Below are 57,671 nucleotides of genomic sequence, written 5' to 3'. Positions count from 1 at the left end.
AGGACGCAACAACCTGGGCGCAACAGGTCTGTGCCCGCGGTCTTGCCGCGGCCCCGTTGCAGGCGAGCGATCTGGCTCCGAAGCTGCCGGGCGAAATCGCGGACGTGGTCATGCGCGAGGTGGCCGACCGGCGGGCGACGTGGACGCGCTGGCATGTGCACGCCGAAGCGATGCGGTACCTCATGCCCTTGTGTTTCACCAGCACCGCCGAGCGCACCAGGGTGCTCGACCAGATCGTCGAGCAGGCCGAGGCCGCCTCGGTGCGGCTGACCCCGGACTATGACCGGGCCGTACCGGAGGAATACGTGCAGGCGGATGAGTCGAACCGGTTCCAGGGCGTGGATCAGGTGATAATGACCAGTCAGGACATCCTCGACGCCGAGGCCCGCCTCCGTGCCCACGGGCGCACGACGGACGGCCCGCGCCTGCCGGACCGGCTGATCAAACGGCATGTCTCCCGGACAGTCCAGGGCGTCCGGCTCGCCCCCGATCAGGCGGAGGCGATCACCGCGATCGCGACGTCCGGGCGCAGACTCGATCTGCTCGTCGGACCCGCCGGGGCCGGGAAGACCACCGCCGTGCGCGGCCTGCACCGGGCCTGGACCGCCCGCTATGGGAGAGACTCGGTCATCGGCCTGGCACCGTCGGCGACCGCCGCGGAGATCCTTGGCAAGAGTCTCGGGGTGACGGCGGAGAACGTGCCGAAGTTCCTCTACGAGCACGACAAGGACCGGTGGGATCTCCGTGCCGGGCAGCTGGCGATCGTCGACGAGGCCTCCCTCGCCGGCACCCTGACACTAGACCGGCTCACCGCGCATGCTGCCGAGGTCGGAGCGAAGATCGTGCTGGTCGGCGACTGGGCACAGCTGTCGTCGGTGGAGACCGGCGAGGCCTTCGGGATGCTCGTCCGCGCCAGGCGGCGTGTGCCGGAGCTGTACACGGTGCGACGGTTCGTCCACGACTGGGAGAAGGCCGCCTCTCGAGACCTCCGGCACGGCAAGCACGCTGTGCTCGACACGTACGAAGAGGAGAGACGGTTGCATGACGGGGGCCTCGAGTCGATGCTCGACGCCGTCTACACCGCTTGGCAGCGCGACCGTGGCCAGGGCATGTCTACGCTCATGCTCGCCGGGAACGCGGAGATTGTCGCCGAGCTCAACACACGCGCCCGCGCCGACCTCGTCACCGCCGGCCTGGTGCAGGAGACGGGGGTGGCATTGCACGACGGCACCATGGCCGGAGTCGGCGACCTCGTGGTCACCCGCCGCAACGAGCGCCGGCTCACGACGGGCAAGTCGTGGGTGAAGAACGGCGACCGTTGGCAGGTCATCGGCCAACGTGCGAACGGGGCGCTGGTGGTGCGTCGGCTCGGCAAAGGCGACACCCCGCGCGGGCGACGACTCGTGCTGCCTGCCAAGTATGTCCGGGAGGATCTCGAACTCGGGTACGCGTCCACGGTCCATCGCGCCCAGGGCTCGACCGTCGACACGGCGCACACCCTCGTCGACCCCGATACCGCTTCACGGGAACTGCTCTACGTCGGACTGACTCGTGGCATGCGCGAGAACCACGCCTACGTCATCCAGCCAGACCCCCACGAGATCGAACCCCACCTCGACCCGCCCGAGGAACTCACCCGCGTCGAGCAGCTCGCCAGGGTGCTCGCCCGCAGCGACGCCACCTCTCGGCCACCGAGACCCGCCAGGTCGAGGCCGACAAGCACGCCTCCCTCTCGACACTGCTGGACGAGTACGACCTCCTCCCCCGCGAAGCCCAGGCCGAACGGTGGGAAGCACTCCTCGACGTCGCCCCCTCGCTACCGGCGAGATCGCCGACGAGGTCTTCACCAGCCCGTACTACGAGTACCTCGAAGCCGCCCTTGCCCGGCACGAGGCCACCGGACACGACGTCACCACGGCTCCTTTGTCCGCATGAAATATGACGTCATCTGGAACCATTTCTCTTAATGTATGAGCCATCCTCAACGCCCGTTCCACGAGGTCAGAATTCTGCCGATCGGCCATTGCCCAACCGATCACTCGGCGTGAGCACCCATCGCGGATCACACACAAATACACGAACCCTTCCCACGTGCGAAGATACGTAATATCGCTGATCCACACAGCATCCAACTCACCTTGGTCCCAGACCCGTTTCACGAGGTCCGGAATGTGATGAGTCGCCACACCCGGCAGAGTCGTCACCGGCTTGAACCTGCGCGGACTGATCCCTTCAAGGCCCTGCCTGCGCAGCGATGCCGCGACCGTCTTCTCATCCACGCACACGCCTTGTCGAGCCAATTGCGCTGCCACCCGCGGTGCCCCGTAGACACCATCAGACTCCGCATGGACCGCTGCGACCTGCCCGTCAAGATTACGTTGCGCTCTGACGCGCTTCGATGGCCCGGCCTGCCGGCGCTTCTTCCATGCGTAGTACCCGGATCTCGTCAGATCAAGGAGTCTGGCCATCCGGCAGATCGCGTAACGTGCTTTCTCCGAGTCCATCAGTTCGAACTTCTCTTGTTTCGAGGCTTCGACGCGAAGAAGGCGGCTGCTTTTCCCAGGAACTCATTGTCCAGTTTCAGATCGAAATTCTCCCGCCTCAACCGTGCCAATTCAGCCCGCTCATCCTCGTTCAACCCGCCCGTGGACTCCCCATCGACGCGACGCCGGTCCTTCTCTGCTTTCACCCAGGTGCCCAGGGTCTGCTCACCGACTCCGATTTCCCTGGCCACCGCAGCAATAGACCTGCCAGTGTCAATGACGAGACCCGCAGCCTCGACCCGATACTCCTGAGTATAAGAACGCCGCTGGCGCTTCTGATCTGACATACTGAACAGCCTTCCAGCAGGACAGCAAATCCCGCTAACTTGGGTGTCCACTAATCGAGGGTAACCTCACGAACACCTACGGGGCTCAGCACTGGGGTTCCGCAACCTCACGCACTACATCGCAAGAAGTCTGCTCAACTCCGGCGGCTTCAGACCAGTTCTACACTCTCAATTACGATGAGCCTGATAAGTGAGGTGTGCGATGACTGCCAAGGCGAAGACGCTGCTGCGCGGGGTGCGGGTGTTCGACGGGGAGAGCTTCCTTCCCCAGCTGCAGGACGTGCTCATCGCCGATGGCGCCGTCGAGAAGGTCACCACCGCCTCGGGAACGGCGGCACAGGAGCAGGAGCTGGCAGCCTCCGACATCGAGGTCATCGACGCTGCCGGCCACACCCTCACCCCGGGCATCATCGACTGCCACGTCCACGTCTGCTTCTCCGAGGCCGGCTCGCTCGCCTCGTTCACCGAACCGTTCTCGCTGCAGTTCTACAAGTCCGTCGACCACCTCCAGCGCACCCTCCGCGCCGGTGTCACCACGGCCCGCGATGCAGGCGGCGCCGATGCCGGCACCCGGCATGCGCTCGACGCCGGCCTCATCAACGGCCCTGACCTGCGTCTGGCGATCTCGATCATGTCCCAGACCGGCGGCCACGGTGACGGCCGGATGCTCTCGGGCTGCTCGACGCCGATGCATGTCGAGCATCCCGGCCGGCCCAATGGTGTGGCCGACGGGCCCGAGGCGGTGCGCAAGAAGGTGCGTGAGATTCTGCGGGCGGGCGCCGATCAGATCAAGATCTGCTCGACCGGCGGGGTGCTCTCACCGATGGACGACCCGCGGCATTCCCAGTTCACGGAAGAGGAGATCGCCGTCATCGTCGCCGAGGCCCGCGCCCAGGGCACCTACGTGATGTCGCATGCCCAGGGGACCGAGGGCATCAAGAACGCGCTGCGCGCCGGTGTGCGCTCGATCGAGCACGGCATCTACCTCGATGATGAGGCGATCGACATGATGCTGGAGGCCGGCGCCTTCCTCGTCCCGACCCTGCAGGCGCCGCTGTCCGTCATCGCCGCAGCCGATGCCGGGGCGCCGATGCCGCCGGCAGTCGTCGAGAAGGCCCGTCGGGTGGCCGAAACCCACGCCGCCTCGATCGCGGCCGCGCATGAGGCCGGTGTGCAGATCGCGATGGGCACCGACGCCGGTGTGGGCGAGCATGGCGAGAACCTCGAGGAGATCGAGCTGATGATCGCCAACGGCATGAGCGCCGCCGATGCGCTGGCCGCCGCCACCTCGGTCGCCGCCCGCCTGCTCGGCGATGAATCGATCGGGCGGATCGCTGCCGGGGCGAAGGCCGACCTCGTGCTCTTCGACACCGACCTGCGCGACGGCGGGGCCGAGACGATCCGCCGGCACGTCACCGGTGTCTGGCAGGCCGGCACCCGCGTGCGCTGACCCGCCGCATCTCGATCGCCTGGCTGCACTGCAGCCAGGGCCCATCCTCGCTCGTGAGGAGAACCCATGACCCAGACCCCTGCCCCGCTCAGCGTATGACGCACTGCGCGCCTTCATGCGCGAGCTGCGCCACGACCTGCACGAACACCCTGAGCTCGGTTACGAGCTGCCGCGCACCCAGGCTAAAGGGCTCGACGCGATCGCCGACCTCGACGGCCTGGAGGTCACGAAGGGCACCCGGCAGTCGTCGATCATCGTCATCCTGCGCGCACCGATCTCCTCCCAGGAGACCCCGCTGGTGCTGCTGCGCGGCGATATGGACGGGCTGCCGGTTCAGGAGAACGTCGACATCGAATGGAGCTCGAAGATCCCCGGCCGCATGCACCCCTGCGGCCACGACATCCACACCGCTGGACTCGTCGGCGCGCTGCACATGCTCCACGCCCGCCGCGACGAACTGACCTGCGATGTGCTGTTCATGTTCCAGCCGGCCGAAGAGGCCTATGTCGGTGCGAAGTGGATGATCGAAGACGGCCTGCTTAAGGCCGGCGGCAAGCCGATCGAGGCGGCATTCGGCGCCCACGTCTACTCCGGCATGTTCGCCCCGCGCACCTGGCACTTGCGCCCCGGCACGCTCATGGCCGGCCGCGATGAGCTGCGCATCGTCATCCGCGGCCGAGGCGGTCACGGCTCCGTGCCCCACCGCGCCCTCGACCCGGTGCCGGTGGCATGCGAGATCGGCATCGGCCTCAACACGCTCGTCGCCCGCCGCTTCGGCCCCTTCGAACCCGTCGTCGCCACCCTGGGTTCGCTGCAGGCGGGCACCGACTCGGTGGTGATCCCGGAGACGGCGGAGACGAAGATCTCGCTGCGCTCCTTCACCCCGGAGACGAAGAAGCGTCTGCTCGCCGACGTCCGGCAGCTGGCCACCTCGATCGCCGAAGCCCACCAGATGACCGCCGAGATCGAGGTCATGCCCGACTACCCGGTCACCGTCAACGACGAGACTGAGACCGCGTACGCCTGCCGCGTCATCGATGCGACGTTCGGGGAGGGTGCGTGGACCGAACTGCCCGAACCGCTGACCGGATCTGAGGACTTCTCCCATGTGCTCGCCGAGGTGCCGGGCGCCTACGCACTGGTCGGCACCGAACCGTACGGGGATGCGAACGAGACGAACCACTCACCGCGCGCTTCCTTCGGCGACTCCGCCCTCGATGACGTCGCGGAGTCCGGGGCCTTCTTCCTCATACCAGATTGCTGCCTCGCGCAGATCTGCGAGGGCTCCGGAATGTTCGCGCAGCCGTAAGGTCACTGACGCCGTGAAGCCAGTTCAGCCCGGAGAGCTGCGTGCGATTGTTCGGGGTCAAGCAGTTCCGCGCTGCCATCCTCGATGCTGGCAAGCCGTCGACGCACCTCGGACTGCCACGCCTTGTCCGTTTCGTCCGGATCCGCATCCATGTTGTTTTTGTCGAGACTGCGCAGGCCGCGGCGAATGACAGCCGCACGATCATGCTGGCTGAGAGCGAGGAGTGCCCGCTCGACTTCTGCGACATCCATTGACATGCCTCAATTATAGGTCCGCGGAATAACCTCGATCGGATATCCACAGCCAGAAGATCCGTGCGCTGTGAAGAACAAGCGGCAGTCGCAGTGACATACTGCGGCCGGCACAGATGAATCTGTGCCGGCCGCTCGTGGAGGTGTTACTAAAGACCGTCGGTTGTCCGGCAGATCTTGGGACTGCGCCTCAGATCATCTCCCACGCGTCGGTGAGCACCGAGCGGATGATCTGCTCCATCTCCTCGAAGTCTTCCGGGCCGCAGGTCAGCGGCGGGGAGAGCTGGATGACCGGTTCGCCGCGGTCATCGGCGCGGCAGTACAGGCCGCGCTCGTACAGTGCAGAGGAGACGAAGCCCTTGAGGACGCGCTCGCACTCCTCAGCGGTGAAGGTCTCCTTCGTCGCCTGATCCTTGACCAGCTCGATGCCGTAGAAGTAGCCCTCGCCGCGCACATCGCCGACGATCGGAAGGTCGAGCAGCTTCTCCAGGGTCTTGCGGAACGTCGGTGCGTTCGTGGCGACCCGGGTGTTGAGCTCTTCGCTTTCGAAGATGTCGAGATTGGCCATCGCGACGTGGCAGGCAACGGGGTGACCGCCGAAGGTGTAACCGTGGTAGAAGGTCTCCCCGCCCTTGCCGAAGGGCTCGAACAGACGATCCGATGCGATCATCGCACCCAGTGGCGCATAGCCGGAGGTGATGCCCTTGGCGCAGGTGATGATGTCGGGGACGAAGTCGAAGTCGTTGCAGGCGAACATCGAACCGATGCGGCCGAAGGCGCAGATCGTCTCATCGGAGACGAGCAGCACGTCATGCTCATCGCAGATCTCGCGCACCCGCTCGAAATAGCCCGGCGGCGGCGGGAAGCAGCCGCCGGAGTTCTGCACCGGCTCGAGGAACACGGCTGCCACCGAATCGGCGCCCTCGAACTCGATGGCCTCCGCGATGCGGTCGGCTGCCCACTGGCCGAAGGCCTTCTCATCACCGGCGAAGCGGTCATCGGCACGGTAGAAGTTCGTGTTCGGCACCTTGTGGGCACCCGGCACGAGCGGAGCGAACTGATTGCGCAGATCCGGCAGGGAGGTGACGCTCAGCGCACCGTGCGGAGTGCCGTGGTAGGCGGTGGCGCGGGAGATGACCTTGTGCTTGCCGGGCTTGCCGGTGAGCCGGAAGTAGTTCTTCGCCAGCTTGAGCGCCGACTCGACCGAGTCGCCGCCGCCGGAGGTGAGGAACACGCGGTTGAGGTCACCGGGGGCGTAGCCGGCCAGGCGCTCAGAGAGCTGGATGGCCGGTTCGTGGGTGTAGGACCACAGGGGGAAGAAGCCGAGCTTCTTCGTCTGGTCGTAGGCGGCCTGGGCGAGTTCCTCACGGCCATGGCCGACCTGAACGACGAACAGTCCGGCGAGACCGTCGATGAGCTTTCTGCCGGTGTCGTCGAAGATGTGGTGGCCCTCGCCGTGGGTGATGACCGGGGTGCGGCCGCCCTCGAAGAGGTGCTTGTGATTGGCCATGTGCATCCACACGTGATCGCGGATGCCGGTTTGAAGGTTGTGCTGTTCCACGTGGTTCTCCACTTCCTAGCGTGTGCCCCAGTTGTACTTCTGGTCCCAGAGCTTGAGGTACATCATCGTCTCGGTTGATTCGACATGCTCGATCGAGCGCAGCTGCCGCAGCAGGGCCAGCAGCTCATCGTCATCAGCGCAGACGACTTCGATGAGGATGTCGTAGACCCCAGCGGTGACGACGGTGTAGTCGACCTGCGGCAGCTGGCTGAGGATCTCGGCGGTCTCAGTGATGTCTCCGCTGACCTTCACCCCGATCATCGCCTGCCGGTGAAAGCCCAGCTGCAGGGGAGAGGTGACGGCCACGATCTGCATGACCCCGGCTGCGGTGAGCTTGGAAACCCGCTGGCGCACGGCCGCCTCGGACATGCCGATGTCGCGGCCGATCTCGGCGTAGCTGCGCCTGCCGTCCTGCTGAAGGGCCTCGATGATCGCCTTCGACTTGGCATCGAGCTCCGTATCCGGCGCAGGGGTCTCAGCGGTCATGACGCCTCCTTCAGAACTCACCATAACAATGTAATCAGTGGTTCGTACCATATCTGATTGCGAAAACAGTTTGCAAGAGTGACCAGGAGTACGAAATCAGTAGACATTGCGGGGAGGTGTCGTTACTCTGGTGAAACGCTGATGTGCCTCGCCTCACACCACGGCACCACCTGTGCCGGGGCAGGACCCCAGTTCAGCACCACCGACACGGAGGTTCGAAGACCCATGCACGTCATCAACGGGCAGCGCACCCCCGGCACAGGACCGGAGTTCGTCCGCTGCTCACCGGCCACCGGCGCAGAGGTCGCCCGCTACCGCCTGGCCAGCCCTGCCGACGTCGACGCAGCGGTCACCGCGGCAGCCGAGGCCTTCCCCGGCTGGAAGAACACCACACCCGGCGAGCGCTCCGATCTGCTCTTCGCCCTCGCCGCAGGACTCGAGGCCCGCGCCGCCGAACTCGCCGAGCTCGAATCGGCCCAGACGGGCAAGTCGATCCGCCTGGCCACCGAGTTCGATGTGCCCGGCAGCATCGACAACGCCCGGTTCTTCGCCGGCGCCGCCCGCCAGCTCACCGGACTGGCCGCAGGCTCCTACTGGCCGAACTCGACGTCGATGACCCGGCGGGAGCCGATCGGCGTCATCGGCTCGATCGCCCCGTGGAACTACCCGCTGCAGATGGCGGCCTGGAAGATCTTCCCCGCTGTGGCCGCCGGCAACACGATCGTGCTCAAGACCTCCGAGCTGACACCGGGCACCTCGCTCATCCTCGCCGAGGTCGCCGCCGAGGTCGGCTTCCCGCCCGGCGTCATCAATGTCATCGCAGGCGACGGGCAGAGCGCCGGAGAGGCGCTCGTGCGCGATGCGCGGGTCGTCATGACCTCCTTCACCGGCTCGACGGCTGTCGGCCGGAAGGTCATGGAGATGTGCGCAGCCAAGGGTGCGCGCGTCCACCTCGAGCTCGGCGGTAAGGCCCCGTTCGTCGTCTTCGACGACGCCGATGTCGAAGCCGCAGCCCGCGGCGCAGTCGCCGGCTCCCTCATCAACGGCGGCCAGGACTGCACCGCCGCCACCCGCGCGATCGTCCACCGCAGCATCTTCGAGGACTTCTGCACCCGCGTCACCGAGCTCATGAACGGCGTCATCATCGGCGATCCCGACGATGCGACCACCGGCCTCGGCTCCCTCATCAGCACCGAGCACCGTGACCGGGTCGCAGGAGCCGTCGACCGCGCCCGCGCGGCCGGTGCCCGGATCCGGTGCGGTGGTGCGATCCCAGCCACCGCCTCGGGCGCGGGGGAGAGCGCCTACTACGCACCGACCCTCATCACCGGCATCGGCACCGAGGCCGAGGTGTGGCGCGAGGAGATCTTCGGTCCCGTGCTCGTGGCCATGCCCTTCGACGCCGATGACGAGGCGATCGAACTGGCCAACGACACCGTCTATGGGCTGGCCGCCAGCGCCTGGACGACCACGACCCGCCGGGCGCTGCGCGCGGCAGCCGAGATCGAAGCCGGCTGCGTGTGGATCAACGAGCACATCCCGGTCATCTCCGAGATGCCGCACGGCGGATACAAGGCCTCCGGATTCGGCAAGGACATGTCGCAGTACTCCTTCGAGGAGTACACGCAGGTCAAACACGTCCTCATCGACGAAAGCCCCGACGCCCACCGCGACTGGCAGGACATCATCTTCACCACCGACAAGGAGCGGGCATGAGCGCGCACACCGAGACCACCGCCGCACAGCCTCCCGGCACCAGGGCCGGCACCGCGGGCACCCGCCACAGCGGCGAGGGCCCCGGGCAGCTGGAGATCCGCGGGGTGACCAAGCGCTTCGGCAGCCACACCGCCCTGAGCGAACTCGACCTCACCGTCGAGGCCGGGGAGTTCCTGTCCCTGCTCGGGCCCTCCGGCTGCGGCAAGACGACCCTGCTGCGGATGATCGCCGGCTTCGAGGAGCCGACCACCGGGCACATCCTGCTCTCCGGCCAGGACCTCGTCGGCGTGCCGGCTCACCGCCGGCCGGTCAACACCGTCTTCCAGTCCTACGCTCTGTTCCCGCACATGAGCGTGTCCGACAACGTCGCCTATGGGCTCAAGCAGAAGCGCGTGCCCAAGACCGAGATCCGCGAGCGCGTCATCGAAGCGCTGCGGCTGGTGCAGATGGGCGGGTTCGCCGACCGCAAGCCCGACCAGCTCTCCGGCGGCCAGCAGCAGCGTGTCGCCCTCGCCCGGGCGCTGGTCAATCGGCCGCAGGTGCTGCTGCTCGATGAGCCGATGTCGGCACTCGATCGCAAGCTGCGCGAGGAGATGCAGATCGAGCTCAAGCGCCTGCACGCCGAACTCGGTATGACCTTCGTCTTCGTCACCCACGACCAGGAGGAGGCACTGGCGATGAGCGACCGGATCGTCGTGCTCAACGCCGGGAAGATCCAGCAGGTCGGCACCGCCGAGGAGATCTACTCCAGGCCCGCCAACCGGTTCGTCGCAGGCTTCATCGGCAAGCAGAACTTCGTCTCCGCCACCCTCGACTCGATCGACGGCGACACCGCCGTGCTGCGCACCGCCCGCTCCCTCATCACCGTGCCGGCCGGACTGCTGGGACCAGAGGCGAAGCCCGGCGGATCCGTTGAGGCGGCCGTGCGCCCGGAGATCATCGACGTCACCCCGCTCGACACCGCCGGCAGCGACAGCACGGCCAGCGGTGACAGCAGGGGCGGCAGCGACAGCAGAGCCGGCAGCGGCAGTGCGGCCGGCGGTGACAGCAGGGAGCTCACCGATGCCGTCGACGGCGAGATCGTCGGGGTGTCCTTCCTCGGCGACGTCGTGCAGTACATCGTCCGGCTGCGCGACGGCCATGAAGTCCTCGCCCGCGTCCCGGCACTCACGAGCGACCACCTCGGGCCCGGTGCCCGGGTGCGGCTGTCATGGGGACGCAACCAGGCGCAGGTGTTCTGCGATGGCTGAGCGCAACCACCGCGTGCGCTTCCTCGCACCCCGCTCCGAGGCCCCGCGCATCCGCCGGCAGCTGCTGAGCGCTGCCGGTCCGAGCCGGCGGGCCTTCCTCACCGGCGTGGGACTGGCCGGGCTGGCCGGGCTCAGCGCCTGCGGGCAGACCGGCCGGATGGCCAGCTCCCCGCCGGCCGACGGCGAGATCGAGGCGAAGCTCAACCTGTACTCATGGGGCGACTACGACGACCCCGAGATCATCAGCGAATTCAGCGACACCGCCGGCGTGCGCGTGCAGGTCGACTCCTACGGCTCGAACGACGAGCTGATGGCCAAACTCGCCGGCACCCGCGGCACCTCCGGCTACGACATCGTCGTGCCGACCGGCTCGCGGGTGCAGCAGATGATCGAACACGACCTCATCCAGCCGCTCGACCTGACGCGGATCCCGAACTTTGCGAACATGGACCCGAACTTCATCCACCAGGAGTTCGACCCGGAGAACCGGTACTCGATCTGCAAGGCCTGGGGCACCACCGGCTACGTCTACGACCGCACCGTCATCGACCGGGAGCTGACCAGCTGGCAGGACTTCATCGACGCCGCCGGCACAGACGCCTCCGGCTCGACCGCGATCCTCGAAGACCCCTGGGAGCTCACCGCGATCGCCCTCGCCTCGATGGGCGAGGACGTCAACACCGTCGACGAGGCGATCCTGGAGAAAGCCAAGACGATCGTCGTCGACGACATCGCCCCGCATGTGCGCGCCTATATGGGCAACGCCGCCCAGGGCATGACCCAGGGCGGGCTGAGCCTGCTGCACGCCTTCAACGGCGACGCCCGGCAGGGACTGCTCGAATCCGATGACCCGGACCGGTGGCAGTTCGTCTTCCCGACCCCGGTTGCCAACCTGTGGATGGACAACTGGTGCCTGGCCACCGGCGCCCCGCACCCGGATGCCGCCTACGCCTTCATCAACCACATGATCAGCTCTGACGCCGCGTTGCGCAACGTCGACTACATCGGCTACCACGTCGGCACCCAGGGCCTGAAGGAGGAAGCCGCCGACTTCGACTTCCCCGACATCATCTTCCCCGACCAGGAGATCCTCGACCGGCTCGTGCCCTCCGAAGAAGGGGCCGGCATCCAGCCGCGCGTCGAGATCTACACCGCCGCACAGACGAGGAGTTCAGCATGAAGCGCTTCGCCGCCCGCATCCTCGGCCCCGGAGCGCTCGCGTTCCCCACCTGGGCCTACGTCGTGTTCTTCTTCGTCATCCCCGTCGCCCTCGTACTCTGGTACAGCTTCGGGCACAAGCCCGACGAATTCACCACCGTGTCGATGGAGCAGCTGAGCTTCGACCGCTACTCCGAAGCGCTGACCTCCTCATCGCTGACGACCTTCCTCGCCACCCTGCGGATCTCGATCCTCGGCACCATCATCTGCCTGCTCATCTCCATCCCGTTCGCCTACTGGCTGGCCGTCAAAGTCCGGCCCGAACGGCGCGGACTGCTGCTGGCGCTGGTGATGGTGCCGTTCTGGACGAACTTCCTCGTGCGCACCCTCGGCTGGCAGATCATGCTCTCCAACGAGGGCTTCGTCTCCAAGACCCTCCAGGCCATCGGCTTATCCGACGGAGGCCTCGACATCCTCTACACCCGCACCGCCGTGCAGATCGGCGTGGTCTACAACTACCTGCCGCTCATGATCCTGCCGCTGTTCGTCGCGATGGACGCAGCCGGACGGCACCTGCGCGAAGCCAGTTACGACCTCGGCGCCGGACCCTGGAAGACCTTCTTCACCGTCACCCTGCCGCTGGCCATGCCCGGCGTGGTCTCCGGGTGCCTGCTCGTGTTCATCCCGCTCAACGGCGACTACGTCACCGCCACCGTGCTCGGCGGGGCGAGCGGCTCGATGGCCGGCCAGCTCATCGCCAACCAGTTCAACACCGCCCAGAACTGGGCCCTCGGCGCGGCGATGGCCGTCATCCTCATGCTCGCCACCCTCATCGTCGTCGCGCTCGGCGGGCTGCTGCTGTGGGCGCTGCGCTCACTGATGGAGAGGCTGAACTCGGTGCGCATCACCCCACCCGAGCCGGCCGTGAGCGAAGGGAGCCGCGCATGAGACGCCAGACCCGCGACCTCGGGTTCACCCTGTGGGGTGTGCTCGTCTTCATCTACCTCTTCGCCCCGATCGCCGTCATCGTCGCCTACTCCTTCAACACCGGGCGCATCCTCGCCTCCTGGCAGGGATTCGGCTTCGACGCCTACATCTCCGGCATCAACAACGACGTCATCGTCTCCTCGGTCATCACCAGCCTGCAGGCCGCCGTCGGCTCCGCGCTGCTGGCCACCGTGCTCGGCACCCTCGGCGGCATCGCGCTCGCCCGCGCCAGGCTCGGCACCTGGTGGGCCCTCGGCCTGACCGGACTGCTGGCGACCACGCTCGTGACCCCGGAGATCGTCGACGGCATCTCGTTCCTGCCCTGGTTCGTCACCCTCGGCGTGGACGCCGACCTCACCTGGTTCAACAACGGGCTTGTGCGCCTCATCGTGTCCCATGCGATGTTCTCCGTGGCCGTCGTGACCTTCATCGTCCGCGCCCGCATGGCCGGCGTCGACACCTCCCTGCAGGAGGCCAGCGCCGACCTCGGCGCGACCCCGTGGACGACCTTCCGCCGGGTCACCCTGCCGATCGCCGCCCCCGGCGTGATGGCCGGTGCGCTCATGTCGTTCACCCTCAGCCTCGACAACACGATCCTCTCCAGCTTCGTCCAGCAGCCCGGCTACACGCCCTGGCCGGTCTACATCTTCTCCGCCGTGCGCGTGGCGCTGCGCCCGGAGGTCGCCGCAATCTCGACGGTGATGCTGCTGCTGACCCTCATCGCCCTCGCCCTCGTCGGCCTCGTGCTGCGCCGCTCGGGCGAATCGTCCACCGACATCGTCAAGACCATCGTGAGGTAGCCATGTCCATCACCCCTGAGATGATCTCCGCAAGCCTCGCCGGCGTCTCGCACGTCCCGTTCTGGCTCGATGACCCCGCCAGGCCCGAGGCGGGCCCCGCCCTGGCAGGAGACCGCAGCTGCGATCTCGCCGTCGTCGGCGGCGGATTCACCGGCCTGTGGACGGCCCTGCAGGCCAAGGAGCGCGACCCCAGCCGGCATGTCGTCCTCCTCGAAGGCGGCCGCATCGGCTGGGCCGCCTCCGGGCGCAACGGCGGATTCTGCGAAGCCAGCCTCACCCACGGCCACGAGAACGGCGTCAAGCACCTGCCGGAGGAGAACGACGAGCTCACCCGGCTCGGCTACGAGAACCTCGACGCGATCGAAGACGCTGTCGCCCACTACGGGCTCGACTGCGACTTCGAGCGCACCGGACTCATCCAGATCGCCACCGAGGACTACCAGATCCCCAGCCTGCAGCAGGCGCACAACCCGGAAGAAGGCGAGGTCTACCTCGACGGCGAGGAGCTGCGCGAGCGCATCGACTCCCCGACCTATCTGGGCGGGCTGCGGCTTGATCGGGAGTGCGCGATCATCAACCCGGCCAGACTGTGCTGGGAGCTGCTGCGGGTGTGCCGTGAGCTCGGCGTCGAAGTGTACGAGAACACCATCGTGCGCAGCCTCACCGACAGCGGCGACACCGTCACGCTGACCACCGACGCCGGCACGCTCACCGCCGGGCGCGCAGCACTCGGCACGAACGCGTTCCCCGCACTGCTCAAGCGGGTCAAGTGGCACACCGCACCGGTATACGACTACGCGCTCATGACCGAACCGCTCAGCGCTGAGCAGTGGGCGGCGATCGGCTGGGACGGCCGGGAGGGCCTGGCCGACTCGGCCAACCGGTTCCATTACTACCGGCGCACCGTCGACGGCCGGATCCTGTTCGGCGGCTGGGATGCCGTGTACTACTACGGTCGGCGCGTCTCCAGCAGATTCGACACCCGGCAGGAGACCTTCGAAACCCTCGCCCGGCACTTCTTCGAGACCTTCCCGCAGGCCACCGGCATCCGCTTCACCCACGCCTGGGGCGGGGCGATCGACACCTGCACCCGGTTCTTCTCCTTCTTCGAAACGGCCTGCGCCGGCAAGGTCGCCTACGCGGCTGGGTTCACCGGCCTCGGCGTCGGCGCCTCCCGGTTCGCCGGCACCGTCATGCTCGACCTGCTGGCAGGCGAGCCCACAGCGCTGACGGAGCTGCAGATGGTGAAGAGGAAGCCGCTGCCGTTCCCGCCGGAGCCGTTCATGTGGGCCGGGGCGAAGCTCACCACCCGGGCGCTCATCCGCTCCGATGAGAACGAAGGCCGGCGCGGGCCGCTGCTCAGGCTGCTCGACGCTGTGGGGGTCGGCTTTGACTCCTGACACCTGCCGCGCGGCAGCGACCGGGCGGCTGCGGGTGCCCGCCGCAGGATTCGTGAACAGAGATTCAGCTCCTGCAGTGTTCATCGTCAGCTTTTCCTGCAAGAGTTGAGTCATGGCAGTCTTCACGAGTTCGCTGGTCGTCCCGTATCCGCTGCACACCGTCTTCGACTGGCATCAACGGCCGGGCGCACTGACGCGGCTGAGCCCCGAATGGGCGATGCAGATCGAGGAGGAGGGCCAGCCGCTGGTGCCCGGCTCGCAGGCCTCGCTGAAGATCACCCTGCCCGGCACGCACGGGCTGGTGCGCACCCCCTTCATCGTCGAACACGCAGCCGGGCCCACCGAGCACTCCTTCGTCGACCGGCAGGTGCGGGGTCCGCTGAGCTCATGGGAGCACACGCACAGCTTCACCGAGGTGACCGGCGCCGAATCGGTCGGTTCGGCCTTCACCCGGATCGACGACCACATCGACTACAGCCTGGCCCCGGGCATCCTGCCCGGCTCCACCGACATCGACGCCACTGCCATAGAGCCGACCCTGCGGGCGATCGTCACCGTCCGCGGCGAGCGGCTGCTGTCCGATCTGCAGTACCACGACGAGCTGGCCGCGATCAGCGGAACAGAGCGGAAGAGGATCCTCATCGCCGGCGCCTCGGGCACCATCGGAACCCAGGTCGCCGCGCTGCTGTCGACCGGCGGCCACGAGGTGCGCGCACTCGTGCGCGACACCCCGCGGAAGGCCTCGGAGATCAAGTGGAACCCCGACCTCGGCATCCTCGACCCCAACGCACTAGCCTGGGCCGATGTCGTCATCCACTTGGGCGGGGCGACGATCGGCACCCGGTTCTCGCAGGCGGCCCGGGACCGCATCATGCGCTCGCGGCGGGACTCGACGAAGCTCATCGTGCTGACGATGGAGCAGCTGCCGCCGCACCGCCGGCCCGAGGCGTTCATCTGCGCCTCGGCGATCGGATACTACGGCTACGACCGCGGCGACGAAGAGCTCAGTGAAGACACCGGTTCCGGCGGCGGGTTCCTCGCCGAGGTGTGCCGCGCCTGGGAAGCGGAAGCCGCCCAAGCCGAAGCGCTCGGCGTGCGCTGGGTGTCCGTGCGCACCGCCCAGGTGCTCACCGCACTGTCAGGACCGCTGCGCCTGCAGCTGCCGCTGTACCTCTCCGGCCTCGGCGGGCGGATCGGCGACGGCCAGCAGTGGATGTCGTGGATCTCGCTCGACGACATCGCCCGCATCTACGCCCGCGCCGCCGTCGACCCGACGCTGAGCGGGCCGGTCAACGCCGCCGCCCCGCAGCCGGTGCGGCAGGCCGAGTTCGCTCAGGCGCTCGCCGGGCTGGCCTCGATGCCGGCATTCGTGCAGACCCCGCGGCTGGGACCGGAGATGCTGCTCGGCAGACAGGCCGCCCAGGAGCTCGTGCTCGCCGACCAGCGGGTTGTGCCCACCCGGCTCGAGGAACTCGGCTACAGCTTCCGCTACCCGGAGATCCGCCAGGCGATGGCCGACGCCCTCGGCTTCCCGGACACCGAGGGAAGCAGCTGAACCCCCAGATGACGCAACCAACAACAGATCCGGGCCCGACACCTCGGGAACGGCAGAAGAAAGGACACCCATGAGCAGCGCAGGATACCGCGTGCAGAACCCCGCCACCGGCGAGATCGTCGAGACCTACGACACCGCCAGCCACGCCGATGTCGATGCCGCCCTCGACCGCGCCCACACCGCCTACCAGTCGTGGCGGGAGATGACGATCGAAGAGCGCGGCGAGATCGTCTCGCGGGTGGCGAACCTGTTCACCGAACGCAAGGACGCACTCGCCCAGATCATCGCCGAGGAGATGGGCAAGCCGCTGCCCGAAGGCGAGGAGGAGGCCGAATACTGCACGGCGATCTTCGAGTACTTCGCCGAGCACGGCCCGCAGCTTGCCGCCGATGAGGAGATCACGACGTTCTCACAGGGCCGGGCATTCATCGAACGCCGCCCGATCGGCGTGCTGCTGGGCATCATGCCGTGGAACTTCCCCTACTACCAGGTCGCCCGCTTCGCCGCACCCAACCTCATGCTCGGCAACACCATCATCCTCAAGCACGCTGAGATCTGCCCGCGCTCAGCGCAGGCGATCCAGCAGATCATGGACGACGCCGGTGTGCCGGCCGGGGTGTACAACAACCTCTTCGCCAGCCACGACCAGATCGCCGAGATCATCGCCGACCCGCGCGTGCAGGGCGTCTCGCTCACCGGCTCCGAACGCGCCGGCTCCGTCGTCGGTGCGCTGGCCGGCAAGCACCTGAAGAAGGCCGTGCTCGAACTCGGCGGCTCCGACCCGTACGTCATCCTCGACACCGATGACGTCAAGGAAGCGGCGAAGACCGCCTGGGAGACCCGGATGTACAACACCGGCCAGGCCTGCAACTCGAACAAGCGGATGATCGTCATGGACGACATCTACGACGAGTTCGTCGCCGAACTCACCCAGCTCGCCGAAGGCATGACCCCCGGCGGGCCCGGCGATGACTACGCCACCACCTACACCCCGCTGTCCTCCGCCGAGGCCGCCGACCGCCTCGACGAACAGGTCCAGCAGGCCGTCAAGGACGGCGCGACGCTGCGCGCCGGCGGCACACGCGGCGACGGCGCCTACTACGCTCCGACCGTCATCACCGACGTCACCAGCGACATGGAGGCCTACCGCGAGGAGCTCTTCGGGCCGGTGGCCGTCGTGTACAGGGTGTCGTCCGATGAGGAGGCGCTCACGCTGGCCAACGACACCGACTTCGGCCTCGGCGGTGCGGTGTTCTCGAAGGACACGGCCCGGGCGGAGAAGATCGCCCAGCAGCTCGATGTCGGCATGTCGAATGTCAACACGCCTGCCGGTGAGGGCGCCGAGGTGCCCTTCGGCGGCGTCAAGCGCTCCGGCTTCGGCCGCGAGCTCGGCCCGCTGGGCATGGACGAGTTCGTCAACAAGCGCATGTACTTCGTCGCTGACTGACCTCAGCGGCACAGCACAGAGCTGAGCCTGCGGGGCTCTCCTCCACCGGGAGGGGAGCCCCGCGGTCGTGCGTTCGCAGCCGATGACGTGTGCCGTCAGTCGATGATGAGCCGTTGGGCGCCGGCCACTTCGATCCACTGCGCGTCGACGTCGAAGTGCGCGGCAATCACCTCAGGAGTCAGCACCTGTCGCGGCCGGCCGGTAGCCTGCACCTGCCCGCCAGCCAGCAGCACGACGCGATCGCCGAACTGCGCGGCCGCCGTGAGATCGTGCAGAGCGACGAGGACAGTGCGGCCGTGCTCACGGGCCAGCGCTGTGAGCAGCCGCAGGATCGAGCGCTGGTGGCCGATGTCGAGATGGTTGGTCGGCTCATCCATGATGATGAGCTCGGTGTCCTGGGCGAGCACCCGCGCCAGGTGCGTGCGCTGCCGCTCACCTCCCGAGAGAGTGGACAGGTCGCGCGCCGCCAGGTGGGTGACGGCCGCCTGGTCCATAGCCGCGGCGACATGCTCGCTGTCCTGAGGCCTCAGCCGGCCGAACGGTCCCTGCAGCGCCGTGCGCCCAAGCTCGACGGCTTCGGCCACCCGGGTGCCGAGCGCCGCGCCCTGCTCCTGGGTCAGAACGCCGATGCGCCTGACTCGCTCGAGTCTGGAGAGCTCCGCCAGCCGGTTGTCCCCGAGCCGGATCTCCCCGGAGAACGTCCGCGCCCCGAACACGCTGCCGAGCAGCGTCGATTTGCCCGAACCGTTCGGGCCGATGAGCACGGTCACCTCACCGGGTTCCGCGCGGAAGCTCGCCTCGCGCACGAGCAGCGTCCGGCCAGCCGACACGCTCACCTGACTGACGGTGAGCGCACAGGGGTGACCTGGCTGTCGGGCCGGTGCCGCCGCCTCGGGCTCCGGTCCCGAGGCGGTTCTCGCGCGGGGCCTCACAGCGTGCCCCGCATCCGGGTGATCATGAGCACGGCGAAGACACAGGAGCCGATGATCGCGGTGATGACGCCCAGCGGGATCTCCGAGGGCGGGATGATGACCCGCGAGGCGACATCGGCCCACACGAGGAATGCTCCGCCGGTCGCTGCGGCAGCCGGCAGCAGCCGGCGGTGCGCGGTGCCGACGATGAGCCTGACCGCATGCGGGATGACGAGTGAGACGAACCCGATGCCACCGGCGGCAGCGACACCGACGCCGACGATGAGCGCGCAGACGGTGATGAGCTCGGCGCGCAGCCAGCCCGGATGGGTGCCCAGCGCGTGGGCGGTGTGGTCGCCGAAGGCCAGTGTGTCGAGGCGGCGGGCGCGTACGAGCAGCCATACGATCCCGCAGGTGAGAACGAGTACCGGCAGCAGCATGTCCTGCCACTGCGCGCCGGCGACCGAACCGAGCTGCCAGAAGATCGCTGAGCGCAGCTTGCGGTCGTCACCTGCGGCGATGATGACGAAGTCGGTCAGCGCCGAGAGTAGGAACGACACCGCCATCCCGGCGAGCACGAGCTTGAGCGGGGAGGCCGGACCGCGCGCGGAGGCGAGTGCGATCGTGAGTGCGAAGCCGATCCCAGCCCCGGCGAAGGCACCCACGGGGATCACCGCTGCCAGGGCGGCACCCGGGGCTAAGGCGATGACGCCGACCGCCCCGAGCGCGGCCCCTGAGGTGCCGCCGAGGATCGAGGAGTCCGCCAGCGGATTGCGCACCACCGCCTGCAGCACACAGCCGACCAGCCCCAGTGACGCCCCGATGATGACCGCGAGGACCCCGCGGGGCAGACGCAGCTCAGCGACGAGCATGTCACCGGCAGCAACGAACTCCGGCCCCCACGCCCGCCGGTAGGCGATGTCGAGCACCTCCAGCAGGCCCCTGTCACCGGAGCCGGCCATGCCCGAGGCGCCGAGCCCGGCGACTGCCGCGAGCGCCATCGCCGTCACAAGACCGGCCGTCAGGAGGTCCGTGCGTCGGCCGGGCAGGCGCACGCCGGCGCTCGGCTGCCCGGCGCTGCGGCCGGCAGCGCTCTCAGATGGGCTGCGCAGCATCCTCAGCTGTCCTGGCCCTCACCTTCGGCGATCGTCTGTGCGACCTCGGCCATCTGCTTGATGCCGTCGATCGCCTGCGGGCCGGGGACGTTGCGCGCATAGTCGAGAGTGACGACCCGGCCGTCGGTGCGCGCGGCGGTCATCTGCGCCAGCGCGGGATTCGACTTCAGGTGATCACGCAGCGCATCGCGGGCCTCATCGCCTCCGCCGCCTGCGGAGAACAGCACGTCGGGGTTGCGTTCGGCGACATCCTCCCAGGACGGAGACGCGAAGGCGGCGGACTCATCGGCATAGGCGTTGGCGAGCCCGGCGCGGGTGAGTAGGTCGCTGGCGAAGCTGCCGGCTCCGGAGACGAACGGCTTGCTCGGATCCTGATTGCCGTTGACGACCGCAGTCGGCTTCTCGCCGGCGGCTGGCTGGGGCAGCGCGTCGAGGCTTGCCTGCCATTCATCGGCCAGCCGGTCACCGGCTGCCGGATCGCCGATCCCCTTCCCGATCGTGCGCACGTCATCGAGGTAGCCGTCGATGGTGCCGTCCGGGTCGTCCTGGCAGGCCTCCGAGAGGTTGAGGTACGGGATGTCGAGCGTGTCGAGGCGCTTGTGCAGCCCGCCGCCCTCATCGTTGAAGCCGTAGGCGACGATGAGATCGGGTTCCTGCTCGAGCACCGCCTCGGCAGCCGGGAACGGGAAGGTCCCGCCGAGGTGCTCGGTCTGCTCGGCCTCGCCGGCGAGATCCGCGGGCAGATCGGCCGGGGCAGCACCGAAGTAGCCTGTGACCTGGTCTCCGGCACCGAGGGCGAAGAGCGTCTCGGCAGCTCCGTCGAAGGCGACGATCTTCTCCGGGCGCTCGGCGATGGTCACGCTGCGCCCGCAGTTCTCGACGGTGGCCGGGAAGCCCTCGTCGCTGCCGGCGCTGGCCGCATCCGCTTCAGGTGTGCTCGGTGCGCATGCGGCGAGCAGCGCGATCGCCGCTGCAGTGGTGAGGGCCGTCGCCGAGGCGGTGGTGAGGCGGGGATGTATCAGGGTCCTTTCGATAGGGGAGGGGGAGTGCCGGCGGTGAGCTCGGCCTGCCAGCGGCGGAAGGCCGGGCGCAGCCGGCTGCTGCAGACGGCCAGTGCGGCCAGCCAGTAGGCGATGTGGGTGAGGAACACGCCGAGCAGCTCGAGTTCGAGATGACGGGTGAGGTACCAGCCCAGCGGCAGGAAGACGACGTACTCGGCGATGAGCCCGGCGAGCATCGGGCCGCGGGTGTCCTTGAGCGAGCGCAGCCCGGCGACGAGCGCGACCTGCAGCGCCATGAACAGGGTCTGGGCGAATGCCAGCCACACAACAGTCTGTGCGGCTGCGGCGATCTCCTCACCGGCGATGACGCGCAGCAGCGGCGGCAGGATGAGCGGTCCGGTGACGGTGATGAGCGCGGCGATCGTGAGCGTGAATGCCGCGGTGCGGCGCCACACCATCGCCCACTGGTCCGGCGCCTCGGCTCCGGCAGCCCGGCCGAGCAGGGTCAGCGAGGCCGTCGAGATGCTCACGAGGATCGTGAACACGACCATCGAGGCGGCGATCTCCAAGAACCGGGAGGCCGAGAGCGCGGTTGGGGAGAAGGGCGCGAGCAGGAAGGTGACGACAAGCCCCGATCCGGCGGAGGCGGCGAAGAAGATCGCCTCGGGCCAGCCGAGTCCGAGCAGGTGCCGCACCTGGGCAGGATGGGCGATGAGCAGGCTGCGCAGCCGCGGAGCCGGTACGAACAGGCCAGCGCCGGCCGGCCGGCGGCTGCGGGCGATGAGGACGGCGAAGACCGCAGCACCCGAGGCCGTGCCGAGCACGGTGCCAACAGCGACGCCGAAGGGCCCGATGAGCGCATTGAGGATGAGTGAGGCTGCGACGTCGACGGCGGCGGCCGTGATCGAGGCGACGAGCAGGCCGCGGGTCGCCCCCAGCCCGGAGACGCGGGCGCGCATCGCCCCGGTCAGGCCGGTGAACGGCAGCGCGAGCACGGTGATGAAGAGGTAGGCGCGGGCGAAGCCGGCATCGACGGCAGGACCGGAGAGTACAGCGAGGACGAGCGGGCCGATCGCGGTGACGAGCACCGCGGCGGCCGTCCCGGCCCACAGGCCCAGCCAGAGTGCGGCCTCTGAGGCGCGCGCGGCGTGGTCGCGGCGCCCGGCGCCGGTGGCACGGGAGATGAGGATCTGCGCGGCCGAGACGAGACCGCTGACCGACATCGCCGCGATCGCGTGGATCGAACTGGCCGCGATGACGGAGGCGAGCACCCGCGGGGAGGCGTGGGCGAGCAGCACCGAGTCGTTGCTGCTGATGACCAGGGTCACCAGGCCTGAGAGCATGATCGGCCAGGCGATGCCGGCCAGCTCGCGCCACGTCTGCAGCACGGACTGCTCGGTCACGGGAGCCGGGGGCGATGCGGTGGGCTCGGCAGCCGGTTTCCCGAAGGTCACCGGCTGCCGGGAGCCGCGGGCGGGGGATCGGCGCATGGGTCTCCGAATGAGGGGGTGTTCGGTCTGCACACCCTGACAGCGGCCGGGGAGTATTGTCTAAGCTCGATATCTGCATATGAGCGCGGTCGCACCGCTACTGTGGAGACATGTCACCGCGGATCCTCGTCATCGAACACGAAGCCGGCACTGATGCGCGGCGCTTCGGCGACTGGCTCGAACACGCCGGTGCCGAGCTCATCGTCGCCCGCCCCTACCTCGGGCCCGGCCATGCCGACCCCGGCCCGCCGCTGCCGGCCGATGCCGCAGCGCTGCGCGCAAACTACGACGCCCTCATCGTCCTCGGCGGAGCCGCCGGCCCGCTCGATGACGAGGGCAACCCGTGGTTCCCGCACGTGCGCAGCCTGCTCGCCGCCTCGGCCGAGGGCGCCTTCCCCAGCTTCAACATCTGCTTGGGCGGTGAGCTGCTCGCCGCCGCCACCGGCGGGCAGCTGCGCCGGCGCCGCGTCCCGCAGGTTGGGGCGTACATCGTCGCCGCCCGGCCCGAAGCCGCAGGCGACCCGGTGTTCTCGGCGATGCCCGCCTCGGCGCCGGCGGTCCTGTGGCACCAGGAGGAGATGGGGCTGCCGCCGGGCGCGGTCCACCTCGTCGACGGCACCGACGCGCCTGTGCAGGCGTTCCGGATCGGTCAGGCCTGGGGCACCCAGTTCCATCCCGAGACCACTGGATCGCAGGCGCGCAGCTGGGGGCAGAACGTGTCGATGCCGGTGTGGTGCGGCAAGGCACACGAGCAGGTGATCGCGGAGATCACGAACGCCGAACCCGAGGTGGAGGCCGCGATGGCCCCGATCGCGGCGGCTTTCGCAGAGTATCTTCGCAGATGAGGCACCAGATTCGTCGATCCTCCGCGCGGCTTGCGGGTGGCGGGCAGGCCGGTGCGGCGCGTCACGAAGCGGTGACGTTTTGACTCTGAGCATTGGATTGGCAATGACTGAGTTGTTACTCTGCACACTGGCGCCGCAGCCGAACCGACCCTTTGGCCGTACGTCTACTCTGCGCCTTGAGGCAACCCTATGAGTGCTTCCCTGTCCTTGTTCGCCGGAGCGGCAGAACAGTCCGGCACGTCCGTTGACCAGGTGATCGACGGCATCTTCGCGCCCTTCGCGAAGTGGCTGTCCTACATCGTCTTCTACGAGATCCCGATCTTCGGCGCCAAGCTGCCGATCATCGTCATCTGGCTCATGGTCGGAGCGATCTTCCTCACGGTCTTCCTGCGCTTCCAGCCGATCACCGGACTGGGGCACTCCCTCAAGGTCATCCGCGGCAAGTTCACCCGCAAGACCGACCCCGGCGAGGTGTCATCATTCCAGGCCTTGGCCACCGAGCTCTCCGGCACCGTCGGGCTGGGCAACATCGCCGGTGTGGCCGTGGCGATCACGATCGGCGGGCCGGGCGCGGCACTGTGGATCATCATCTTCGGCCTGCTGGCCATGTCGATGAAGATGGCCGAGGCGACCCTGGGGGTGAAGTATCGCCAGATCGCCGGCGACGGCAAGACCTCCGGTGGGCCGATGTACTACCTGCGTGAGGGCCTGGCCGAGGTCGGCTGGCCGCGGCTGGGCAAGTTCCTCGCTGTGTTCTACGCCCTCACCACCCTCATCGGCGTGTTCGGCGCTGGAAATCTGTTCCAGGCCAACCAGGTCGCAGCGATCATCGTCGACTCCACCGGCGGTGACTCCAGCTTCCTGGCCGACAAGCTGTGGCTCATCGGCCTCGTCATGGCGCTCGTGGCCGGCTTCGTCATCATCGGCGGCATCAAGAAGATCGCCGAATGGACCTCGGCGATCACCCCGGCAATGGCGATCCTCTACACCGCATGTGTGCTCATCATCCTCGCGATGAACATCACCAACATCCCGCACGCCTTCTGGCTCATGATCGAAGGCGCGTTCACCGGGGAGGGCGTGACCGGCGGCATCGTCGGCGTGGCGATCGTCGGCATCCAGCGTGCGCTGTTCTCCAACGTCGGCGGTGTCGGCACCGCCGGTATGGCCCACGCAGCAGTCAAGACCGATGAGCCGGCCACCGAGGGCTTCACCGCGATGTGGGAGCCGCTGGTCGACTCCGTCATCATCTGTACGCTCACCGCCCTGGCCATCATCACCACCGGCCTGTACCAGGCTGATGCCGGCGACGGCTCGACCGGCGCCGGTGTGGCCCTGACGAGCCAGGCGTTCGCCACCGTCTCTGCCTGGTTCCCGTACCTGCTGACCGTTGCCGTGGTGCTCTTCGGCTTCTCGACAGTGCTCTCCTATGCCTATTACGGCCAGAAGGCGCTCGGCTACCTGACGAAGAACTCAGTTGTGGGTGAGAAGATCTTCCAGTTCGTGTGGGTCGCCGCGGTGGTCGTCGGTTCGGCTGTCTCGCTCGACAGCGTCGTCGCCTTCTCCGATGCCACCCTGTTCCTCATGGCAGTGCCGAACCTGCTGGGTCTGTACTTCCTGTCGAAGATCGTGCGCCTGGAGATCCTTCGGCACAAGACGAAGGTCGCCGTCGGCACGATGAGCGAAGTGCCCGCCGACCTGCAGGTCGGTCTGCGCGACCACGAGCCCACCCCTGAGCAGGTCGAGCGCGAGAAGACCCGCCGCCTCAGGGCCCGCGAGCACCGCAAGCGCGTGCGCACGGGCTTCCGCAGCGCCCAGCGCAAGCGCGGTGTCGACGTCGACGCGCTCGACGACCCCGACCGGAAGATCTGAGCCGCACTCAGCTGAGACCGCACGCGAGGCGGGCAGACGAGGGATCGTCTGCCCGCCTCGCGGCTTTCACGCACCGGTGCCCACCGCCTCGGGCACGGTGGGTCAGCTGAGCATGACGAGCCCGCGTACCAGTGCGACCGCAGCCCCGGCGCCGGCGAGCGTGATCGCCACCCTGCGGGCTGCCTCGGCGGTTACGAGCTTCGCGAGCTTCCCGCCGGCGATGATGCCCAGGCCCACGGCGGCGAAGATGACCGGGAAGAGCCACCACGGCGGCAGCTGGTCGATCGTCATCGCCCCGACTGCGAGCTTCGAACCGACCGACAGGGCCCCGAAGGTCGCGAACGTCGGCTGCATCGTGGCGGCGAACGAGCGCTGCGACCAGCGAGCGAACTTCGCGTAGATGACCATTCCGGGTGCGGCGACCCCGGCCGAGGTGTTGAGGAACGCCCCGGCCGCCCCGCCGGCGGCGGTGAGCCACCGGGAGCGGATGTGCGGGACGCGTGGTGTGCCGAAGGTCAGGGCAAGGGCTGCGAGCACGACGAGGCCGATGACGATGTTGAGCCAGGCGGCTGAGAGCTCGCGCACGAGCAGGGCGGCCGGGATCGCGCCGAGGATCCCGGCGGGCAGGAAGATGAGGTAGCGCCGCCAGTCGACGTCGCGGAGGACCGCGAGCATGATGATGGTGCCGGAGAGCATCGTCGTGGCGTTGGCCATGAACACCCCGAGTGCTGGGCCCATGAGAAGTGCGAGCACCGGGGCGACGACAAGGCCCACGCCGGTGCCGGAGAGCCGCTGCAGGGTCGCGCCGAGGAAGACGGCTGCGAGGGTGGCTGCCACGATGCCCAGGGTCATGCGGCAATCCTAGCGCCGGCCCCGGGCCCGAGGCGGGGGTCGCCTGCCGGGCCCGAGGCGGTGGTCGGCGTGCGGGTCAGGCTGCGGCGGTGTGCGTGAGGCCGAGTTCGGCGAAGATCGCCTGGTTGAGCCGGTAGCCGGTGGCGGCTTCGTCGATGAGCGCGTCCTGCTGGGCTGGGCTCAGCTGCGCGTCATCGAGGAGCGTGCGGTAGCGGTCCTTGAAGACCTTCGGCTTGGTGATTCCCTCGAAGCGCCACATGGACAGTGCTTCGGGTTCGATGCCGTAGTGGCGGCTGACGAGCCGGCCGATCGCCAGCCCGCCGGAGAGGTCACCGAGGTAGCGCAGGTAGTGGTGGGCCAGCAGCCGTTCGGCCGGCAGCCCGGAGTTGATCCGCTCGGTCAGGGCACGGGTGGCCGGCAGCGCGACGGGCGGCAGGCGGTCCGGGCCGGCCAGGACGTTGAGGTCGGCGTTGATCGCCGCTGTGCGGGCCAGGCCGGGATGGTCGAAGGAGCTGAGCACCGAGGAGGCGGGCTGTTCGCGGACGACGACTTCGAGCGTTGGATAGATCACGGCGTACTGCTCGAGCAGCGCCTGGTAGGCGCCGCGGTCGAGCCGGCCGGCCATGAGGTCGGTGATGAAGGGTTCGGATTCGGCCTCGCGGTGCGGGCGCATCGTCTCCTCGCGCAGCCGCTGGGAGAAGGACAGGGATGGGGGTGCGTCGGTCTCGTGTGTCGTCATGGTCATGGTGTCTCCTTGCGTCAGTGGTCAGTCTGACAGCGCCGCCGGGAAGCAGGGCGCAAACAGGCTGAGGGGTCGCTGTGGATTCGGGTGCCCGGGCTCAGACCCAGGTGCCGGGATCGAGGCCGATCCGGCGGCGCAGCAGCCAGCCCAGCCCCCAGGTGGCGGCCACGGCCGTGCCGGCGACGCCGCCGCCGAGCGCCCAGCCGCGCCAGCCGATGCCTGCGATGCCGTTGGACTTCCGGGCATCGGCTGCTGCAGCGGCGAACGCGGTGTCATCCGCGGTCTGTGCTGCGGCAGCCGGTGCGGCGTTCGGCCCGGCCCCGTTCGGTCCGCCTGCACCGCTGGCGGGCCCGCCGGGTGCGTGCGGCGCGTGCTGCCTGCTGCCGCCAGGAGTGGTGCCGCCTCCGCCGTCAGTGTTGGCGCTGGTGCTGTAGTCCGATGCCGGCGGCTGGTAGTCCGCGCTCAGGGCGATGGTCAGCGGGGCTGCCGGTTTGCGGGCGTCGGCGATGCCGCCGGAGGTGTACCAGTAGGAGTGCTGGCCGGTCTTCTGGTTGAAGTCGACCCAGCTGGACGGGAACGACCCCCAGCCCTCGACCGAGCGGTCCTGCGGGGTGCCGGAGCTGGGAGCGGCGTACTTGACGCCGGCGAAGTCCGGTTGGACGGTGAATCCGCCCTCGGCGATCGCCTTCTTCACGTCGACGCCGGAGAAGGTCGCCAGCGTGATGGTCTCCGGGGTGATCTTCTCCCATTTGCTCAGGTCATCCATATCGGCGCCGAAGCCGGATGCGGTGCCGATGAGCTCACCGGTGCCGTCGGCGCTGACCTTCAGGTGCGGGTCCGAGATCGACCAGTAGGTCATGCCGGAGTAGAACACGATCGTGAAGCCGCCCTTCCAGCTGGCTGTGATGCCCTTTTCGTTCGCATCCACGGTGCCCTTGCCGATTGTGACGCGGGATTCGTGCTGGGATTTCGGGTCCTTGGTCGTCACCGGTTTGCCGGTGCGGTCAATGCACTTGTTCTCCCAGGTGGCGGTGTGGAAGGTGCCGGAGGCATCTGGCTTCTCGATGCGCACATCGCCGTCGGCCGGCTTGTACAGCTTGCCCGGCTTCGTCCACACGGTCGCCCCGCCGTTGTCCGGGGAGACTCCGGCAGAGAGGAAGTTGCAGGTGCCCGGGGCGAAGCCGGCCGCGCTCGTCTCGGCGTTGACCGGCCAGTACATTGTGGCCTTACCTGTTGCGGGGCCGTCTTCCGGCGGTGCCGTCGGCGGGCTGGGATCATCTGCTCCGTCCTCGTCGCCGGGCGGTGTGCCCTCGTCGGGCGGAATGATCGTGGTGCCGTCGAAGCTGACGCTGATGGGTGTGGTGGGTTTGCGGGGGTCGGCGGCTCCGCCGGAGGTGTACCAGTACTGCTGCTGGCCGGTCTTGACGTTGAAATCGACCCAGCTCTTGGGGAAGGATCCCCACCCGTCTTTCTTCTTATCCTGATCCGACTGCCCCGAATCCACCCCGGCATAGTCCGGGGTGACGGTGAAGCCCTTCTCCGTCAGATCCACCCGGCTGTTCGACAGGTCAGCGATGACGCCCTTCTGCGGGGCGAGCTTCTCCCACTTGCTCAGGTCATCCATATCAGCCCCGTACCCGGAGAATGTGCCGGTGATCTTTCCCTTGCCGTTGGTGACCTCAAGCTTCGGATCACTGACAGACCAGTAGGTGAACCCGGAGTAGTACACGATCGTAAACGAGCCCTTCCACTCGATCGTGCCGGTATCCGCTTCAGTGTCGACGGTGCCGGTGCCACCGGAGATCTGGACGAAGTTATCCGAAGACGTCCCCCGCGTATCGACCTTCGCACCGTCAGCTGTCTGGCATTTGTTCTCCCAGGTGATCGGCTGCGTCTTACCCTCACCGGCAGGCCGGAGGATCTTGACATTCCCATCGGCGGGCTTGAACAGCTTCTCATCGTTCGGCCACAGCGCAGCCTTGCCCGCATCGCCCGCCACACCAGCTGAGAGGAAGTTACACGACCCCGGATAGTACGCACCCGACCCCGACTCCTTATTCACCCCCCACGTGAACACGGCATCGGTGACTTTGAGCTTTGAGCTCGTCTCTGCCGGGGCGGGAGAGTTCGCGGCGTGGGCGGGCTGCCCGCTGCTGTGCAGCAGCGCGGGGGCCAGCGCCAGGGCCAGAGCCGCCGCCGAGGCGGTCAGCTGGGTGCGGAGGCGGGTGAGTCGTCGCATCACACCGTTCCTTTCGTTCGGCCGGGGTCCGGCTCGGCTGATGGTGAGAGATCGGGACTGCCCTCAGGGCGGTCGAGGACGAGAGTCGCTGCTTCACTGGCACCGGCGGTGCTGGTCTGCAGTGGGGACCCTCCGGTTTGGCGCTCTGCGGCCTGGGACGTGGAGGGGGCGATGGTGTCGAAGAACCGCATCGGCCCAGCCACGGGTGCCTCAGCAGCGGCCGCTGTGTTCCCGGCATCGACTGCGAGGACGTCCTCGGCTGAGCTGTCGATGACCGACCGGGCGGCTGTGGCTTCTGCGTGGAGTTCGCGCTTGCGAGTGCGCGCCTCCTGCCGTGCGCGGTAGGAGGCGATGCGGCGTTTGCGTTTGTGCTCCGCGGCGATGGCGCGCTTCGCTCGTCGGGCGCGCACCCGCTCGAGCGCTTCGGGGCTGACGCCGAGGAGCAGTGACTTCGCTGCCATATACGAGCCGACTCCCACGGCTAAGGCGATAAGACTCACAGCGACGACGAGGCCGGCGAGCAGGATGAGGACGATGCGGTTGCCGTTGGCGTTGAGCTGCTCAACCTGATCCGAGGTCAGCAGCGGCTGGACGACCGGAGCGGCTGGAGCGGTTACGGCCGGCTCAGCATTGCCGCCGCTGTTCTCCGGCGCGGCCGAGGGGCCGGCCCCTGCCGGTTCTCCGCCGGGATTCTGCTCAGCCTCCTTCCCAGCCGCCGGGGCTGCGGCCTGCCCGTGGGCGCCTCCTTCCCCACCGGCGGCAGGGAAGTTGACCGGTGTGAACGATTCGTTGTTGGCGTTGGTGACACCGTGGGCGCCGATCGTGATGATGCCGCACTGCTCCCGTGTGCAGTCGACGTCGATCGGGTTGCGCTGCCGGTCGTAGGACGTGAACTTCGCGCCTGGGATCTTGATGGTCCCGCTCCAGGTGCCGTCGCTGTTGAGGGTGCCGCCGTTGGCGGCATACGCGGTGCTCGAGCCGGGGAAGGTGACGAAGAGCTGGAAGCCCTCGGGTTTGGATTCGTTGTCGTAGGCGTAGCGCAGGTTCTTGCCGGTCTTGCCGCCCTTGCTCGGCTGCCACGTGCCTTCGACGACACCGAAAAGCACGTAGATGCCGCCGAAGCCGTTCTTCACGGACTGGAACCCGCTGCCGGAGAGCTTGAGCGTCGAAGTGCCGTCGGCACTCGGGGTGCCGGACACGCTCACGCGCGCAGCCGCCTCGGCGGGGGTTGCTGCGGGGAAGATGCCGGCAAGCGACAGGCCGGCTGCCAGCAGCACGGCGCACGCGGCGGCGAGCATCGAACGGAGGGGACGCCTCACTCGGAGGGCGGGCAGGGCGCTGCGGCTCATGGCAGGTCCTTTCGTGACGGGCGGACCGGCACCACAAGCGGTGAACCGGAGACCGGGTCGGTGAAGACGGTGACAGGGTGGTCGTAGGCCACTGAGATCCGCTCGGCAGTCAGCACCTCACAGGGCGTGCCGTCGGCGGTGATGCGGCCCTGGTGCAGCAGTGCGATGCGGTCGGCATACGCTCCGGCGAGATCGAGGCTGTGCAGCACGACGACGACAGCCGAACCGGTCGCCGCGTACTGGCGGGCTGTCGAGAGCACGAGCTCCTGGTGGCGGATGTCCATCGCCGCCGTCGGCTCGTCGAGCAGCAGAATCGGTGCCGCCTGGGCGAGCACGCGGGCCAAGGCGACTCGGGACCGCTCACCGCCGGACAGCGAGGTGAAGGTGCGGGCGGCGAACGGCGTGGTCTCCGTCCGGTCGAGCACGGCGGTGACGATGCGCTCGTCGTCACGGGCCGCGCTCGTGCGCTGCCATGGGGCTCGCCCCATCTCCACCACCTCGAGCACGGAGAACGGGAAGGCGACATCGACCTGTTGCAGCAGCACCGCCCGGCGCATGGCGAGTTCGCGGGCGTTCCAGGCGTGCGCCGGCTGACTGCAGATGGTGACATCGCCGGAGGCGGTCTCCACGTCACCGGTGATGACGCCGAGCAGGGTCGACTTCCCGGCCCCGTTCGGGCCGACGAGGGCGAGGACTTCACCGGCCCGGACCGTCAGATCGATGCCGTCGAGCACCGCCCGGCGATCATCGTAGGACACGCTGACGTCCGAGACCGTCAGCACGGTGCTGCCGGGCACCGGGTCGGCGGGCTGGTAGGTGCGCAGGGTGCGGATCATGCCCAGCCTCCTGCCTCGCGGCGGCTGCGTCTGAGCAGGTAGAAGAAGTACGGCCCGCCGATGAGCGCGGTGAGCATGCCGATCGGCAGATCGGCGAACTCGATGAGCGTGCGCGCGGCCAGATCGGCGAAGGTCATGAGCACCGCGCCGCCGAGCACACAGGCCGGCAGCAGGACGCGGTGACCGGGTCCCAGGATCAGGCGCATGAGGTGGGGGACGACGAGCCCGACGAACGCGATGATGCCGACGAACGCGACCGCCGCGCTCACCAGCAGCGCGGCCAGTGCCATCGCCGCCAGGCGCAGCCGTTCGACGTCGACGCCGAGGTGGCGGGCGGCCTTCTCTCCCAGAGAGAGGAGGTCGAGCCCGCGGGTGAGGAACAGCGTCAGCGCGATGCCGATGACGGTGATCGGGACGACGAAGGCGACCTGTTCCCATCGGCTACCGTTGAAGCTGCCCATCTGCCAGAACACGATCTGCTCGCGGGCCTGGGTGGGTGCTTTGAAGACGATGAAGGCGATGAGCGCGCCGGCCACGGCGTTGACGGCGACGCCGGTGAGGATGAGGGTGACGACTTCGGTGCGGCCCTGGGAGCGGGAGAGCACGTAGACCAGGATGGTCGTGAAGAGACCGCAGACGAAGGCCAGCAGCGGGACGGTGAATCCGCCGAGGAAGCTCAGCCCGTGCAGGAATGCGAAGGCCGCGCCGACCGCGGCGCCGGAGGACACTCCGATGGTGCCCGGTTCGGCCAGCGGGTTGCCGAAGATCCCCTGCATGACAGCCCCGGCGACTGCCAGGGCCGCGCCGACGAAGAGGGCCAGGACGATGCGCGGGAAACGGACCTCCCACAGTGCCTCAGTGCCGAAATCGTGACTCGGTGCCGGCAGCACGGTGATGCCGAGGGCATGGAGCACTGAGCCGAGCACTTCGCCGGGTGGGATGTAGAGCTGGCCGATCATCCCGGACAGCAGCGCTCCGGTGACGAGCAGGATGACGAGGACGCCGAACACGCCGGCGGCCCGTCCCAGGGACGTGCTGCGGCCGGGCCTGAGCTCCGTGGCATCAGCGCTCGCGTGCCGATCTGCATGCCGGCCACCGGCGCTGCGATCCCGGCGGGCCGCGCGTCGCGAGGCCGGCCCGTCGAGAGGAGAGCCGTCGAATGCCGACGGCGGTGCCTCAGGAGTGGCTCGTGAGGTGGTGGTCACTGAGAGGCTCCTTCTGCCGGCCTGCCCGGCTGGTGTGCTTGGCGGCTGTCGTCATCTGCGGGCTGGAAGGCGTGATCGGGTGCGTGGACAGCGACACCGAGAGCTGCGATGACTTCAGCGGTGCGGGGCCCGAAGCTCATGACTTCGTAGTCGCTCATGTCGACGATGCGACGGTTCTTCCCGGCCGGAGTCTGCGCGATGCCGGGCAGCTTGACCGCCTCATGCAGCCCGCCGACGCTGGCCAGGCCCTTCGTCATGACGATGATGACGTCGGGGGCGGCTTTGACGAGCGCCTCGGCATTCGTCGGCGACATGCCGGTGAAGCCGACCTCGCTGGCGACATCGCGGGCACCGATCGCCTCGATGAGCGAATCCGCCCCGGAGCCTTCGCCGAACCAGTAGTAGATGGTGCCGCGCAGGTAGAGGAACACCGCACGCGGGCGCTGAGCCGGATCTGCGGGAGCGAGCTCGGCGATCCTGTCTTCGGTGCCGCGGATCTCTTCGGAAACGCGCTGGGCAAGCTGCGCGCCGAGGTCGTCGAGACCGAGTGCATGGGCGACGGCGGCGATCTGCGGGGCGACGCCTTCGACGCCGTCCTCGGCAGTCGAGGGGATGAAGACGACGGGAATTCCTGCCGCGCGCAGCTGCATCTGCACGTCGTAGGGGCCGATGCTCGTATCGGTGAGGACGACGGTGGGTGCGAGGTTGAGGATCGCCTCAGCATTGAGCTCGTGGCCGTTCTGCGTCACGAGGGGCAGCTCTTCGCGTCCGGGCATGAGAGCGGAGACCTGTGTGGCGACATCGCGGCCGACGAGGTTGCAACCGAGCCCCAGGCCGATGACCGCAGAGGCGAGCCCTCCGTTCTGGTTGAGCGCCAGGATTCGCGAGGTGTCGGTCACGGTCTGCTGGGCGCCGTCATCCGATTCGAGGGTGACGGGCAGGCGCTGCTGCTTGGCAGCGAAGTCGGTGATCGGCCGGATCTCTGAGGCGCGAGTGTAGGCGGTGGTCGGGCCGATGATCCGGTCGACAGGCTGACGCTGGGAGGCCGGGACTGAGGGAAGTTCGGGAATCTGCGGCACAGTGGCCGCCGGCCGCGACTGGCAGCCGCCGGATGCCGCTGCGTTGAGCGTGCCGATGTTGTGGACCCCGTTGGCCCACAGAAGCAGCGCGGCGACGACGGTCACGGCACCGGCGATGGTGCGCCGGCGCATCCGGCGAGTGAGTCTCATCCTGACCTTCGCTCTCCATGGGGACTTCGTCGAACCGGTGCCGAGGTCACTCGGCATTCGCAGCCGTCTTCGTCACATCTGCGGCCGCGGCCGCAGATGTGACCGATTCGTAGAGATCCCTGTATTGACGTTTACGTTTACCTGAATAAGGATAGCCTTAGCTCAACACAGAACGTCAAGTGGGTGTGACCTGAATCAATGAGCTGCGGTCACGCCTGAAGAGGGAGCATTATGAAGTCATCACTGGGCGCCGTGTGGCGCCGGAGCTGGCGCGTCGGTCTGGCCGGCGTTGCGGCCGTCGCGCTGGGAGGCGCCGGGCTGCTGCCTGCGCAGCCGGCGCAGGCCGCCGAGGCCAAGGTCACCGACGCGGTCTTCGAATGGGGGGTGAATAAGGAGTCGGGGTCGGGTGCGTACTATCCGGGGTCGTGCAACTTCCTCTCAGCTGGTGTGGCGGGCGATGCGGGCAAGGCTGCGCTGTGGCCGAACGATGAGAAGCTGTTCAAGCCCGCCGATGGGAATGTCAAGATCCTCCGGCCTGCCGGTGAGGGTAAGACGCAGCCGATCACCTGGGAGAACAAATGCCAGACAGCTGACGGTGCGAAGGTCGATACGCGGGGGACGTCCTCAGATAACTTCGTCCAGATCTCCGGTGGCACCGGCACCGTCGACACTGAAGCGGATACCGGCACGATCGAGTGGAAGGGCTCGTTTACGATCGTGTACTACTCCGGGTTCACCTACTGGTCTGTCAGTGATCCGAAGCTTGAGGTCACCAACGGCAAGGGAAAGATCACCGGCACATTCTCCGGGTACGGGGCTGATATGGATGACCTGAGCAAGTGGGAGAAGCTCGCCCCGCAGAAGGGCGTCATCGCTGACCTGTCGAACAGCCGGGTGGATCTGACGGAGAAGGGCTTCACCGTCACCCCGGACTATGCCGGGGTGGATTCGGGGCAGTCGGATCAGGATAAGAAGAAAGACGGGTGGGGATCCTTCCCCAAGAGCTGGGTCGATTTCAACGTCAAGACCGGCCAGCAGCAGTACTGGTACACCTCCGGCGGAGCCGCCGACCCCCGCAAACCCACCACACCCATCAGCGTGAAGTACACGGCTGCCGATGCGCAGCCGGACCCGACGGAGACTCCGAAGCCTGAGCGCACCACCTCGCACGAGGTGACCGGCGCCTCGGCAGCGGCAGGACTGACCGTCGCCGTCACCGGCGAGGGATACACGAACCTGCCCAAGGCGAGCACCGGCAGTGATCCCGCAGGTGTGTACGCGGCAATCGTCGACCGCTCGATCGCCAGCGACGACGTCGACCGGACGACTCCGGTCGCGGCAACGCCGGTCTTCGAACTCCCGGACGGCAAGCTGTCCGCTTCGGTCACGGCTGAGACGGCGAAGCTGAAGAAGGAGTCCGACTACGACCTGCTCGTCTGGGTTGCGCATGGTCTGCCGAAGGGAGAGGCGCTGCTGTACCGCAAGCCGATCGAACTGACGGCTGCGCAGAAGGAAGCGCTCTTCCCCGGCACCACAGACCCGACCGAGGATCCGAAGCCGACGGGCGATCCGACGGATGGCCCGAAGCCCACGGATGACCCGACTACCGGGCCGAAGCCGACGGGCGATCCGACGGATGACCCGACTGAGGACCCGAAGCCCACTGACAATCCGACGACCGATCCGAAGCCAACTGACGATCCGAGCGAGAGTGGCACGCCGACCGAGGACCCCAGTGAGGATCCGCAGCCGGCCGAACCGTCGCTCACGGTCGAGCCGAAGACCGTATCCCTCTCCGATTTCCTCAAGGAGGACAAGGGTGCTGTCGTGACTGCCTCCGGTCTCACTCCCGGAAATGAGTACGAGGTCGCCATCTCCGGCGGCACGAACGTCAAGGGCGTCACGCTGAAGGCGAAGGCGGATAAGGACGGCGTCGCGGTCTACCGCGTCTACGGTCAGGCCCAGGACCGTGCGAAGAACTACATCGGCACCTACACCGTGAAGATGGCCGAGCCTGATCTCACCGCGTCCTTCACCGTGACCGCCGATGACGACGCCGGCGGAGGCGGTAACGACAACGGTGACAACTCCGCCGGCCGCGACTCCGGCGGCAAGGGCTCAGGCGGCAAGGGCTCAGGCGGCAGCCACGGAAAGTCGCACGGCTCGTCGCTGCCCCGGACAGGAGCTGAGGTCACCGCAGCTGGAATCGGTGCGGCCCTGCTGGTCGTCGGCGGTGCGGCGCTGATCGCCACACGGCGCTCGCGGCGCTGACCGAACCGATGCGTGCTGGCTGGCTGAGGGAAGCCTCGGCCAGCCAGTGCGTGTCTGCGCTCAGGCCTGCGGCAGCACCGGCGAGAACCCGACCGATGAGGCCGGGCCGACGGGCACGGCATCCCAGCCGCGGGTGATGGTCTGTGCGACGGCGGCCGAATCCATCTCGCTGAAGGGCAGGCGCTCATGGCGGGGGCACATGAGCCGCCCGAGGAGGAAGTACAGGCCGACACACGGAAGACTCAGGACGATGATGGCGATGGCGATCATGACGCACCTCCTGTCAGAACTCGATGCACACCTCTGTCCTTCCATTAAGCGCCTCTCACCAGCGCCGGGCAAGGATGCGTTCACCTACCGGACTGTGGATGAGGCAGCATCAGGCGGTGATGATCGTCAGCCAGTTCAAGCGCGTGAGCTCAGCAGCGGCCTCAGCATCCCCGCCGCGCAGGGCTGCGACGATGCGCGCATGCTGCTGGACCGAGGCGTCACTCATCGCATCGAAGTGCAGGAACTCCGCCCGCCGGAGCATGAGCGTCACACTCTCGAGGTGCTCGGCGAGGATCGGGTTGGCCGCCTGCTCGATCGCCACGGCGTGGAAAGCGTCATCGGCGGCGATCGCCGGCTCGGCATCGCCTGCCGCCAGGGCTGCGGTGAGCTCGCCGTTGGCGGTCTCCATGCGGCTGATCTCACCGGGCCCGAGGCGGGGCGCGGCCAGTGACATTGCCAGCGCCTGCAAGGCGGCGGCGACAGCTTGGACATCGGCGATCGCGGCCGGATCCTCAGCGGTCACCCGGGTGGCGCGACCGGGTTCAGCGGTGACGAGACCGGCGCGGGCCAGCCGCAGCAGCGCCTCGCGGATGGGGGTGCGGGAGACCCCGAGCCAGGCGGAGAGCTCGGTGTCGCGCAGCTGCTCACCGGGGGTGAGCTCCCCGCGCACGATCGCATCGCGGATCGCCTGGTAGACGTCATCGCGCAGCAGCGGCCGTCGAACGGAAGGACCCTGGCCATGGCACTCCGCGACTACGAGCGGTACCCGCTCACCTTCGGACCGAGCCCGGTGCACCCGCTGCAGCGACTCAGCGACCACCTCGGCGCCGGAAAGATCTGGGCCAAACGCGAAGACGTCAACTCCGGACTCGCCTTCGGAGGCAACAAGACCCGCAAGATGGAGTACATCGTCCGCGACATCCTCGCCTCCGGGGCCGACGCACTCGTCTCGATCGGCGGCTACCAGTCCAACCACACCCGCCAGGTCGCCGCGATCGCCGCGCATCTGGGTCTGCAGGCCCGGCTCGTGAGGAGCGCTGGGTTGACTGGGACGACCCGGTCAACGACAAGGTCGGCAACATCGAACTCTCCCGCATCCTCGGCGCCGATGTGCGCCTCGACCCGGCCGGATTCGACATCGGGATCCGGTCGAGCTGGGAGAACGCGATCGCCGAACTCGAAGGCGTCATCCTCGACCCCGTCTACGAGGGCAAGTCGATGGCCGGGCTCATCGACCTGGCCGAAGCAGGGGAGTTCGCCAAGGACTCGAACATCCTCTACGCCCACCTCGGCGGGCAGCTGGCGCTCAACGCCTACAGCTCGATCTTCGACTGAGCATCGGCAACCCCAGCGCTGAAGCGGCAGGAAAGGACATCCCTTTCCTGCCGTTTCCACCATGTGGCAGCAGTCGCCAACCCGGCAGGTAGTCTCTACTCTGGACGACACATCGCCGCCTGAGCGAAGGACAGATGCAATGCAGCACAGCCCCGAGAACCCGCAGGACGCCGGCCTTCACGCCGATGAGCAGGCCGAGGACCGCCAGCAGTTCGAGACCTCCACACAGTTCGACCCGCCGAGCGTGAACTCCCGGCCGCTCTCAGCCTCCGCCTCAGCCACCGGCGCCTCAGTCCTCGACGAGATCGCCCAGCGGGTGCTGTGGCTCTCGACCGCGATGATCGACGCGGCCAACCGAGGACGGGAGAACACCGACGGCGTCAAAGTCGGCGGACACCAGTCGTCCTCGGCGTCGATGGTCGGCATCATGACCGCGCTGTGGTTCCACGAGCTCACGGCAGCCGACCGGGTCTCGGTCAAGCCGCATGCCTCTCCGGTGCTGCACGCCATCAACTACCTGCTCGGCGACCTCGACGAACGCTACCTCACCTCGCTGCGCGCCAAGGGCGGCCTGCAGCCCTACCCGTCGCGGTCGAAGGACCCGGACACCGTCGACTTCTCCACCGGCTCGGTGGGCATCGGTGCGACCGCTCCCATCTGGGCGGCCCTGTCGCACCGCTACCTGCGCGACCGCTTCCCCGACACCCCGGACGCCGGCCGCTTCATCTCCCTGCTCGGTGATGCGGAGATGGACGAAGGCGCGGTCTGGGAGGCGATCATCGACCCGGAGGTGCGGGGACTCGGCAACGTCGTGTGGATCGTCGACCTCAACCGCCAGTCCCTCGACCGCGTCATCCCCGATGTGCAGATCCAGCGCCTGCAGGGCATGTTCGCCGCCGCCGACTGGCAGGTGCTCACGTGCAAATGGGGCACCCGCATCCAGAAGCTCTTCGCCGCCTCGGGCGGAGAGGCTTTCGCTCAGCGGATGGAGGACATGCCCAACGAGGAGTATCAGCGGCTGCTGCGCAGCCACCCCGACGAGCTGCACGAACGCATGCTCACCGGCCTCGATTCAGACGAGGCGGCGGTGCTGCGCGACGTCATCGCCTCATTGAGCCCGCGTGCGCTCGCCGAGGTCATCCGCGACCTCGCCGGACACGACATCCCTGCGCTCATCGACACGTTCCGGCAGATCGACGACACCCGCCCGACCGTCATCTTCGCCTATACGATCAAGGGCCGCGGCCTGGCCACCGAGGGACATCCGAACAACCACGCAGCCCAGCTGACCGAAGGCCAGATGCGCGAGCTCGCTGAGCTCTCGGGCACCTCGCTGGAGGATCCGTGGGCGCGCTTCGCCCCGGATTCGGCCGCCGCCGAGGTGTGCCGCTCGACGGCACAGCGGCTCACCCGCCCGCCGGCCCCGGTCCACGAGGTCGGCCAAGTGCCGGCCGAACTCGGGTATGCGCACAAGGCCGTCACCTCGACGCAGGCGACCCTCGGCCGGGTGCTTTCGGATCTCAAGCGGGCGCAGCCGGATCTCGCGGAGAGGGTCGTGACCCTCAGCCCCGATGTTGCGACGTCGACGAATCTCGGCGGCTGGATCAACAAGACCGGCGTGTGGTCGATCGCCGGCCGGCAGGACTGGTTCGCCGATGACCGCGAGCGGGTGCTGCGCTGGCAGGAGGCCTCCAGCGGCCAGCACATCGAACTCGGCATCGCCGAGGTCAACCTCGTCTCCCTGGCAGGCGAGCTCGGTTCGACGTTCTCGCGCTGGGGTCAGCCGCTCATCCCGGTCGCGACGATCTACGACCCGTTCATCAACCGGGCGCTCGAACCGTGGACCTTCGGCCTGTACGCCGGCGGCCAGTCGATCATGGTCGGCACGCCCTCCGGTGTGACGCTGGCGCCTGAGGGTGGGGCGCATCAGTCGTTCAACACTCCGTCGGTGACGCTGGAGATCCCGGGGCTGACGAGCTGGGAGCCGGCGTTCGCGCAGGACTTCGAATGGACGCTGCTCGAATCCATGCGCCACATCGGCAGGCCTGACGGACACTCGGCGTACTTCCGGCTCTCGACCCGCCCGGTCGACCAGGGACTCGCACGGGTGCCCGACGATGAGATCGAGCGTGAGCGCCGCCGCCAGCATGTCATCTCCGGCGGCTACCGGCTCAGCACCCACCCGGCTGCCGAGGACGACATCACCCTCGTGGGTGCCGGCGCGATCATGACCGAGGTGTGCCAGGCCGCAGACTACCTTGCTGAGCGCGGCATCCGGGCCGGCGTCGTATGCATCACGAGCCCGAGCCTCGTGTTCCGCTCGCTGCAGGCCCGCGGCCGGCTCGGTGGTGCACAGGCCGGGATGGGTGCGACGAGCATCGTCGACGTGCTCTTCCCTGCCGAACACCCCGCTCCGCTCGTCACTGTCATGGACGGGCACCCGCACACGTTGTCGTTCCTCGCCGGTGTGCGCGGGGATCGTGCCCGCAACCTCGGCGTCACCGAATTCGGCCAGGCATCCTCGGTGTCGGAGGCGTATGCGATCCACGGCATCGACACCGCCTCGATCGCCTCGGCGGCACTCGATCTGCTGGGCCGGTGACGTCCCCGCGGGGACGTTATCTGGGAGCAGCCGACGTCCCCGCGGGGACGTGTAGGGACGTCAGATTCCCAGAGTGCCGAGCGGGATGACGTGCACGCCGCTCGGCAGCGTGTAAGCGTATTCCGTGCCAGTCACCACCGCGAGGAATGCCGGCTCGCCGACGCGATCGAGATCCACGCGCTCATCGCGCAGCTTGATCAGATTGCGTTCAGCCGCCTCGACCTGTGACTGCCCGAGCTTGACTTCGCAGGCACCCCAATGACCGTCGTCGGGATATTCGATGATGGCGTCGATCTCGAGGCCAGTGCTGTCGCGATAGTGATAGACCTGACCGGATTCCGCGCTTGCGAGCGTTCGGAGATCTCTGATGACCATCGCCTCAAAAACCTGGCCGAAGTACTCTGGACTCTTGGCCAGCCGGTCAGCCCCAATGCCCAGTACTGCACATGCCAGGGCCGGGTCGGCCAGTTGGAGCTTGGGTGCCGTGCGCAATCGCGACTTCGAACGGAGATTGACGCTCCACGCGGGAAGGTTGTCCAGCGCGAACACCGTCTCCAGCGAGTCAAGGTAGGCGTTGACAGTTCCGTAGCTCAGTGGTGCGTCGGCGCCCGACACATCTCGTCGAAGACTCTGTGCGCTCGCTTCGGCAGCGATGTTTCGAGCGATCGACTGCAGTACCCTGCGCATCCGAGATGGGTCATGGCGAACGCCGACAGCGGCAGGGATATCTGAGTCACAGAGATCATCGCAGTACGACCGATTGAACAGCACGGCCTGTCGTGTTGGAACTCCGAGAAGACCGGGCCAGCCGCCGCGCACTGCCTGCTCTGCCAACGCCTGATAGCTCAGCGGCGATCGTGCTGACACAGTCTCCGCTCCCTTGAGCGCTGAGAGGGAGATCTCTGACGAGGAGGCTTCGCTTTCAGCCAATGCCATTGGTCGCATGCGCAGTCGCCCGAAGCGGCCAGTCCCTGAATGCCGGGTGATGTCGGAGGCCGGTTGCGCTGACCCGGACAGAATGAACTGACCCTGCTGCTGTCGGTCGTCGATCTCGTGACGCATCGCATTCCACAGGCTGGGTGCAAGCTGCCATTCGTCGACGAGGCGCGGATTGTCTCCTTCGAGCAGTGCCTGTGGGTTGAGCTCAGCCAACTGGACGAGCTCGGGTGAGCGGTCAAGACGAATAGAGCTGCGTGAATGATGGAGGCCCGTCGACGTCTTCCCGCAGCCGCGCGGGCCTTCGATGAGCACTGCTCCCATTCCTTTGATCAGCTCACCGAGGATCTGGTCAACAGCCCGTTGCTTATACACTTCGTTCACCTGCTTGAGGCGGCCGCCCTGCTGAGGCTGCTGCGCCCCTGCTGACGACGACCATATGGCTGGATCATCTATTCTGCAACGATTCTATCGTCTATTTTGCAACGATTCTATCGTCTATTCTGCAACGATCTCATCATCTATCCTGCAAGGGTAGCGACGGCAAAGCTGTGGGCCAGCGGTGCACCGGCGCGGGTCGGGTGAGGCGACTGTCAATCACGCCACGGCGCGGGCGGCGACGAGCATCTCGGCCGGCATCGCCCGCTCGAGCTTCCACTCGATCTGCATGGGCCGCGACCCGGAGTGCTGCACATAGTCAACGGTGCCCAGACAGGTGTAGGGCTGCGTGCCGAGGTCGCCTTCTTTGGCTGCGCGGACGAAGAGCACGACGTGTGAACCCTGCTGGCGGTGGTGGATGTAGCGCTGCCCGGTGGGGCTCTCGGGGCTCGTGGCGTTCTGCGATTCCCAGTGGAACAGCGTCTCAGAGATCGCATAGTCGCGATAGAGCGTTGTCGGCGAGTAGTCGCTTTCCGATTTCTTCAGCGTCACGAGCAGCACGTCGGTCTGCGCGGCCGGGATCCACTTGACTCCTTCGCGCATGTTGCCCGGCGCGATGCCCTGCTGCGTGGTGCCGAGGCCGAAGCCGGCGAGCAGCTCTTCACGTGTGTAGCGGGCGTAGCTGCGCAGGGGAGCGCTTTCCAGACCGGTGAGCCGCTGCGGCCTGGTGCGGGCGTTCTCCTCGCACACATCCAGCAGATCCAGCAGCTCGCCGGTGATCGCCGGCATCCGGCGCACGCCTCTGATCGTCTCGGCGATCTCGCTGGCCGGAGCGGTCGGGCGCAGCTGATAGAAGAGCATCGCCGCATACGGATCTGCAGCCAGCGCACGATCGGAGGGGAGGTCTCCGCGCAGCAGCTCGCGGTAGCGTTCGATCCGCCCGCTATCATCGACATGTGTGAACGCCCGCATTCGGCCGAGCAGCTCGATCTCGTCATCACTCAGCGACAACTCCGCATCTGGGAAAGCCCAGTCCTTGAGCGCTGACCATGAGCGCGCCCGCTTCCGCCCGTTGAACGTCCGGGTACTCGAACCGCCGTAGATGTCTGCCAGACTCCGGTCGGCTTCGTGCAGGTACGTCGCCAGACTGTACTCACCGGGCGTGACCCCGGCCGGCCGATGGGACTGGATGTCGCCGATCAGTCCGCGGGTGGAGGGATTCAGCGTGGACTTGAGATTTTCGAGAATCTCATCTTCGGCGGCACGGTCGAGCACGATCTGCGACCCGGCCGGCAGGAACGGAAAGCCCTGCTGCACATCGTGCTGGAGCCGCCGACGCGATGCGCCTGTCAGCGCGCGCAGCTTGAGGTCGAAGCGGAACTCCGCGCTCTGGTGCCCGACGAAGTCGAGCACTGTCAGCACTGCTTTGTCCGGTGCGCGCCTGAGACCGCGGCCCAGCTGTTGGAGGAAGATCGTCGCAGACTGGGTGGGGCGCAGCATGAGCACTGTGTCGACTTCCGGGATGTCGACGCCTTCGTTGAAGATGTCGACGGTGAACAGACAGCGGATCTCACCGGCTTTGAACCGGCGCAGAAGATCTGCGCGCTCCGCATTTCCGGTGTCACTGGTGATGGCATGCGAGGTGATGCCGACCTCGGTGAACTTCCGCGCCATGTACTCGGCATGGTCGATCGAGACGCAGAACCCGAGCGCCCGGATCGCTGCGACATCGACGACGGTGTCGGTCAGTGCTCTGAGGACGATGCGGGTGCGGGCGTCGTTGCTGGTGTAGAGCCGGGTCAGCTCCTCGGTGTCGTAGTGGCCGCGCCGGAAGGTGACGGATCGCAGATCGGTGTTGTCCGAAATGCCGAAGTAGTGGAAGGGCACCAGCAGATCCGCTTCGAGCGCATCCCACAACCGCAGCTCACTCGCAGCGCGCCCGTCGAAGAACTCATCGGCAACATCGACTCCGTCCGCACGCTCAGGGGTCGCGGTCAGCCCGAGCAGCTCGGCTGGTTCGAACCAGTCGAGGATCCGCCGGTACGTCTGGGCATCAGCGTGGTGGAACTCGTCGACGACGATGATGTCGAAGTGGTCGCGGGCCCACTTCTGCAGCTGGTCGATCCGGCTGAGCGACTGCACCGAGGCGAAGACGTGCGCACCGATGGTCGGCCGGTGACCGCCGACGAAGAGTTCGCCGAAGCTGCCGTCTTTGAGCACATCGCGGTAGGTGCGCTGCGCCTGCTTGAGAATCTCCGCCCGATGGGCGACGAACAGCAACCGCGGCTGGCCGCTCTCACCGCGTGCACGCCCCTGACGGGCAAGCCGCGCGTAGTCGAGAGCGGCGATGACCGTCTTGCCGGTGCCCGTGGCGGCGACGAGCAGATTGCGGTGCCGATCGTGTTCCTCCCGTTCCGCCGCGAGATCGTCGAGCATGATCTGCTGGTGCGGAAACGGACGCACGTCGAGCAGCGTCGTATCGATCACCGCGCCCGAGGCGGTGGTCCCTGCTGCAGTCGGTCCCTCGCGGGCCTCCCGCAGCGCGTCGTCGAGCCGCGCGGCGTCGCGCTGTGGATCGTAGGGCGCGAACTCGGGAGCATTCCAGTAGCTGTCGAAGGTGGCGGTGAACTTCTCGATGAGGCTCGGAGTGGCTGGCTGGGAGATCCGCACATTCCATTCGAGACCGTCAACGAGGGCATTGCGACTGAGGTTCGAACTGCCGACATAGCCGGTGTCGAAACCGGTGCGGCGATAGAACAGCCACGCCTTGGCGTGCAGGCGGGTCGAGCGCGCCTCGTAGTTCACGCGGACCTCCGCACCGTACTCATTGGCGAGCCGGTCGAGGGCTTTTCGATCCGTGGCCCCGATATAGGTCGTCGTGAGGATCCGCAACGGCACACCGCGGTCGCGCAGCGCGGCCAGCTCGCGTTCCAGCAGACGGATACCGCTCCACTTGACGAACGCGCACAGCAGATCGACCCGATCAGCGCTCGCCAGCTCGCGTCTGAGCTCGGTGCCCAGCTGCGGGTCCCGCGGAGAGTTCGTCAGAAGCGCGACATCCGACAGCGGAGTCGTCGGTCGTGTAGGCGGTTGTGCGTCAGCCGGGTAGAGGGATAGCAGCTGCCGCGGACCGTCGAGCACAACGTCGGGGATCTCCGGCAGCAGGCCCAAGATCCGGTTGACGAGATCGACCCGGTCACACTCCTCGACAGCGGCCAGCGCCTGAGCCAGGTGTCCGGCGACATGCCGACTGAGCACGTGCGGAGCGTCAGCAGCGTCGACGGCATCGACGACCGCGCTGGCATCAGTTCGGCGGTCGATGAGCTCCTGCAGTCGGCGCTCGAGTACCCGCTCGTGCAGACCGATGACGAGGTCCCCGCCCGGGTGCTCTGCATTTCCGGCCCCTGAGACGGTCATCCGGTCTCGCCTGCACTCACACCGCTGCGCAGCAGCGCAACCGCCGGCAGGTCCGGTGCCGCCCAATCGAGAACGGCGAGCTCATCCCGGCTGACCCACACGACAGCGTCGTGATCGGCGCTGGCGACCGGGTCCTCGGCTGCGGTGACCCAGTAGCAGGCTAGGTCGATCTCCGGCCCTGTGCCGCCCGCTGCGCGGGTCGTCTGACGGATGAGAAGTTCGCCGACGGTGACGTCGACGCTGAGTTCTTCGCGCAGTTCGCGGGCGAGTGCGGCTGCTGGCGTCTCATCGGCTTCGACTTTGCCGCCGGGGAACTCCCACTTGCCGGCCGCGGCCTTGTGCGGAGCCCGCCGGCAGGCCAGAATCTGCTCCCCGCGGGAGAATATCGCACCGACGACAGTGATCGGGTCACTCATGCTGCTCAGCCTAACCGTACGAAGTGTGCAAGCTGCTGCAACGTCGTGCCAGTTTCCTACAGTGTTCTGATGGTTCACGAAGGACGTTCGGGAAGTGCCACCGGATAGTAGAAGACGCCTTCCTCGTTGTCAACGACTTTGACATCGATTTCGTCTCCTGGTTCCAAGTAGTTGTCGACGTCGATCAGCCCCTTGACGCCAGCGAGGTCGCGGACCGCATGAGCCGGAATGAGGCCGCGCTTGTCATCCTCGTCCTCGGCAAGCGCATACCTGGGCCCAGATGTCTGCACAGTCACCGTTCGTGTATCGGACTCTTCGGATTCGGCTGCGTGAATGAATGTTCCCTCGACATCCGTCGCCAAGTCGTCAGCGAGACAGTCGACGAGATTGAGGAGGTCTGCCATTGTCTTGGCAACTGACTGATGCAGTCGGCTGGGCCGGAGCCCTCCCTCAGGTTTGTATAGGTCTTCATGTGTGAGTTCGCCCCACGCGTCCTGTGCCCGAGTTTTGATCTGGATCTCGACGGTCACTGCATCGGGGTGTCCAGGAACATCCACCTCGCACAGGACGTGAACTGCGCGGTACCCACTTGCCTTGGGTGCGCTGACGTAGTCCTTGGATTCGACGACGCGGATTCCATGGTGGTTTCCAGACTGCTTGAGATGATCGAAGATCAGCGCCTGGTCTCGTGTCGATTTGCACAGAACCTTGACGCCTACGATGTCGCGGACGATCTGCTCGACCTTCCGTGCCGAGTCGAGTGCCAGGTCCCCGTCCTGCTCGATTTTGAGTTTGAGCTTCAGGAGTGCGCGGTCCTGGTCTTTGATCCGGCCTGAACCTACGACCAAACGCATGCCATCGCTGTCCTCAAGCAGTTCTCGGGAGTTCCGCGTCAGCCAGGCAGTGACTGAGTCCTGCGCGACATCCCAGGCTTCTCGGCGGGTCTCGTAACACTCGTTCAGGTATAGCTCTGGGTTCATGATCGGGGAGTCCTCCGATTGTGACATTGAGATGTGAGGGGGCACTTTCATCGAGACGTTGACGGGTGGGGCCTGGGCGAATAGGACAACGCCGCCTTTCCCATGCAATGTACATCACATAAGGCGCGGCTGCAGTAGTCTGCGGAGACCACGCGTGTCCGTGACCTGGATCCACGGCCGATAGCTCGTCCCCGTTTCTGCTCTGTACGGGTGCTGAGCTGTCCCTTCCACTGCCTGTGGAACCAGAAAACTGACCAACCGATCGGTCAGCATGAGCAACGCTCTGAACTGGGAATTCGCTGCCGCTCCGGCGTTGGTTGGAACCGCCGCATGAATGCCGCCGATGGTAATCTTGAGCCATGGCGCGCATCAGCTTCCTCGACTGGCCGGTGTTCCGACAGTTCCGCTCCGGTGACACCACCGGGCGGGGACCGGCTGTGACGTCCCAGCAGACGAAGACCATGCGTCCGCGCACCGAAGACGCCGACACCGTCGCGCGCAGCGTGTGCCCCTACTGCGCGGTGGGCTGCGGCCAGCTCATCTACGCCAAGGACAACAAGGTCATCCAGATCGAAGGCGATCCGGACTCACCGATCTCCCGCGGTCGGCTGTGCCCCAAGGGCTCGGCCAGCGAGCAGCTCGTCAACGCCTCCGGGCGCATCACCGAAGTCCTCTACCGGGCCCCGAAGGCCACGGAGTGGACGACACTCGATCTCGACACCGCCATCGACATGATCGCCGAGCGGTTCCTCGCCGCCCGCCGCAACCACTGGCAGGACAAAGACTCCGAAGGCCGGCATCTGCGCCGCACCATGGGTGTGGCCTCGCTGGGCGGGGCGACCCTGGACAATGAGGAGAACTACCTCATCAAGAAGCTGTTCACGGCAGCCGGGGCGATCCAGATCGAGAACCAGGCCCGCATATGACACTCCGCCACAGTTCCCAGTCTGGGAGCTTCGTTCGGACGCGGCGGCGCGACCCAGTCCCTGCAGGACATGGCGAACGCCGACTGCATTGTCATTCAGGGCTCGAACATGGCCGAATGCCATCCCGTCGGGTTCCAGTGGGTCACTGAAGCCAAGGCCCGAGGCGCGAAGGTCATCCACGTCGACCCGCGTTTCACGCGCACCACGGCAGTCGCAGACAAGCATGTCCCGATCCGGGTCGGCTCTGACATCGTGCTGCTCGGCGGGCTCATTCGCCATGTGCTGGACAACGACCTGTTCTTCGACGAATACGTCCGGACGTTCACCAACGCCTCCACCATCCTCGGCGACGACTTCGCCGATACCGAGGATCTCGACGGTCTGTTCTCCGGCTACGACCCGGACACCGGCACGTATGACACCCAGACCTGGGCGTATGCCGATGCTGATGGGTCGCGCCGAGGCGTGCCGGCGACCCAACCGGCCGAGCAGGACCCGACCCTGCAGGACTCGCGGTGTGTCTTCCAGGTGCTCAAACGTCACTACTCCCGCTACACCCCGGAGATGGTCGAAGAGGTCTGCGGCATCTCCGCTGCCGACTTCGCCTACCTCGCCGATGCGATTACGCAGAACTCCGGGCGCGAGCGCACCACCTGCTTCGCCTACGCCGTCGGCTGGACCCAGCACTCGCAGGGCGCGCAGTACATCCGCACCGCCGCTGTGCTGCAGCTGCTGCTCGGCAATGTCGGCCGGCCAGGCTCCGGCATCATGGCGCTGCGCGGGCATGCCTCCATCCAGGGCTCGACCGATATCCCGACCCTGTTCAATCTGCTGCCCGGCTACCTGCCGATGCCCAAAGCCGGCACCCATGACACGCTTGAGGACTACCTGGCAGTCATCGGCTCGAAGGAGCAGAAGAGCTACTGGGCCAATGCTGATACCTACATGATCAGCCTGCTCAAGGCCTGGTGGGGTGAAGCCGCAACCGCGGACAACGACTTCGCCTACGACTACCTGCCCCGCCTCACCGGTGCACACGGCACCTACCAGACCGTCATGAGCATGCTGAAAGACGAGGTCGAGGGCTACTTCATCCTCGGCCAGAATCCGGCTGTCGGCTCAGCCAACGGCCGCATGCAGCGTTTGGGCATGGCGCACCTCAAATGGCTCGTCGTGCGCGACTTCCAGCTCATCGAATCGGCGACCTGGTGGAAGGACGGACCGGAGATCGCCTCCGGTGAGCTCAAGACCGAGGACATCGACACCGAGGTGTTCTTCCTCCCGGCCGCCAACCACACCGAGAAGTCCGGGACCTTCACCCAGACCCAGCGGCTCGTGCAGTGGCGCGAACAGGCCGTCCACCCGCCAGGGGATGCGCAGAGCGAACTGCAGTTCTTCTACGAACTCGGCTGCCGACTGCGGGAGAAGCTCGCCGACTCCACCGACCCGCGCGACCGGCCGCTGCTCGACCTGACCTGGGACTACCCGGTCGACGAACACGGCGATCCCTCCGCCGAGGCGGTCCTCGCCGAGATCAACGGCTTCCACACCTCGGGCCCGGAGGCAGGCACGCCGCTGAGCTCCTACCTGGAGATGAAGGCCGACGGATCGACCGCCGGTGGCTGCTGGATCTACACCGGCATCTACGCTGATGGCATCAACCACGCCAACAAGCGCGTGCCTGGCAGCGCACAGGGCGAGATCGCCGCCGACTGGGCGTGGGCGTGGCCGGCCAACCGCCGCATCCTGTACAACCGCGCCTCTGCCGATGCCGCAGGCAAGCCGTGGAGCCAGCGCAAGAAACTCGTGTGGTGGGACGAGGAGACCGGCCGCTGGACCGGCAAGGACATCCCCGACTTCCCACCCGACCGGGCACCCGACGCCGTACCGGACCGCGCCCAGGGCGGACCGGCGGCACTGACCGGCACCGATGCCTTCGTCATGCAGCCCGACGGCAAGGGCTGGCTGTACGCACCGACCGGAGTCGTCGACGGGCCCTTGCCGACCCATTACGAGGCGCAGGAATCCCCGGTGCCCAATCCGCTCTATCGCCAGCAGCACAGTCCGGCCCAGGTGATGTTCGACCGCAGGGACAACCTCATGGCTCCGCTGCCGGGCCAGGCGGGTGCAGGCGTCTACCCCTTCATCTTCACCACCTACCGGCTCACCGAACACCACACCGCCGGCGGTATGAGCCGGTGGCTGCCGTATCTCTCAGAGCTGCAGCCTGAGCTGTTCGCCGAGGTGTCTCCGGAACTGGCAGCCGAACGCGGACTCGAACCCTATGGCTGGGCGACGATCATCTCCCCGCGCGCCGCGATCGAAGTCCGGCTGCTCGTGACCGAGCGGATGACCCCGATGAGCTTCGGCAGCGCCGCAGCCGGCAGCCAGCAAACCGTCCATCAGATCGGCCTGCCGTATCACTGGGGCGTTGGGGCTGAGGCGCACATTGTCGGGGATGCCGTCAACGACCTGCTCGGCATCACACTCGACCCCAACGTCCTCATCCAGGACGCCAAGACCGGCGCCTGTGACATCATCCCCGGCCGCCGCCCACGCGGACCCGAACTCGAAGAGCTCGTCAACGACTACCGTCGCCGCGCCGGGCTCATCGACGCCGCAGGACAGATGACCGAGAAGGCCGAGCAGGACGACCGGCCCGGCGATCCGTGGGACACTCCGCCGGAAGCCCAGCAGGGCGTCTACACCCATGAGGACGACGCCGATGCCGGTGACGGTGACGACGCCGGCACTGCCGACAGCTTCCATGAACCCGAGAAGGAGGAGGGGTCGTCATGACTGCACCGATCACGGCACCGACGGCACCGCAGCGCGGTGCTGCGGCCAGCACTCCCGCCGCCACCGCCGATCCGGCCGCCGCCGTGCACTGGGAGCACACGCACGAGCGCAAGGGCTTCTTCACCGACACCTCGATCTGCATCGGCTGCAAGGCCTGCGAAGTCGCGTGCAAGGAGTGGAACCGCAACCCCGCCGACGGCAATCTCGAACTGCTCGGCTCCTCCTATGACAACACCGGCGGGCTCGGCGCGAATACGTGGCGCCACGTCGCCTTCATCGAACAGGACTCCGAGCGGATCTCGGCGGCCCGGGAATCCGGCCGCCGGCTCGTGAGCCTCGGGATGCCGACGATCCGCCCGCGCACCGACACAGCCGCGCCGGCCGAATCGGCATCCGCCCCCGCGCCGGCATCTGCTCCCCCGGCAGACGTCCCCGCGGGGACGTCTGCGGCATCCGCCGGCGGCGGAGTCGACGCCCTCACCGCCGCCGAGGCGCTGGGCGCCTCGGGTGCGGATCCCCCCTCGGCAGGTGGGCCGGCTGCGGCAGCTGCGACCGCCTCGGGCACGGATCTCACCCCACCCGACACCCCGGAGTTCCGGTGGCTCATGGCCTCGGATGTGTGCAAGCACTGCACGCACGCCGGCTGCCTCGACGTGTGCCCGACCGGTGCGCTGTTCCGCACCGAATTCGGCACCGTCGTCGTCCAGGACGATGTGTGCAACGGCTGCGGCACCTGCGTGGCCGGCTGCCCGTTCGGCGTCATCGAACGCCGCGACGACGGCACCATCAACCCGCCGACCGAGCGGGAGAACCCCGCCGCCGGCAAACCGATCGACCAGGACGTCCCGCATCGGGGTACCGCGAACAAGTGCACGCTGTGCTACGACCGGCTCGTCGCCGGTGACCAGCCGGCCTGCGCCAAGACGTGCCCGACGACCTCGATCAAGTTCGGCGACCGTGCCGATATGGTCGCCACCGCCGAACAGCGGGTGCGCGATCTGCACGCCCAGGGCATGACCGAGGCACGCCTCTACGGCGCCAATCCCAATGACGGGGTCGGCGGCACCGGCTCGGTGTTCCTGCTCCTCGACGAACCCGAGGTCTACGGCCTGCCGCCGGACCCGCGCGTGGCGACGAAGGACCTGCCGCAGATGTTCGCCACCGCCGGCATCGCCGCCGCCGGCATGATCGCTGCGACCGCGCTCGCGTTCCTCGGGGGCCGGAAGTGAGGGAGAGCGCGTGACGACCAGCGAATTCGACTCCTACCGCCCGCCCGAGCCGGCCCGCCGCCGCAGGCGCGGCCTGTTCCAGCGTGCGACGGACGACTCACCGGCCAGCGACCGTGCCCGAGGCGGAGGTCGCGGTCGCGGTGGTGGCCGCACCCGAGGCGGGGGCACCGGAGGCCGTCAGGGTTTGGCCGGCCGTGGGGGCCGGGGAGCTCGCGGTGCCGATGGCTCGCGTGAGATGCCGATGGTCGCCGAGGCGGAATTCACCTCGTACTACGGCCGGCCGATCGTCAAGGCCCCGCCGTGGGGTCATGAGATCTCGACGTATCTGTTCCTCGGCGGGCTCGCCGGCGGCTCCGGACTGCTGGGGATCGGCGCGCAGCTAAGCGGGCGGGAGCTGCTGCGCCGCAATGCGCGGCTGACGGCTCTGGGCGCCGTGAGCGCCGGAGCGGTTGCGCTCATCATGGACCTCGGCCGGCCCGAACGGTTCCTCAACATGATGCGCACCGTCAAGGTCACCTCGCCGATGAGCCTCGGCTCCTGGATCCTGGCGGGATTCTCCACCCCGATGGGCGTGGCAGCGGTGTCTGAGCTCGACCGGCTGACCGGAGAGAAGCTGCCGCTGGGCCCGCTGCGTCGGGTGCTGCGCGGTGTCGAAGCTCCAGCTGGAGCGGCAGCAGGCGTGTTCGCCGCACCGCTGGCCGCCTACACTGCCGTGCTGCTCTCCGACACCGCCGTGCCGACCTGGCACGGCGCCCGCCGGCACCTGCCCTATGTCTTCGTCTCCTCAGCCAGCCTCGCCGCCGGCGGTGCTGCGATGGTGACGACTCCGACGTCGCAGACCGGCCCGGCCCGGGTGCTCGCGGTGCTCGGCGTGGCAGGCGATGTCATTGCGATGCACGTCATGAAGGAGAACATGCATCCGGCCGAAGCCGAACCGCTGGAGACCGGTGCACCGGGCGCGAAGCTGAAATGGGCTGAGCGTCTGGCGATCGTCGGGGGGATCGGCACCCTGTTCGCGTCGAATCGGCTCGTCGCCGCCGCCTCGGGAACGGCGCTGCTGGCGGCCTCCGCGCTCACCCGGTTCGGGGTGCTCGAAGCCGGCCTGGAGTCGACGAAGGACCCCAAATACGTCATCGAACCGCAGAAGGACCGGCTCGCCGCCCGCCGCGCCGCCGGGATCACCGACGATTCGATCACGACAGCAGGCTGACGGGCGCGGTCACGACAGCTGGCTGACGGGCCCGATCAGGACAGCAGGCTGTCGGGTCTGATCACGACAGCAGGCTGATGAGCTTCGACAGCAGCCTGGCACCGTCAACGCGGATGCCGTCGTGCTGGTACTCGTTCGTCACGAGCAACCGGGTCCCGGCGATCTTCTCAGCTGTGGCAGGGGACAGCTCAGCCGGGACGAACATGTCATCGGTGAACACCGCAGCGGCCACCGGCACCGTCGTCGATGCCAGCGCCGCCTCATCGAAGGGATCGCCCAGCCCGCCGCACTGAGCGAGCACCTCGGCGGCGGGGCGAAGGGGATGAGCGCGCTGTCCTGCAGGAACTGCCACGGGAAGACCATCTCCCCGGTGAACCGGAACGGCCCGTCACCGGGACTGCGGGCAGTCGAGAACTCCGCGCGCTCGCCGCGGACCTGGTGCGCCGCCCAGCGGGTCGCCGCACCGCGGGAGTAGATGAGCTCGTGCAGCACCGCATACAGCGGCCGCGAGGCGAACGAGACGACGGCCTCGGCTTCGCGCAGGAACGTGTCCGAGAGCCTGCGGCCGCGTGCCGTCTGCACGAACGCCGACTCCAGCAGATTGCCGAGCCGTTCGATCCCCTCGGTGGTGCCGAGCTGGATGCCCAGCGTCTGAAACCGCTCGACTGTCAGCGGTTCTCCGCTCGGCAGCCGTTCGGGATGCTCGCCGAGGTGAGCGGCGATCTGCCAGGCCTGTGCGTGCGCCTCGGGGAAAGCGGCGAAGTGGATCGCCCCGGGTGTGGTAGAGGGTTTGATCTAACCGAGAGGATAGGAACATGCCTGCACCGAGAGAGTCCACGCCGACGTCTTCGAGGTCCGAGTTGAGATCGGCATTTTCCACGCCGAAGGCATCGTCGAGAATCGTCGAAGACGACCGAGCGCAGCTTCTCTTCCGTCACATTCACATGAGGCATGGTTGTCCGTCTTTCTTTGTTCCAATGAGGAGAAACCCGGCACGTGTCGCAGGACCCCAGCCGGGCCGAGAAGTAGCCTAACACCGATTTAGACGCGCATCTAAACTCTGTGACACAACGTTGTTGCCGTCGAGTGCATGGCGCCGGGTGGCAGCTGGTGGTGTTCGACGAAGCGGGAGCTGTGAAGGTGCTGGTCGCACCTGGTGCGAGACAATCCGCCGGAGGCCTTGCCTGGCAGCCGGGGGCGAGGCGGCAGTGACGTTGGTCACCCACCCACCTCCTGCGGGCGCGTGCAGCTCCGGCATGGCCGCGATCGGGTGGCCGTGCTCGCTCGCAGCTGAAATGCGTGGGGAACGAGAAGGGTAGACTGGACGACGGCCGGAAGCGATCGATGAAGCGGGAAGGATCGGACGCCGATGCGGACTCGACAGTCGCGTTCGTCTGCAACTCGTGATCTGATCGTCAGCGCCGCAGCGGGTGAGTTCGCGCGCAACGGCTACGGCGGCACCACCCACACGGGCATCCTCAAGGTGCTCGGCAAGAGCACCCCGAACTTCATCACCTACCATTTCCCGGCCAAGGCCGACATCGCTCACGCAGTCCTGTCTCGCCAAGACCAGTTGCTGAATGCGTGCGTTCAAGGACTCGAACGCCGCGGAGTTTCAGGTCTGGAAGCTCTGGTTGCGACGGTGTTCATCGTCATCACTGATGAGAAGAACATGTCGATCTTCCAGGCAGCAATGGCCCTGGAAGGCGACCGGACCGCACCCGATGGCGGAGACTTCCAGCCCTGCACGACGTGGATGACGCTTGTGAAGCGCCAGCTGATACGAGCACAGGAAGCTGGCCAGATCGCTCGGGACATCGACCTCGACGACGAGGCCTGGATGATGATCTCCGTCCTCTACGGGACCTACCAGCTCGCTGACCGCCTTGGCTCACTGAGCAAACTCGGGCATCGCGTGGAGCAAGCATGGCTGCAAATGCTTGACAACCTCGGCATCTCCGACAGTCGAAAGCTCCTCTACACCGGTCAGCAGCATGCACGTGATTACCTCGACGCGCGGAGCACGGGCCACGTGCCCGCAGCAGCCGAAGCCACCCGGTGAAGGCAGCTTCCCTGGCGTGGCTGACTGCTCGCTCCTGAGCGCAGACCACCATCATGGGTCAGGCGTGCCGCGACAATCCAGCGAGGACGATCCGCGCCGAGAGAACACGGCAGCTCGCCTTCCTGCTCTATCAGGGCAATGCGCGCCCGGACGGTAGAATGGAGCGTGTCGGAGCAGCGAGGAGGAGACGTCATGGCGACCGAACCGACGCCCTCAACGGCCTGGACCACCCAGCAGCTGATCGCGATAGCGACCGGGCAACGCATAGCCGGCGAGGAGCCGACGGCCGCGGACCTGGACGCCGCACGTCGGGTGCTCACCGGTGAGGCCACTGCGGGACGAGTCATCGCCGACGGGCTTGCCACTCTGGAAACCGAGCACGGCTTCACCCGACAGCTCCCAGGGAAGAGGCTCCGGTAACAATCCCCGGGAAAGCAGAGCTACAAGCAGGACGAGAGGTGTCGCTATGGTGTTCCTCGGTGAGATCCGCCCGGTCTCGGAACTGCTCTCCGCCGCCCTGGCCGAGCCCGCTCCCGTGCCTGCCACCGATATCGGGGTGCGCCACACCGCGGCCGGGAACGCGAAGGCCTGCCGCGACCTCCTGGCTGAGGGCGAGGGCCTGGACGCGTGCTGGCGGTTCGGCATCCTCCAGACCCTCGACGACTACACGTCCACACTGCGCCGCGGTGGCCCCGACCTCGCCGCCGGGGTGTTCGTCGACGAGCCGGAGCCGACCGGAGCCGGTGAGCTGGATGCCGCGTTCGCGGCGCTGGCCGACCATCTGGCCGAGCGCGACGGCTGGACGCCACCGGTGTGGGCTCTCGACCCGGCACGGCACACCACAGCCTGGTATCCCTCGGTGCCCGCGATCTTCCGCGCAGACGCGGACCGGGAAAGTCTGCGGGCGTTCCGGCAGCGCGGAGTCTTCCTCACCGACCGGTCACTGCTCAGAGCCTGACCGGGAAGACGACGCGGGCCTGTATCGCCGTCCGGTCTTCGGGGCGGGCTCACGGGTTCGGAGAGTTCACGGGAGCCACACCGGTGCGGAGATCGGCCGAGGCGGTAGAATGGAGGGTGTAGGAGGTTGATGCCCGATGAGTCAGACAGCGCCGGTGGCCCCGTCCACGGATTCTGTACGCGCGTGGTACGACCAGGCGCTGGTCGAGGACGCGATGGTCTATGACATCACGCGTGAGGCCGCGACCGTGCTCTCCTCCCTCCTGCTCGCCCGCATGAACGAGGCCACCGATTCGAGTGCTCGTGAGCACTGGGCCGCCCGACGTCGTCTTGTCAAGCAGCAGACCAAGGCCCTCGACCCGGGCGACCGTGCCGGGCTGATCGCCCAGCAGCAGGCATGGGTGCACGAGGCGCAGGCCCTGACCGACCTGCCCCTGACCTAACCAGCGAGGCAGAACGGGGTGGCCGCGCCGGAGTTCGACAGCCCTCAGTGGCTGGCGTGGCAGTTCGAGCACATCGCCCGTGAAGACATCTTCGGCGACTACGCCCCGACCCCAGAGAGTCCGCGGCTGGTGCTGCTGGGCGGGCAGCCGGCGGCGGGTAAGACCGTCGCTCAGGACGCGATCCTGGCAGAAGACCCGACCCTGGTGCCGATCACCGGGGATGACCTACGCGAGTACCACCCGGACTACGCCCGGTTGATGGTCGAGGAACCCTTGGCGATGCCGGAGAAGACAGCACCGGTCTCGGGCGGACTGGTGCGCCTCGCTCTGGAGCATGCGTTGGCACACCGGTTCTCGGTGCTGTTGGAGGGCACGTTCCGTGACCCGGAGATGGTCACCGGCACCGCCTCGCGGTTCGCCGAGGCCGGGTACCGGGTCGAAGTCGTCGCCGTGGCGACCCCGGCGGCGGTCTCGCGCCTCTCGGCGCAGCAGCGGGCGCTGGCGGCCGCGTATCCCGGGATCGGCCGGTGGACCCCACCCGAGGCGCATGAGACCGCCGTGGCGGGATCACCTCGGGTCGTGGCCGCGCTGGAGGCGTTGCCGTTCATCACCCGGGTGCGGGTATTCTCCCGGGAACGCCTCCTCCACGACACCACCGGCGAGTCGGCGGCAGGGTCGGTCTCGGCCGCCGACGTGCTCCAGGGCGAGCAGACCCGCCGTCCGGCCCCGGGCGAGGCGCTGGCGTGGCTGGCCCGGTATGAGCAGGTCTTCGCTCTGGCTCGGGCACGGCCGGGCTATCTCGGCCCGGCCTCGGCACCGGCGTTCCGGCTCCTGCAAGCCGATGCCCAGACCATGATCGACATCGCCACCACAATGCCGGGTGTGGACACTGCGGAGCTGGACCAGCAGCAGCGCTGGCGCAGGCTCTACGTGGAGCAGGTCGCCCCCGAATCGACCCGCACCAAGGCCAGGCGGGCGCTGCGCCGCCTGACCGGTGGCCGCAATCCCGGCCGGGAGGACCCGTGGCAGCCGCCGGGTAGGTCCGGACCGGACCGCCGTGACCCGCCCGGCCGCAGCCTCTGAACGTAACAGTCCGGAAGCGCCCCGTACCTATGGGGTACGGGAGAACAGTGACCACGGGAATCACGGCACCAGAGGGGTAGAGGAAGGAAACAGGCGCGATGGACAGCACCGGACCGGCCACGAGGGGCAACATCGACTGGATCGAGGCGCAGGTGACATGCGGGCAGCGGATGGCCGGGGCCGAGGAGACCGACGCCGACCGTGCCCTGGGCCGCCGCGTCTTGGCCGGGGAACTCACCGCGGATGAGGCTATCGCCATTCGGCTGGCCCAGATCGACTGTGCTCATGGGATCACGCGGTGACACCCCGCAACGGGTACGCCGAATCGGCGGCCCCGTCATCCGGCCATGGGGACGGGTCCGCAAAATGTGGCTCTACTGACTGATCCGTGGGTCTTCAGCGGCCGGGCAGGAGGGGGCGGTGGCCTCCGAGTGTGAGCATGGCGAGGCCGATCAGGGGCTCGGGTGAGCG

45 protein-coding genes and 2 pseudogenes (1 of these 47 running past the window's edge) are annotated in these 57,671 nt (G+C 67.6%); 25 read left to right on the top strand and 22 right to left on the bottom strand.

Translation table 11 applies throughout. The annotated features are described in order from the left end of the window. Window positions 1–1,967, top strand: the 3' portion of a protein-coding gene (gene mobF / locus ACFFN1_RS00380) for a MobF family relaxase (protein WP_376837558.1). Its footprint begins 1,051 nt before the window's first position; 1,967 of the gene's 3,018 nt are visible here — the last part of the coding sequence; its start codon lies off the left edge, out of view; its stop codon occupies window positions 1,965–1,967. Here the strand turns inward: mobF and ACFFN1_RS00375 are convergent. Continuing rightward, window positions 1,905–2,830: pseudogene (locus tag ACFFN1_RS00375) on the bottom strand (IS3 family transposase); the annotation flags it as partial. The gene mobF and the pseudogene ACFFN1_RS00375 overlap by 63 nt on opposite strands. 202 nt (window positions 2,831–3,032) lie before the next feature. On the opposite strand from ACFFN1_RS00375, the gene ACFFN1_RS00370 reads away from it, so the two are divergent. Both ACFFN1_RS00370 and ACFFN1_RS00365 read left to right on the top strand, forming a co-directional pair. Continuing rightward, window positions 3,033–4,280, top strand: coding sequence for a metal-dependent hydrolase family protein (locus ACFFN1_RS00370; RefSeq protein ID WP_376837556.1), 1,248 nt, complete (start codon window positions 3,033–3,035; stop codon window positions 4,278–4,280). 115 nt (window positions 4,281–4,395) lie between these two features. Then, window positions 4,396–5,589, top strand: a complete 1,194-nt coding sequence (locus tag ACFFN1_RS00365) for a M20 metallopeptidase family protein (protein ID WP_376837554.1) — start codon at window positions 4,396–4,398, stop codon at window positions 5,587–5,589. A 2-nt stretch (window positions 5,590–5,591) separates the two neighbouring features. Here the strand turns inward: ACFFN1_RS00365 and ACFFN1_RS00360 are convergent, their stop codons facing one another. From ACFFN1_RS00360 to ACFFN1_RS00350, 3 genes are all read right to left on the bottom strand, one after another. Then, window positions 5,592–5,846 carry an addiction module protein gene (locus tag ACFFN1_RS00360; RefSeq protein WP_376837553.1) on the bottom strand — a complete coding sequence of 85 codons (255 nt, stop codon included), beginning with the start codon at window positions 5,844–5,846 and terminating at the stop codon, window positions 5,592–5,594. A gap of 184 nt (window positions 5,847–6,030) precedes the next feature. After that, window positions 6,031–7,401: an aspartate aminotransferase family protein gene (locus ACFFN1_RS00355; RefSeq protein ID WP_376837551.1), complete on the bottom strand. Its 1,371-nt coding sequence runs from the start codon at window positions 7,399–7,401 to the stop codon at window positions 6,031–6,033. A gap of 15 nt (window positions 7,402–7,416) precedes the next feature. Next, entirely contained in the window at window positions 7,417–7,887 is a 471-nt protein-coding gene (locus ACFFN1_RS00350; RefSeq protein WP_204514230.1) for an Lrp/AsnC family transcriptional regulator, read from the bottom strand. Between the two features lie 225 nt (window positions 7,888–8,112). On the opposite strand from ACFFN1_RS00350, the gene ACFFN1_RS00345 reads away from it, so the two are divergent. The 8 genes from ACFFN1_RS00345 to ACFFN1_RS00310 all read left to right on the top strand — a co-directional run bounded on the left by ACFFN1_RS00345 (window position 8,113) and on the right by ACFFN1_RS00310 (window position 18,200). Continuing rightward, window positions 8,113–9,603: an aminobutyraldehyde dehydrogenase gene (locus tag ACFFN1_RS00345; RefSeq protein WP_376837549.1), complete on the top strand. Its 1,491-nt coding sequence runs from the start codon at window positions 8,113–8,115 to the stop codon at window positions 9,601–9,603. Then, window positions 9,600–10,853 carry an ABC transporter ATP-binding protein gene (locus ACFFN1_RS00340; RefSeq protein ID WP_170273853.1) on the top strand — a complete coding sequence of 418 codons (1,254 nt, stop codon included), beginning with the start codon at window positions 9,600–9,602 and terminating at the stop codon, window positions 10,851–10,853. Before ACFFN1_RS00345 ends, ACFFN1_RS00340 begins: the two co-directional genes overlap by 4 nt. Further along, the gene (locus ACFFN1_RS00335; protein WP_376837546.1) at window positions 10,846–12,033 is read left to right on the top strand and encodes a polyamine ABC transporter substrate-binding protein; all 1,188 of its coding nucleotides are present in this window, start codon (window positions 10,846–10,848) and stop codon (window positions 12,031–12,033) included. Before ACFFN1_RS00340 ends, ACFFN1_RS00335 begins: the two co-directional genes overlap by 8 nt. Next, entirely contained in the window at window positions 12,030–12,959 is a 930-nt protein-coding gene (locus ACFFN1_RS00330; RefSeq protein WP_376837544.1) for an ABC transporter permease, read from the top strand. Before ACFFN1_RS00335 ends, ACFFN1_RS00330 begins: the two co-directional genes overlap by 4 nt. Next, window positions 12,956–13,798, top strand: coding sequence for an ABC transporter permease (locus ACFFN1_RS00325; RefSeq protein ID WP_175293490.1), 843 nt, complete (start codon window positions 12,956–12,958; stop codon window positions 13,796–13,798). Before ACFFN1_RS00330 ends, ACFFN1_RS00325 begins: the two co-directional genes overlap by 4 nt. A 2-nt stretch (window positions 13,799–13,800) precedes the next feature. Continuing rightward, the gene (locus tag ACFFN1_RS00320) at window positions 13,801–15,198 is read left to right on the top strand and encodes an NAD(P)/FAD-dependent oxidoreductase (protein WP_376837542.1); all 1,398 of its coding nucleotides are present in this window, start codon (window positions 13,801–13,803) and stop codon (window positions 15,196–15,198) included. 112 nt (window positions 15,199–15,310) lie between these two features. After that, a complete protein-coding gene (locus tag ACFFN1_RS00315) occupies window positions 15,311–16,753 on the top strand; it encodes a TIGR01777 family oxidoreductase (protein ID WP_376837540.1) in 1,443 nt (480 codons plus the stop codon). A 70-nt stretch (window positions 16,754–16,823) separates the two neighbouring features. After that, complete coding sequence (locus tag ACFFN1_RS00310) at window positions 16,824–18,200, top strand: NAD-dependent succinate-semialdehyde dehydrogenase (RefSeq protein WP_376837538.1); 1,377 nt, start codon at window positions 16,824–16,826, stop codon at window positions 18,198–18,200. Window positions 18,201–18,295: 95 nt separating this feature from the next. Here the strand turns inward: ACFFN1_RS00310 and ACFFN1_RS00305 are convergent, their stop codons facing one another. The 4 genes from ACFFN1_RS00305 to ACFFN1_RS00290 form a co-directional block, all read right to left on the bottom strand. Then, window positions 18,296–19,036 carry an ABC transporter ATP-binding protein gene (locus tag ACFFN1_RS00305; RefSeq protein ID WP_376837536.1) on the bottom strand — a complete coding sequence of 247 codons (741 nt, stop codon included), beginning with the start codon at window positions 19,034–19,036 and terminating at the stop codon, window positions 18,296–18,298. Window positions 19,037–19,128: 92 nt separating this feature from the next. After that, complete coding sequence (locus ACFFN1_RS00300; RefSeq protein WP_376837534.1) at window positions 19,129–20,226, bottom strand: FecCD family ABC transporter permease; 1,098 nt, start codon at window positions 20,224–20,226, stop codon at window positions 19,129–19,131. Between the two features lie 2 nt (window positions 20,227–20,228). Continuing rightward, window positions 20,229–21,086 (bottom strand): ABC transporter substrate-binding protein, encoded by an 858-nt coding sequence (locus tag ACFFN1_RS00295; protein WP_376837532.1) that lies wholly within the window; start codon window positions 21,084–21,086, stop codon window positions 20,229–20,231. A gap of 158 nt (window positions 21,087–21,244) precedes the next feature. Further along, the gene (locus tag ACFFN1_RS00290; RefSeq protein WP_376837530.1) at window positions 21,245–22,717 is read right to left on the bottom strand and encodes an MATE family efflux transporter; all 1,473 of its coding nucleotides are present in this window, start codon (window positions 22,715–22,717) and stop codon (window positions 21,245–21,247) included. A 110-nt stretch (window positions 22,718–22,827) separates the two neighbouring features. Here ACFFN1_RS00290 and ACFFN1_RS00285 point away from each other — a divergent pair, with 110 nt between their 5' ends. Beyond that, the gene (locus ACFFN1_RS00285; protein WP_376837528.1) at window positions 22,828–23,562 is read left to right on the top strand and encodes a type 1 glutamine amidotransferase; all 735 of its coding nucleotides are present in this window, start codon (window positions 22,828–22,830) and stop codon (window positions 23,560–23,562) included. A gap of 189 nt (window positions 23,563–23,751) precedes the next feature. Further along, the gene (locus tag ACFFN1_RS00280) at window positions 23,752–25,434 is read left to right on the top strand and encodes an alanine/glycine:cation symporter family protein (protein WP_376837526.1); all 1,683 of its coding nucleotides are present in this window, start codon (window positions 23,752–23,754) and stop codon (window positions 25,432–25,434) included. A 102-nt stretch (window positions 25,435–25,536) separates the two neighbouring features. On the opposite strand, the gene ACFFN1_RS00275 is transcribed toward ACFFN1_RS00280, so the two are convergent. From ACFFN1_RS00275 to ACFFN1_RS00245, 7 genes are all read right to left on the bottom strand, one after another. Continuing rightward, window positions 25,537–26,286, bottom strand: a complete 750-nt coding sequence (locus tag ACFFN1_RS00275) for a TSUP family transporter (protein ID WP_376837524.1) — start codon at window positions 26,284–26,286, stop codon at window positions 25,537–25,539. Window positions 26,287–26,362: 76 nt separating this feature from the next. Next, window positions 26,363–27,031: a biliverdin-producing heme oxygenase gene (locus ACFFN1_RS00270; RefSeq protein WP_376837522.1), complete on the bottom strand. Its 669-nt coding sequence runs from the start codon at window positions 27,029–27,031 to the stop codon at window positions 26,363–26,365. A 94-nt stretch (window positions 27,032–27,125) separates the two neighbouring features. After that, complete coding sequence (locus ACFFN1_RS00265; protein WP_376837520.1) at window positions 27,126–29,267, bottom strand: hypothetical protein; 2,142 nt, start codon at window positions 29,265–29,267, stop codon at window positions 27,126–27,128. Then, window positions 29,267–30,616: a hypothetical protein gene (locus tag ACFFN1_RS00260; protein ID WP_376837518.1), complete on the bottom strand. Its 1,350-nt coding sequence runs from the start codon at window positions 30,614–30,616 to the stop codon at window positions 29,267–29,269. The genes ACFFN1_RS00265 and ACFFN1_RS00260 overlap by 1 nt, the downstream gene beginning before the upstream one ends. Further along, the gene (locus ACFFN1_RS00255; RefSeq protein WP_376837516.1) at window positions 30,613–31,452 is read right to left on the bottom strand and encodes a heme ABC transporter ATP-binding protein; all 840 of its coding nucleotides are present in this window, start codon (window positions 31,450–31,452) and stop codon (window positions 30,613–30,615) included. The genes ACFFN1_RS00260 and ACFFN1_RS00255 overlap by 4 nt, the downstream gene beginning before the upstream one ends. Then, window positions 31,449–32,480 carry a FecCD family ABC transporter permease gene (locus ACFFN1_RS00250; protein ID WP_376837606.1) on the bottom strand — a complete coding sequence of 344 codons (1,032 nt, stop codon included), beginning with the start codon at window positions 32,478–32,480 and terminating at the stop codon, window positions 31,449–31,451. Before ACFFN1_RS00250 ends, ACFFN1_RS00255 begins: the two co-directional genes overlap by 4 nt. A 173-nt stretch (window positions 32,481–32,653) precedes the next feature. Further along, window positions 32,654–33,886 (bottom strand): heme/hemin ABC transporter substrate-binding protein, encoded by a 1,233-nt coding sequence (locus tag ACFFN1_RS00245; protein WP_376837515.1) that lies wholly within the window; start codon window positions 33,884–33,886, stop codon window positions 32,654–32,656. A gap of 231 nt (window positions 33,887–34,117) precedes the next feature. On the opposite strand from ACFFN1_RS00245, the gene ACFFN1_RS00240 reads away from it, so the two are divergent. After that, window positions 34,118–36,157, top strand: coding sequence for an LPXTG cell wall anchor domain-containing protein (locus tag ACFFN1_RS00240; RefSeq protein ID WP_376837513.1), 2,040 nt, complete (start codon window positions 34,118–34,120; stop codon window positions 36,155–36,157). A gap of 60 nt (window positions 36,158–36,217) precedes the next feature. Here the strand turns inward: ACFFN1_RS00240 and ACFFN1_RS00235 are convergent, their stop codons facing one another. Together ACFFN1_RS00235 and ACFFN1_RS00230 are read right to left on the bottom strand one after the other, a co-directional pair. After that, on the bottom strand, window positions 36,218–36,427 hold the full coding sequence (locus ACFFN1_RS00235) for a hypothetical protein (RefSeq protein WP_376837511.1): 210 nt from the start codon (window positions 36,425–36,427) through the stop codon (window positions 36,218–36,220). Between the two features lie 109 nt (window positions 36,428–36,536). Next, window positions 36,537–37,247: a GntR family transcriptional regulator gene (locus ACFFN1_RS00230; protein ID WP_376837509.1), complete on the bottom strand. Its 711-nt coding sequence runs from the start codon at window positions 37,245–37,247 to the stop codon at window positions 36,537–36,539. Here ACFFN1_RS00230 and ACFFN1_RS00225 point away from each other — a divergent pair. Next, window positions 37,167–37,762 (top strand): annotated as a pseudogene (locus ACFFN1_RS00225) (pyridoxal-phosphate dependent enzyme). The gene ACFFN1_RS00230 and the pseudogene ACFFN1_RS00225 overlap by 81 nt on opposite strands. A gap of 139 nt (window positions 37,763–37,901) precedes the next feature. After that, window positions 37,902–40,364, top strand: a complete 2,463-nt coding sequence (locus ACFFN1_RS00220) for a thiamine pyrophosphate-binding protein (protein ID WP_376837507.1) — start codon at window positions 37,902–37,904, stop codon at window positions 40,362–40,364. Between the two features lie 60 nt (window positions 40,365–40,424). Here the strand turns inward: ACFFN1_RS00220 and ACFFN1_RS00215 are convergent, their stop codons facing one another. The 4 genes from ACFFN1_RS00215 to ACFFN1_RS00200 all read right to left on the bottom strand — a co-directional run bounded on the left by ACFFN1_RS00215 (window position 40,425) and on the right by ACFFN1_RS00200 (window position 46,491). After that, window positions 40,425–41,684: an ATP-binding protein gene (locus tag ACFFN1_RS00215; protein WP_376837505.1), complete on the bottom strand. Its 1,260-nt coding sequence runs from the start codon at window positions 41,682–41,684 to the stop codon at window positions 40,425–40,427. A 213-nt stretch (window positions 41,685–41,897) separates the two neighbouring features. Next, window positions 41,898–45,095, bottom strand: coding sequence for a DEAD/DEAH box helicase (locus ACFFN1_RS00210; protein WP_376837503.1), 3,198 nt, complete (start codon window positions 45,093–45,095; stop codon window positions 41,898–41,900). Next, the gene (locus ACFFN1_RS00205; RefSeq protein ID WP_376837501.1) at window positions 45,092–45,511 is read right to left on the bottom strand and encodes a (deoxy)nucleoside triphosphate pyrophosphohydrolase; all 420 of its coding nucleotides are present in this window, start codon (window positions 45,509–45,511) and stop codon (window positions 45,092–45,094) included. The genes ACFFN1_RS00210 and ACFFN1_RS00205 overlap by 4 nt, the downstream gene beginning before the upstream one ends. 74 nt (window positions 45,512–45,585) lie before the next feature. Beyond that, on the bottom strand, window positions 45,586–46,491 hold the full coding sequence (locus ACFFN1_RS00200) for a GTP pyrophosphokinase (RefSeq protein WP_376837499.1): 906 nt from the start codon (window positions 46,489–46,491) through the stop codon (window positions 45,586–45,588). A gap of 359 nt (window positions 46,492–46,850) precedes the next feature. Here ACFFN1_RS00200 and fdh point away from each other — a divergent pair, with 359 nt between their 5' ends. From fdh to nrfD, 3 genes are read left to right on the top strand one after another with little or no spacing between them, the layout of a single operon-like run. After that, window positions 46,851–50,216 carry a formate dehydrogenase gene (gene fdh / locus ACFFN1_RS00195; protein WP_376837497.1) on the top strand — a complete coding sequence of 1,122 codons (3,366 nt, stop codon included), beginning with the start codon at window positions 46,851–46,853 and terminating at the stop codon, window positions 50,214–50,216. Next, window positions 50,213–51,445 carry a 4Fe-4S dicluster domain-containing protein gene (locus tag ACFFN1_RS00190; RefSeq protein WP_376837495.1) on the top strand — a complete coding sequence of 411 codons (1,233 nt, stop codon included), beginning with the start codon at window positions 50,213–50,215 and terminating at the stop codon, window positions 51,443–51,445. The genes fdh and ACFFN1_RS00190 overlap by 4 nt, the downstream gene beginning before the upstream one ends. A 10-nt stretch (window positions 51,446–51,455) precedes the next feature. Then, entirely contained in the window at window positions 51,456–52,655 is a 1,200-nt protein-coding gene (gene nrfD, locus ACFFN1_RS00185) for an NrfD/PsrC family molybdoenzyme membrane anchor subunit (RefSeq protein ID WP_376837493.1), read from the top strand. A gap of 61 nt (window positions 52,656–52,716) precedes the next feature. Here nrfD and ACFFN1_RS00180 read toward each other — a convergent pair whose 3' ends face one another. Continuing rightward, window positions 52,717–53,007 carry a hypothetical protein gene (locus tag ACFFN1_RS00180; protein ID WP_376837491.1) on the bottom strand — a complete coding sequence of 97 codons (291 nt, stop codon included), beginning with the start codon at window positions 53,005–53,007 and terminating at the stop codon, window positions 52,717–52,719. A 1,017-nt stretch (window positions 53,008–54,024) separates the two neighbouring features. Here ACFFN1_RS00180 and ACFFN1_RS00175 point away from each other — a divergent pair. The 6 genes from ACFFN1_RS00175 to ACFFN1_RS00150 all read left to right on the top strand — a co-directional run bounded on the left by ACFFN1_RS00175 (window position 54,025) and on the right by ACFFN1_RS00150 (window position 57,502). Next, on the top strand, window positions 54,025–54,717 hold the full coding sequence (locus ACFFN1_RS00175; RefSeq protein WP_376837489.1) for a TetR/AcrR family transcriptional regulator: 693 nt from the start codon (window positions 54,025–54,027) through the stop codon (window positions 54,715–54,717). A gap of 192 nt (window positions 54,718–54,909) precedes the next feature. After that, on the top strand, window positions 54,910–55,137 hold the full coding sequence (locus ACFFN1_RS00170) for a hypothetical protein (RefSeq protein ID WP_376837487.1): 228 nt from the start codon (window positions 54,910–54,912) through the stop codon (window positions 55,135–55,137). Window positions 55,138–55,183: 46 nt separating this feature from the next. Then, entirely contained in the window at window positions 55,184–55,675 is a 492-nt protein-coding gene (locus tag ACFFN1_RS00165) for a hypothetical protein (RefSeq protein ID WP_376837486.1), read from the top strand. 136 nt (window positions 55,676–55,811) lie between these two features. Beyond that, window positions 55,812–56,117 carry a hypothetical protein gene (locus ACFFN1_RS00160; protein WP_376837484.1) on the top strand — a complete coding sequence of 102 codons (306 nt, stop codon included), beginning with the start codon at window positions 55,812–55,814 and terminating at the stop codon, window positions 56,115–56,117. A gap of 18 nt (window positions 56,118–56,135) precedes the next feature. Next, entirely contained in the window at window positions 56,136–57,200 is a 1,065-nt protein-coding gene (locus ACFFN1_RS00155; RefSeq protein ID WP_376837482.1) for a zeta toxin family protein, read from the top strand. 98 nt (window positions 57,201–57,298) lie between these two features. After that, on the top strand, window positions 57,299–57,502 hold the full coding sequence (locus ACFFN1_RS00150; protein WP_376837481.1) for an antitoxin VbhA family protein: 204 nt from the start codon (window positions 57,299–57,301) through the stop codon (window positions 57,500–57,502). Window positions 57,503–57,671 lie beyond the last annotated feature (169 nt).

The sequence above is a fragment of the Brevibacterium otitidis genome (assembly GCF_042429315.1).
Classification (GTDB): Bacteria; Actinomycetota; Actinomycetes; order Actinomycetales; family Brevibacteriaceae; genus Brevibacterium; species Brevibacterium otitidis.
The sequence above is the reverse complement of the archived record's forward strand: the minus strand, read 5'-3'. Positions and strand labels throughout refer to the sequence as shown.

Excerpts from the sequence above, each read along its gene's own strand:
- ACFFN1_RS00200 (WP_376837499.1), bottom strand. The coding sequence starts at position 46,491 with ATGAACCCAGAGCTATACCTGAACGAGTGTTACGAGACCCGCCGAGAA.
- ACFFN1_RS00205 (WP_376837501.1), bottom strand. The coding sequence starts at position 45,511 with ATGAGTGACCCGATCACTGTCGTCGGTGCGATATTCTCCCGCGGGGAG.
- ACFFN1_RS00315 (WP_376837540.1), top strand. The coding sequence starts at position 15,311 with ATGGCAGTCTTCACGAGTTCGCTGGTCGTCCCGTATCCGCTGCACACC.
- ACFFN1_RS00255 (WP_376837516.1), bottom strand. The coding sequence starts at position 31,452 with ATGATCCGCACCCTGCGCACCTACCAGCCCGCCGACCCGGTGCCCGGC.
- ACFFN1_RS00150 (WP_376837481.1), top strand. The coding sequence starts at position 57,299 with ATGGACAGCACCGGACCGGCCACGAGGGGCAACATCGACTGGATCGAG.
- ACFFN1_RS00310 (WP_376837538.1), top strand. The coding sequence starts at position 16,824 with ATGAGCAGCGCAGGATACCGCGTGCAGAACCCCGCCACCGGCGAGATC.
- ACFFN1_RS00240 (WP_376837513.1), top strand. The coding sequence starts at position 34,118 with ATGAAGTCATCACTGGGCGCCGTGTGGCGCCGGAGCTGGCGCGTCGGT.
- ACFFN1_RS00300 (WP_376837534.1), bottom strand. The coding sequence starts at position 20,226 with ATGCTGCGCAGCCCATCTGAGAGCGCTGCCGGCCGCAGCGCCGGGCAG.
- ACFFN1_RS00190 (WP_376837495.1), top strand. The coding sequence starts at position 50,213 with ATGACTGCACCGATCACGGCACCGACGGCACCGCAGCGCGGTGCTGCG.
- ACFFN1_RS00260 (WP_376837518.1), bottom strand. The coding sequence starts at position 30,616 with ATGAGCCGCAGCGCCCTGCCCGCCCTCCGAGTGAGGCGTCCCCTCCGT.
- ACFFN1_RS00220 (WP_376837507.1), top strand. The coding sequence starts at position 37,902 with ATGCAGCACAGCCCCGAGAACCCGCAGGACGCCGGCCTTCACGCCGAT.
- ACFFN1_RS00320 (WP_376837542.1), top strand. The coding sequence starts at position 13,801 with ATGTCCATCACCCCTGAGATGATCTCCGCAAGCCTCGCCGGCGTCTCG.
- ACFFN1_RS00170 (WP_376837487.1), top strand. The coding sequence starts at position 54,910 with ATGGCGACCGAACCGACGCCCTCAACGGCCTGGACCACCCAGCAGCTG.
- ACFFN1_RS00370 (WP_376837556.1), top strand. The coding sequence starts at position 3,033 with ATGACTGCCAAGGCGAAGACGCTGCTGCGCGGGGTGCGGGTGTTCGAC.
- ACFFN1_RS00285 (WP_376837528.1), top strand. The coding sequence starts at position 22,828 with ATGTCACCGCGGATCCTCGTCATCGAACACGAAGCCGGCACTGATGCG.
- ACFFN1_RS00275 (WP_376837524.1), bottom strand. The coding sequence starts at position 26,286 with ATGACCCTGGGCATCGTGGCAGCCACCCTCGCAGCCGTCTTCCTCGGC.
- ACFFN1_RS00265 (WP_376837520.1), bottom strand. The coding sequence starts at position 29,267 with ATGCGACGACTCACCCGCCTCCGCACCCAGCTGACCGCCTCGGCGGCG.
- ACFFN1_RS00165 (WP_376837486.1), top strand. The coding sequence starts at position 55,184 with ATGGTGTTCCTCGGTGAGATCCGCCCGGTCTCGGAACTGCTCTCCGCC.
- ACFFN1_RS00335 (WP_376837546.1), top strand. The coding sequence starts at position 10,846 with ATGGCTGAGCGCAACCACCGCGTGCGCTTCCTCGCACCCCGCTCCGAG.
- ACFFN1_RS00325 (WP_175293490.1), top strand. The coding sequence starts at position 12,956 with ATGAGACGCCAGACCCGCGACCTCGGGTTCACCCTGTGGGGTGTGCTC.
- ACFFN1_RS00290 (WP_376837530.1), bottom strand. The coding sequence starts at position 22,717 with ATGCGCCGATCCCCCGCCCGCGGCTCCCGGCAGCCGGTGACCTTCGGG.
- ACFFN1_RS00350 (WP_204514230.1), bottom strand. The coding sequence starts at position 7,887 with ATGACCGCTGAGACCCCTGCGCCGGATACGGAGCTCGATGCCAAGTCG.
- ACFFN1_RS00345 (WP_376837549.1), top strand. The coding sequence starts at position 8,113 with ATGCACGTCATCAACGGGCAGCGCACCCCCGGCACAGGACCGGAGTTC.
- ACFFN1_RS00340 (WP_170273853.1), top strand. The coding sequence starts at position 9,600 with ATGAGCGCGCACACCGAGACCACCGCCGCACAGCCTCCCGGCACCAGG.
- ACFFN1_RS00360 (WP_376837553.1), bottom strand. The coding sequence starts at position 5,846 with ATGTCAATGGATGTCGCAGAAGTCGAGCGGGCACTCCTCGCTCTCAGC.
- ACFFN1_RS00365 (WP_376837554.1), top strand. The coding sequence starts at position 4,396 with ATGCGCGAGCTGCGCCACGACCTGCACGAACACCCTGAGCTCGGTTAC.
- ACFFN1_RS00160 (WP_376837484.1), top strand. The coding sequence starts at position 55,812 with ATGAGTCAGACAGCGCCGGTGGCCCCGTCCACGGATTCTGTACGCGCG.
- ACFFN1_RS00270 (WP_376837522.1), bottom strand. The coding sequence starts at position 27,031 with ATGACCATGACGACACACGAGACCGACGCACCCCCATCCCTGTCCTTC.
- ACFFN1_RS00330 (WP_376837544.1), top strand. The coding sequence starts at position 12,030 with ATGAAGCGCTTCGCCGCCCGCATCCTCGGCCCCGGAGCGCTCGCGTTC.
- ACFFN1_RS00175 (WP_376837489.1), top strand. The coding sequence starts at position 54,025 with ATGCGGACTCGACAGTCGCGTTCGTCTGCAACTCGTGATCTGATCGTC.
- ACFFN1_RS00235 (WP_376837511.1), bottom strand. The coding sequence starts at position 36,427 with ATGATCGCCATCGCCATCATCGTCCTGAGTCTTCCGTGTGTCGGCCTG.
- ACFFN1_RS00245 (WP_376837515.1), bottom strand. The coding sequence starts at position 33,886 with ATGAGACTCACTCGCCGGATGCGCCGGCGCACCATCGCCGGTGCCGTG.
- ACFFN1_RS00210 (WP_376837503.1), bottom strand. The coding sequence starts at position 45,095 with ATGACCGTCTCAGGGGCCGGAAATGCAGAGCACCCGGGCGGGGACCTC.
- ACFFN1_RS00280 (WP_376837526.1), top strand. The coding sequence starts at position 23,752 with ATGAGTGCTTCCCTGTCCTTGTTCGCCGGAGCGGCAGAACAGTCCGGC.